Origin of the sequence: Nocardia bovistercoris (assembly GCF_015674855.1) — a bacterium.
In the GTDB taxonomy this organism is placed as follows: Bacteria; Actinomycetota; Actinomycetes; order Mycobacteriales; family Mycobacteriaceae; genus Nocardia; species Nocardia bovistercoris.
The window spans coordinates 113392-171062 of record NZ_JADMLG010000011.1; the positions used below are offsets into that span (position 1 = coordinate 113392).

General features: G+C 69.7%; 55 protein-coding genes (2 of these 55 only partly in view). 33 read left to right on the plus strand and 22 right to left on the minus strand.

Going from position 1 to position 57671, the window contains the following annotated elements:
• Window positions 1-632, minus strand: partial view of a metal-dependent hydrolase gene (locus tag IT779_RS38880; protein WP_332838951.1) — the start only. The gene continues 1345 nt to the left of window position 1, outside the view; 632 of the gene's 1977 nt are visible here — the first part of the coding sequence; its start codon is at window positions 630-632; its stop codon lies beyond the left edge, outside the window.
• Window positions 633-830: 198 nt separating this feature from the next.
• Here IT779_RS38880 and IT779_RS24825 point away from each other — a divergent pair, with 198 nt between their 5' ends.
• The 4 genes from IT779_RS24825 to IT779_RS24840 all read left to right on the plus strand — a co-directional run bounded on the left by IT779_RS24825 (window position 831) and on the right by IT779_RS24840 (window position 5505).
• The gene (locus tag IT779_RS24825) at window positions 831-1463 is read left to right on the plus strand and encodes a TetR/AcrR family transcriptional regulator (RefSeq protein ID WP_196151816.1); all 633 of its coding nucleotides are present in this window, start codon (window positions 831-833) and stop codon (window positions 1461-1463) included.
• Between the two features lie 84 nt (window positions 1464-1547).
• Complete coding sequence (locus tag IT779_RS24830; protein ID WP_196151817.1) at window positions 1548-3005, plus strand: MFS transporter; 1458 nt, start codon at window positions 1548-1550, stop codon at window positions 3003-3005.
• Window positions 3006-3010: 5 nt separating this feature from the next.
• Window positions 3011-3589 carry a TetR/AcrR family transcriptional regulator gene (locus IT779_RS24835; protein ID WP_196151818.1) on the plus strand — a complete coding sequence of 193 codons (579 nt, stop codon included), beginning with the start codon at window positions 3011-3013 and terminating at the stop codon, window positions 3587-3589.
• Between the two features lie 53 nt (window positions 3590-3642).
• Window positions 3643-5505, plus strand: a complete 1863-nt coding sequence (locus IT779_RS24840) for a Na+/H+ antiporter (RefSeq protein WP_196151819.1) — start codon at window positions 3643-3645, stop codon at window positions 5503-5505.
• Between the two features lie 3 nt (window positions 5506-5508).
• Here IT779_RS24840 and IT779_RS24845 read toward each other — a convergent pair whose 3' ends face one another.
• A complete protein-coding gene (locus tag IT779_RS24845; RefSeq protein ID WP_196151820.1) occupies window positions 5509-6057 on the minus strand; it encodes a TetR/AcrR family transcriptional regulator in 549 nt (182 codons plus the stop codon).
• A gap of 321 nt (window positions 6058-6378) precedes the next feature.
• Between IT779_RS24845 and ligD the strand changes: the two genes are divergently transcribed.
• The 5 genes from ligD (at window position 6379) to IT779_RS24870 (ending at window position 10303) form a co-directional block, all read left to right on the plus strand.
• On the plus strand, window positions 6379-7335 hold the full coding sequence (ligD, locus tag IT779_RS24850) for a non-homologous end-joining DNA ligase (RefSeq protein ID WP_332838952.1): 957 nt from the start codon (window positions 6379-6381) through the stop codon (window positions 7333-7335).
• 25 nt (window positions 7336-7360) lie between these two features.
• Complete coding sequence (locus IT779_RS39115) at window positions 7361-7612, plus strand: GNAT family N-acetyltransferase (protein WP_196151821.1); 252 nt, start codon at window positions 7361-7363, stop codon at window positions 7610-7612.
• A 74-nt stretch (window positions 7613-7686) separates the two neighbouring features.
• Entirely contained in the window at window positions 7687-8505 is an 819-nt protein-coding gene (locus tag IT779_RS24860; RefSeq protein ID WP_332838953.1) for an SDR family oxidoreductase, read from the plus strand.
• 25 nt (window positions 8506-8530) lie between these two features.
• A complete protein-coding gene (locus tag IT779_RS24865) occupies window positions 8531-9199 on the plus strand; it encodes a histidine phosphatase family protein (RefSeq protein WP_196151823.1) in 669 nt (222 codons plus the stop codon).
• A gap of 210 nt (window positions 9200-9409) precedes the next feature.
• Complete coding sequence (locus IT779_RS24870) at window positions 9410-10303, plus strand: NYN domain-containing protein (RefSeq protein ID WP_196151824.1); 894 nt, start codon at window positions 9410-9412, stop codon at window positions 10301-10303.
• Window positions 10304-10436: 133 nt separating this feature from the next.
• Here the strand turns inward: IT779_RS24870 and mshC are convergent, their stop codons facing one another.
• The 5 genes from mshC to IT779_RS24895 all read right to left on the minus strand — a co-directional run bounded on the left by mshC (window position 10437) and on the right by IT779_RS24895 (window position 15221).
• Complete coding sequence (mshC, locus tag IT779_RS24875; protein ID WP_196151825.1) at window positions 10437-11675, minus strand: cysteine--1-D-myo-inosityl 2-amino-2-deoxy-alpha-D-glucopyranoside ligase; 1239 nt, start codon at window positions 11673-11675, stop codon at window positions 10437-10439.
• 304 nt (window positions 11676-11979) lie between these two features.
• Window positions 11980-12813: an SCO1664 family protein gene (locus tag IT779_RS24880; RefSeq protein ID WP_196151826.1), complete on the minus strand. Its 834-nt coding sequence runs from the start codon at window positions 12811-12813 to the stop codon at window positions 11980-11982.
• Window positions 12814-12817: 4 nt separating this feature from the next.
• Window positions 12818-13402 carry a DUF3090 domain-containing protein gene (locus IT779_RS24885; RefSeq protein WP_196151827.1) on the minus strand — a complete coding sequence of 195 codons (585 nt, stop codon included), beginning with the start codon at window positions 13400-13402 and terminating at the stop codon, window positions 12818-12820.
• Window positions 13403-13489: 87 nt separating this feature from the next.
• Window positions 13490-14221, minus strand: coding sequence for a histidine phosphatase family protein (locus tag IT779_RS24890; protein WP_196151828.1), 732 nt, complete (start codon window positions 14219-14221; stop codon window positions 13490-13492).
• 52 nt (window positions 14222-14273) lie between these two features.
• The gene (locus tag IT779_RS24895; protein WP_332838954.1) at window positions 14274-15221 is read right to left on the minus strand and encodes an undecaprenyl-diphosphate phosphatase; all 948 of its coding nucleotides are present in this window, start codon (window positions 15219-15221) and stop codon (window positions 14274-14276) included.
• Between the two features lie 393 nt (window positions 15222-15614).
• Between IT779_RS24895 and IT779_RS24900 the strand changes: the two genes are divergently transcribed.
• The 4 genes from IT779_RS24900 (at window position 15615) to IT779_RS24915 (ending at window position 19897) form a co-directional block, all read left to right on the plus strand.
• Entirely contained in the window at window positions 15615-16583 is a 969-nt protein-coding gene (locus IT779_RS24900; RefSeq protein WP_196151829.1) for an aldo/keto reductase, read from the plus strand.
• Between the two features lie 20 nt (window positions 16584-16603).
• Window positions 16604-17680, plus strand: a complete 1077-nt coding sequence (locus tag IT779_RS24905) for a heme/hemin ABC transporter substrate-binding protein (protein WP_196151830.1) — start codon at window positions 16604-16606, stop codon at window positions 17678-17680.
• A complete protein-coding gene (locus tag IT779_RS24910) occupies window positions 17677-18801 on the plus strand; it encodes a FecCD family ABC transporter permease (RefSeq protein WP_196151831.1) in 1125 nt (374 codons plus the stop codon). The genes IT779_RS24905 and IT779_RS24910 overlap by 4 nt, the downstream gene beginning before the upstream one ends.
• A gap of 232 nt (window positions 18802-19033) precedes the next feature.
• Window positions 19034-19897 carry a heme ABC transporter ATP-binding protein gene (locus tag IT779_RS24915; protein WP_196151832.1) on the plus strand — a complete coding sequence of 288 codons (864 nt, stop codon included), beginning with the start codon at window positions 19034-19036 and terminating at the stop codon, window positions 19895-19897.
• Here IT779_RS24915 and IT779_RS24920 read toward each other — a convergent pair.
• Genes IT779_RS24920 through IT779_RS24935 form a run of 4 tightly spaced genes read right to left on the minus strand, consistent with a single transcriptional unit; the run spans window position 19815 to window position 23369 of the window.
• Window positions 19815-20276 (minus strand): YrdB family protein, encoded by a 462-nt coding sequence (locus IT779_RS24920; RefSeq protein ID WP_196151833.1) that lies wholly within the window; start codon window positions 20274-20276, stop codon window positions 19815-19817. The genes IT779_RS24915 and IT779_RS24920 overlap by 83 nt on opposite strands.
• Window positions 20277-20302: 26 nt before the next feature.
• Complete coding sequence (locus IT779_RS24925) at window positions 20303-22435, minus strand: MMPL family transporter (RefSeq protein WP_198428921.1); 2133 nt, start codon at window positions 22433-22435, stop codon at window positions 20303-20305.
• 19 nt (window positions 22436-22454) lie between these two features.
• Window positions 22455-22982, minus strand: coding sequence for a hypothetical protein (locus tag IT779_RS24930; protein WP_196151835.1), 528 nt, complete (start codon window positions 22980-22982; stop codon window positions 22455-22457).
• Between the two features lie 6 nt (window positions 22983-22988).
• A complete protein-coding gene (locus IT779_RS24935; protein WP_196151836.1) occupies window positions 22989-23369 on the minus strand; it encodes a hypothetical protein in 381 nt (126 codons plus the stop codon).
• A 126-nt stretch (window positions 23370-23495) separates the two neighbouring features.
• On the opposite strand from IT779_RS24935, the gene IT779_RS24940 reads away from it, so the two are divergent.
• From IT779_RS24940 to IT779_RS24950, 3 genes are read left to right on the plus strand one after another with little or no spacing between them, the layout of a single operon-like run.
• On the plus strand, window positions 23496-24521 hold the full coding sequence (locus IT779_RS24940; protein ID WP_196151837.1) for a YncE family protein: 1026 nt from the start codon (window positions 23496-23498) through the stop codon (window positions 24519-24521).
• Complete coding sequence (locus IT779_RS24945; protein WP_196151838.1) at window positions 24522-24770, plus strand: DUF5703 family protein; 249 nt, start codon at window positions 24522-24524, stop codon at window positions 24768-24770. It begins immediately after the preceding gene.
• Window positions 24771-24778: 8 nt separating this feature from the next.
• A complete protein-coding gene (locus IT779_RS24950; protein WP_196151976.1) occupies window positions 24779-25855 on the plus strand; it encodes a quinone-dependent dihydroorotate dehydrogenase in 1077 nt (358 codons plus the stop codon).
• 19 nt (window positions 25856-25874) lie between these two features.
• Here the strand turns inward: IT779_RS24950 and IT779_RS24955 are convergent, their stop codons facing one another.
• Window positions 25875-26267 (minus strand): hypothetical protein, encoded by a 393-nt coding sequence (locus IT779_RS24955; protein ID WP_196151839.1) that lies wholly within the window; start codon window positions 26265-26267, stop codon window positions 25875-25877.
• A 464-nt stretch (window positions 26268-26731) separates the two neighbouring features.
• Window positions 26732-27136, minus strand: a complete 405-nt coding sequence (locus tag IT779_RS24960) for a hypothetical protein (protein ID WP_196151840.1) — start codon at window positions 27134-27136, stop codon at window positions 26732-26734.
• 397 nt (window positions 27137-27533) lie between these two features.
• Between IT779_RS24960 and IT779_RS24965 the strand changes: the two genes are divergently transcribed.
• Together IT779_RS24965 and IT779_RS24970 are read left to right on the plus strand one after the other, a co-directional pair.
• Window positions 27534-29042 carry a PfkB family carbohydrate kinase gene (locus IT779_RS24965; RefSeq protein WP_196151841.1) on the plus strand — a complete coding sequence of 503 codons (1509 nt, stop codon included), beginning with the start codon at window positions 27534-27536 and terminating at the stop codon, window positions 29040-29042.
• 185 nt (window positions 29043-29227) lie between these two features.
• Window positions 29228-31060, plus strand: coding sequence for an AMP-dependent synthetase/ligase (locus IT779_RS24970; RefSeq protein ID WP_408637792.1), 1833 nt, complete (start codon window positions 29228-29230; stop codon window positions 31058-31060).
• 74 nt (window positions 31061-31134) lie between these two features.
• Here the strand turns inward: IT779_RS24970 and IT779_RS24975 are convergent, their stop codons facing one another.
• From IT779_RS24975 to IT779_RS24985, 3 genes are all read right to left on the minus strand, one after another.
• The gene (locus IT779_RS24975) at window positions 31135-31668 is read right to left on the minus strand and encodes a YbhB/YbcL family Raf kinase inhibitor-like protein (RefSeq protein WP_196151843.1); all 534 of its coding nucleotides are present in this window, start codon (window positions 31666-31668) and stop codon (window positions 31135-31137) included.
• A gap of 18 nt (window positions 31669-31686) precedes the next feature.
• The gene (locus tag IT779_RS24980; RefSeq protein ID WP_332838956.1) at window positions 31687-33048 is read right to left on the minus strand and encodes a M20/M25/M40 family metallo-hydrolase; all 1362 of its coding nucleotides are present in this window, start codon (window positions 33046-33048) and stop codon (window positions 31687-31689) included.
• A gap of 165 nt (window positions 33049-33213) precedes the next feature.
• Window positions 33214-34272: a phosphotransferase gene (locus tag IT779_RS24985; protein WP_196151844.1), complete on the minus strand. Its 1059-nt coding sequence runs from the start codon at window positions 34270-34272 to the stop codon at window positions 33214-33216.
• Between the two features lie 240 nt (window positions 34273-34512).
• On the opposite strand from IT779_RS24985, the gene IT779_RS24990 reads away from it, so the two are divergent.
• The gene (locus IT779_RS24990) at window positions 34513-35343 is read left to right on the plus strand and encodes a VOC family protein (RefSeq protein WP_196151845.1); all 831 of its coding nucleotides are present in this window, start codon (window positions 34513-34515) and stop codon (window positions 35341-35343) included.
• Window positions 35344-35371: 28 nt separating this feature from the next.
• Here IT779_RS24990 and IT779_RS24995 read toward each other — a convergent pair whose 3' ends face one another.
• Complete coding sequence (locus IT779_RS24995) at window positions 35372-35752, minus strand: ester cyclase (RefSeq protein ID WP_196151846.1); 381 nt, start codon at window positions 35750-35752, stop codon at window positions 35372-35374.
• A gap of 94 nt (window positions 35753-35846) precedes the next feature.
• Between IT779_RS24995 and IT779_RS25000 the strand changes: the two genes are divergently transcribed.
• Entirely contained in the window at window positions 35847-36428 is a 582-nt protein-coding gene (locus tag IT779_RS25000; RefSeq protein WP_196151847.1) for a TetR/AcrR family transcriptional regulator, read from the plus strand.
• A 107-nt stretch (window positions 36429-36535) separates the two neighbouring features.
• The gene (locus IT779_RS25005; RefSeq protein ID WP_196151848.1) at window positions 36536-36991 is read left to right on the plus strand and encodes a hypothetical protein; all 456 of its coding nucleotides are present in this window, start codon (window positions 36536-36538) and stop codon (window positions 36989-36991) included.
• A 135-nt stretch (window positions 36992-37126) separates the two neighbouring features.
• On the opposite strand, the gene IT779_RS25010 is transcribed toward IT779_RS25005, so the two are convergent.
• Window positions 37127-37690, minus strand: a complete 564-nt coding sequence (locus IT779_RS25010) for a TetR/AcrR family transcriptional regulator (protein ID WP_196151849.1) — start codon at window positions 37688-37690, stop codon at window positions 37127-37129.
• Between the two features lie 85 nt (window positions 37691-37775).
• On the opposite strand from IT779_RS25010, the gene IT779_RS25015 reads away from it, so the two are divergent.
• Window positions 37776-38675: an alpha/beta fold hydrolase gene (locus tag IT779_RS25015; RefSeq protein WP_196151850.1), complete on the plus strand. Its 900-nt coding sequence runs from the start codon at window positions 37776-37778 to the stop codon at window positions 38673-38675.
• Here IT779_RS25015 and IT779_RS38025 read toward each other — a convergent pair.
• The 3 genes from IT779_RS38025 to IT779_RS25030 all read right to left on the minus strand — a co-directional run bounded on the left by IT779_RS38025 (window position 38657) and on the right by IT779_RS25030 (window position 42771).
• Window positions 38657-38995 carry a cold shock domain-containing protein gene (locus IT779_RS38025; RefSeq protein WP_408637793.1) on the minus strand — a complete coding sequence of 113 codons (339 nt, stop codon included), beginning with the start codon at window positions 38993-38995 and terminating at the stop codon, window positions 38657-38659. The two genes, IT779_RS25015 and IT779_RS38025, sit on opposite strands and share 19 nt — an antisense overlap.
• Window positions 38996-39085: 90 nt before the next feature.
• Window positions 39086-40939 (minus strand): ABC transporter ATP-binding protein, encoded by a 1854-nt coding sequence (locus IT779_RS25025; RefSeq protein ID WP_196151851.1) that lies wholly within the window; start codon window positions 40937-40939, stop codon window positions 39086-39088.
• The gene (locus tag IT779_RS25030) at window positions 40936-42771 is read right to left on the minus strand and encodes an ABC transporter ATP-binding protein (protein WP_196151852.1); all 1836 of its coding nucleotides are present in this window, start codon (window positions 42769-42771) and stop codon (window positions 40936-40938) included. The genes IT779_RS25025 and IT779_RS25030 overlap by 4 nt, the downstream gene beginning before the upstream one ends.
• 152 nt (window positions 42772-42923) lie before the next feature.
• Here IT779_RS25030 and IT779_RS25035 point away from each other — a divergent pair, with 152 nt between their 5' ends.
• The 3 genes from IT779_RS25035 to IT779_RS25045 all read left to right on the plus strand — a co-directional run bounded on the left by IT779_RS25035 (window position 42924) and on the right by IT779_RS25045 (window position 46059).
• Window positions 42924-43697, plus strand: a complete 774-nt coding sequence (locus IT779_RS25035; protein ID WP_332838957.1) for a 2-phosphosulfolactate phosphatase — start codon at window positions 42924-42926, stop codon at window positions 43695-43697.
• 179 nt (window positions 43698-43876) lie between these two features.
• A complete protein-coding gene (locus tag IT779_RS25040) occupies window positions 43877-44785 on the plus strand; it encodes a LysR family transcriptional regulator (RefSeq protein ID WP_196151854.1) in 909 nt (302 codons plus the stop codon).
• 212 nt (window positions 44786-44997) lie between these two features.
• Window positions 44998-46059, plus strand: coding sequence for an LLM class flavin-dependent oxidoreductase (locus IT779_RS25045; RefSeq protein WP_196151855.1), 1062 nt, complete (start codon window positions 44998-45000; stop codon window positions 46057-46059).
• A gap of 6 nt (window positions 46060-46065) precedes the next feature.
• Here IT779_RS25045 and IT779_RS25050 read toward each other — a convergent pair whose 3' ends face one another.
• Window positions 46066-47112 (minus strand): aldo/keto reductase, encoded by a 1047-nt coding sequence (locus IT779_RS25050; RefSeq protein ID WP_196151856.1) that lies wholly within the window; start codon window positions 47110-47112, stop codon window positions 46066-46068.
• 584 nt (window positions 47113-47696) lie between these two features.
• Here IT779_RS25050 and IT779_RS25055 point away from each other — a divergent pair.
• The 8 genes from IT779_RS25055 to IT779_RS25090 form a co-directional block, all read left to right on the plus strand.
• Window positions 47697-49259 carry an ABC transporter substrate-binding protein gene (locus IT779_RS25055; RefSeq protein ID WP_196151857.1) on the plus strand — a complete coding sequence of 521 codons (1563 nt, stop codon included), beginning with the start codon at window positions 47697-47699 and terminating at the stop codon, window positions 49257-49259.
• Complete coding sequence (locus IT779_RS25060; RefSeq protein WP_196151858.1) at window positions 49256-50605, plus strand: NtaA/DmoA family FMN-dependent monooxygenase; 1350 nt, start codon at window positions 49256-49258, stop codon at window positions 50603-50605. Before IT779_RS25055 ends, IT779_RS25060 begins: the two co-directional genes overlap by 4 nt.
• Window positions 50605-51564: an ABC transporter permease gene (locus IT779_RS25065; protein ID WP_196151859.1), complete on the plus strand. Its 960-nt coding sequence runs from the start codon at window positions 50605-50607 to the stop codon at window positions 51562-51564. The genes IT779_RS25060 and IT779_RS25065 overlap by 1 nt, the downstream gene beginning before the upstream one ends.
• Entirely contained in the window at window positions 51561-52415 is an 855-nt protein-coding gene (locus tag IT779_RS25070) for an ABC transporter permease (RefSeq protein ID WP_196151860.1), read from the plus strand. Before IT779_RS25065 ends, IT779_RS25070 begins: the two co-directional genes overlap by 4 nt.
• 190 nt (window positions 52416-52605) lie before the next feature.
• Window positions 52606-54339, plus strand: coding sequence for a dipeptide ABC transporter ATP-binding protein (locus tag IT779_RS25075; protein WP_198428898.1), 1734 nt, complete (start codon window positions 52606-52608; stop codon window positions 54337-54339).
• Window positions 54336-55541 (plus strand): aminotransferase-like domain-containing protein, encoded by a 1206-nt coding sequence (locus IT779_RS25080; RefSeq protein WP_196151861.1) that lies wholly within the window; start codon window positions 54336-54338, stop codon window positions 55539-55541. Before IT779_RS25075 ends, IT779_RS25080 begins: the two co-directional genes overlap by 4 nt.
• A gap of 240 nt (window positions 55542-55781) precedes the next feature.
• Window positions 55782-56834, plus strand: coding sequence for an LLM class flavin-dependent oxidoreductase (locus IT779_RS25085; protein ID WP_196151862.1), 1053 nt, complete (start codon window positions 55782-55784; stop codon window positions 56832-56834).
• 19 nt (window positions 56835-56853) lie between these two features.
• A protein-coding gene (locus IT779_RS25090; protein ID WP_196151863.1) for an NtaA/DmoA family FMN-dependent monooxygenase crosses the window boundary here: on the plus strand, window positions 56854-57671 show its 5' portion. It continues 559 nt past the right edge of the window; the window shows 818 of its 1377 coding nt (coding positions 1-818); the start codon lies at window positions 56854-56856; its stop codon lies off the right edge, out of view.

A 57671-nucleotide genomic window follows, 5' to 3' on the forward strand; every position in this document is an offset into this window, starting at 1 on the left:
GACGCCGGGACGTGCCGGTTGAACCCGTCCGCGATGACGTCGGTCACCTTCATGACGTGGCGCACGACCTTGGGCAGGACCTTGGTGCGGTAGTTCTTGTTCGGCACCATCGCGTTGTAGACGATCAGGCCCGATGAACGGTGCTCGACTTCCTCGACGAAATGCCACAGCAGCAGCGAGGCGACGCGCTCGTCACCGGGGCGGAAGAGCTTCTCGTCGTGGTCGAGCAGCAGTTTGAAGTACGGGGTGAAGGTGGCCTCGAGGTCGGCCACGTAGGCGAGCCGGTATTCCAGCGACTCCGTCTCGGTGAGCTCGTCGTAGAGGGCGATGACGCCGTCGAGGGTCTCCTCGAGACCGGGATGGCTGCGGATCAGCGCCGCGAGGTGGCGGCGGTGCGCCCGCGAGTGCTGCGCCTCCTGCTCGAGGAATGCCCGCGCCTCCTCCTTGGCCTCGGGGTCGGTGATGAGCGGGATCGCCTCACGGACCGCCGCGACGATGAATTTCTCGAAGGCGATCGCGATGATGGACACCGCGTTCATCTGGATGCCGAATGCCGAATTCGTGGGATGCCAGCGGAACGGGATCGCTCCGTCGAGGTCGAAGTCGAGGGTACGGATCTTGAGGTCGGTCACAGCTCTCCCGCGGTTGCCCATGTCACAAGTAGAAGCAAAGTATGACACGAATCCCCCGCCTTACTGAAGAACTTTCCAGCCCGATCCCCCCGCCCAGGTACGGTAGTGGCACATTGTTCAATCATTTGTGTCGCTGATTGATATGACACACTGTCCGCACGAGTGTGTCGCCGAAGCGGCGCGGAGGAGGGCGGGCAATTGTCACGACGCGGCTGGGCCGGCGTGCCGCCGGAGAGTCAGGACGAGGGCGGTCGACGCATCCTCGAGGCGACGGCCCGCTGCGTCAAGCGGCTGGGCGCCGAGCAGACCACCCTGGCCGCGGTCGCCGAGGAGTCCGGCATCAGCCGACGCACCATATACCGCTACTTCGACGGCATCGAAGATCTCTTCGCCGCCGTCGGCCGCGGCGCGATGGACGACTTCCAGACCCGGCTGGACGAGGCCACCGCGGGGCTGACCGACGTGGTCACCCTGGTCGTGGAGTCGCTGGCGTTCGCGATCGAGGAGGTGCCGCGCGACCCGCTGCTGCATCTACTCGTCGCCACCGGTCACATGAAGACCTTCGGCCAGATCGTCATGAGTCCGCTGATGGTCGACTACTGCCGCCGCGTCGTGGTGGAGAGCAAGGCCGACTGGGCCGCACTCGGCTACGACGAGGCGGCGCTCAACGACCTGATCGTGTTCATGCAGCGCATCCTCCAGTCGTTCCTGGTCGCGCCGGAACCCGCGCTCGAACCGCCGGAGCTGCGGGCGTTCCTGCGGCGCTGGCTCGGGCCCGCCGTACTCGTGCGCGGTCAGTGGCGCCCGACTCCCGGGGACACAGCCCGCTAAGTGGACTAGAGGTCCATTAACCCCTACAGTGTGACAAGTGGACCTTGTGGTCCACTTATTGACGCGCGAGGTGAGCGGGGAGCGATGAACCAGACCACACAGCCGCCGGTCAGCGGCGCGGGCAGCCTGCCGGTACTGACGCTGGCGGCGGCCGCGTTCTCGATCGCGCAGACGGCGGTCGTGCCCGGCATGGGAATGTTGTCGCACGCGCTGAACGCCTCGACGACCGACGTGTCCTGGGTGATGAGCGGCTACCTGCTCGCCGCGGCGGTGCTCACCCCGGTACTGGGCCGACTCGGCGACATGTACGGCAAGCGCCGCATGCTGATCGTCGTCCTCGCCGTCTTCGCGGTGGGCAGCGTCGTGGCCGCGCTCGCGCCCAACGTCTGGGTACTGGTCGCGGCGCGGGTGCTGCAAGGCGCGGGCGGCGGCATCATCCCGCTGTGCCTCGGACTCGTCGGCGACTGGTTCGAACCGCAGCGGCGACCCGTCGCGCTCGGCGTCATCTCGGCCATCGCGGGCATCGGCGCGGGCGTCGGGCTGCTCATGGGCGGGCTGCTGCTCGACCACGCCTCCTGGCACTGGATCTTCTGGAGCGGCGCCGCCATGGCCGCCGCCGCGGCGCTCGGCGCCCTGCGACTGCCCGCCGACGAAGGCGGCGCGCGCGCCCGGCTCGACTACCTCGGCGTGGTCCTGCTCGCCGTCGGACTCGTCGCACCGCTGTTCGCGCTGACCCGCACCTCCACCTGGGGCTGGGGCGACGAACGCACCCTCGGACTCATCCTGTTCGGCCTGCTCGTGCTCACCGTGTTCGTCTTCGTCGAGCGGCGCACCACCGACCCGCTCGTCGACATGCGCGTACTCGGTCGCCCCGCCGTACTCGGCACCAACATCACCACGCTGCTGTTCGGTTTCGGCATGTTCGGCGCGTTCATGCTCATCCCGCAGCTCGCGCAGACCCCGACCAGCGTCGGATACGGCTTCGGCATGAACGCCACCGGCGCCGGACTGCTCCTGCTGCCCGCCTGCTTCATGATGCTCGTCGCGGGCGGCGCCTCCGGGCGGCTCAGCGCTCGATTCGGGCCGAAGATCCCGCTCACCGGCGGTGCGGTCGTCGCCGCGTTCGGCCTGGTGGCGCTGGCCATGGAACACGGCACCCGACTCGGGGTCATCGCCTGGTCCATGGTGATCTTCGGCGGCATCGGACTCGGCATGGCCGCGGTGCCCAACCTCGTCATGGAATCCGTGCCGCGCGAGATGATCGGGCAGGGCAACGGCGTCAACAACCTCATCCGCTCGGTCGGGTCGTCCCTCGGATCGCAGATCGTGGCCACCCTGCTCGCGGGCAGCGTGAGCGCGTCGCTGCGGGTGCCCAGCGACCACGCCTACAGCCAGGCGTTCTGGATCGGCGCCGCGGGCGTGTCCGTCGCGGCGGTCGCGGCGGCCCTCATTCCCCGCCGCCGCGGTCCCGTCGAACCCGTCGACGTCGCGCCCGCGTCCGCGCCCCGTGCGGTCGCCGTGTCGCCCGGCGCGCCACACTGAGTCGTATGCACTCACAGCCCCCGAACGTCCGCGAAGCCAGGGACTGGTCCGAACGCCGATCCGATGCGCGCCGCAACCACGAACAGGTCACCGCGGCGGCGCTGGCGGTCTTCGCGGAACGGGGGCTAGAGGCCACCGTGCCCGACGTCGCCGCCCGCGCGGGCGTCGGCAAGGCCACCGTCTACCGCAGCTACCCCACCAAATCCGACCTCGTCGACGCCGTCGCCCGGCACCACCGCACCTGGCTCACCGAACGCATGGAAGCGGCCGCCGAGGACGCGGACGCGCTCACCGCGCTGCACGCCCTGCTCACCGACCTGTCCGCGAAACTCGCGGGCGACCGTTCCTTCGCCGAAATCCTGCCACGCACACTGCAACCCAGCGACCGCGACCGCGCCTCCGCGCTGCTGACCCGGATCATCACCACCGCCAAGGCGGGCGGCCACCTGCGCCCCGACGTCACCGCCCTCGACATCCACGTCCTCGTCGGCGGCTACGCCCGCGTCCTGCTCGACCTCGACATCCGCGACCCCGCCCAGTGGCGCCGCTACGCCGACCTCGCCCTCGCCGCCCTGCGCGCGTGACGCATGTCGCCGAGGGGTCGCCGAGCCGGTAGCGGACCGGCAGGTCTGGAAGAATGCTGCCGGTGCATCTCGCGATCGAGCTGGTGGTCCTGGTCGCGTCGGCGACCGCGTTGGCGGCGGCGGCGCGGCGGTTCGGGGTGTCCGAGCCGCTGGTTCTGACCCTGGCGGGTTTCGCCGCGTCGTATCTGCCTCATGTCCCGGAAATCCACCTGGATCCCGAGGTGGTGCTGCTCGGCCTGCTGCCGCCGCTGCTCTACACGGCGGCGATCCGGACCTCGCTGGTGGATTTCCGGGCCAACGCGCGCACGATCGCGCTGCTCTCGGTGGGCTTGGTGCTGTTCAGCACGTTCGCCGTGGCCGCCGTGGTGTGGTTGCTGCTCCCGGTGCCGTTCGCGGTGGCGGTGGCGCTCGGCGCCGTGGTCGCGCCGCCGGACGCGGTGGCGGCCACGGCGGTGGCGCGGCGGGTCGGGATGCCGCGACGGATCGTCACCATCCTGGAGTGCGAATCGCTGTGCAACGACGCGACCGCGCTGGTGACCTTGCGCACCGCCATCGCGGCCATGGCCGGAACCTACGAATTGTGGCGGGCCGGACTGGATTTCGCGATCGCGGCCGGTGGCGGCGCGCTGGTCGGAATCCTGGTGGCGTACGCGCTGGCGATGCTGCGGCGGCGCATCACCGATCCCGTCCTGGACACGACGTTGTCGTTCCTCGCGCCGTTCCTGGCCTACCTGCCCGCCGAGGAGATCGAGGCATCCGGCGTGATCGCGGTCGTGACCTGCGGCATCATCCTCGGACACGGCGCACCGGTGTGGCAGAGCGCGGCCTCGCGCATCGCCGAACGCACCAATTGGCGCACCATCCAGTTCATTCTGGAATCCTCGGTGTTCCTCATCATCGGCTTGCAGGTGCGCGCGATCCTGGAAGGGGCGTGGAGCAGCGGACTCGGCCACGACACGCTGCTCATCACCGCGGTCGCCGTGCTGGTGACGACGATATTGGTGCGGCCGCTCTGGATTTTCCCGTTGCTGCTGCTCATGCGCGCGCTCGGGCGTGAGCGAGCCCCGCTCACCGAGCCCGCGGTGGTCTCCTGGGCCGGCATGCGCGGTGTGGTCACCTTGGCGGCGGTGCTGTTGCTCCCCGAGGACACCCCGCAGCTCGCGGTGTTGAAAATGCTGGCACTCGTGGTCGTCGCGGGCACGCTGCTGCTGCAGGGCACCTCGCTGCCGTGGCTGGTGCGGTTGCTGAAACTGCGCGGGCCGAGTCGCGCCGAGGACGCGCTGCGCAAGGCGAGCCTGTTGCAGCAGGCGGTGTCGGCCGGTCTCGCCGAACTCGACGCGAAACTCACCCCCGAGACACCCGAGGCCGTCGTGCGGTCACTGCGCGATCGGGTGACCTGGCAGACCAACGCGGCATGGGAGCGGTTGGGGCGACCCGAATCCGAACTGGCGACCCCCACCGCGGAATACCGGCGGCTGCGCCTGGCCATGTTGCGCGCCGAACGCGAAACCGTGCTGCGAGTACGGGATTCGGGGACGCTGGACTACGAGATCCTGCAGAGCGTACTGGCGCGGCTGGATCTCGAGGAGTCCATGATCGACCGGTTCGACGAGGCCGAGGACGACTCCGACGAGACATTGGACGGACCCGGCGCGGCCGACACCTGCGAGCATCTGCGCGATGCGCCGCTGCTGCGCGCGCAGGTGGAGCCGGATCGGTGCGAGGAGTGCGTCGCCGAGGGGCTGACCTGGGTGCATCTGCGCATGTGCCTGGAATGCGGGCACGTGGCCTGCTGCGATTCCTCACCCGGCAATCACGCGACGGCACATCATCGCGCCACCGAACATCCGGTCATCCGTAGTGTCGAACCGGGTGAGGCGTGGCGGTGGTGCTACGTCGACGAGTTGCTCGGCTGAGGGTCAGCGGCGCGCGTAGGAGTAGATGAGCCGAGCGTATTGGGCGATGAGCCGGTCCAGCGACAGTTCGGCTCCGCCGCCCGCGATCTGCTGGTAGCCGATGAGCATCGCCATGCCGAGCGCGGTCACCTCCGCGGCCGTGTCGTCGTCGCCGACCACGCCCTTGATCGCCTTGTGCACGGTGCGACGGCGGGACTCGTCGACCCGTTTGAGCGCGAGGTTCACCGATTCGTCGTTGGCGGCCCACGCGCGGATCGCGGCCTCGGCCGAATGGTGCAGTCCCGTCGCGAGATCCGACATCGCGCGGATGTCGTCGTCGGGGTTGCCCTGGTTGAAGTTGAGGGTGCGCAGGATGCGGACCTGGCGGTTCTCCCAGTGGTCGAGCAGCGCGTCCACGAAACCCTGCCAGCTGCCGAAGTGGTGGTAGAACGACCCGCTGGTGACACCGAGGCGGCGGCAGAGCACGCCGATATTGAGGCCCTTGAAGCCGAGTTCGGCCAGCACCGCGAGCGCGGTGTCGAAGTACTGCTCCTTGGTGACCACTCGTGACATACGGGCGCCGTTCTGTTCGTTTGCGGACGGAGTTCTCGGGGCGGGCGGAGTTCGAGCCCAGAACAGTACCGCATCGGCGTGGGGCGGCCGGTGCGCGACGAAATCCGCGCGGTCGGTTCGGCGAGTTCGGCGGGGGCTCGAAATGCTCGACGCGCGTGCGCATACCGCGCGGAGTCGATCCGCGCCGACGGCGACGGCGTTGCCCGGACACACTCACGGCATCGACCGTGACCGGTGGACCACCGCAGGCCACGCTGTATGCTGAAAGTTTGCCAGCTCGGATCATCTCCAGAAGGGATCGGCGATGGCGGCGAAGCGCGGGTGAACCGTCTGCCGCGGTACGCGGCGATGCTGGCGGCGCGGGGGCCGCTGCCCAGCGACGATGACCGCTGGGCCTACGAGATGAAATTCGACGGCATCCGCGCGATCTGCTACGTCGAAGAATCCCTGCGGTTGCTGTCGCGCAACGGCAACGACATCACGGTCGCCTGGCCGGAACTCGCCCAACTGGCCCCCGCCGAACCGCACCATGTCCTCGACGGCGAGATCGTCGTCTTCGACCACCGCGGCCGCCCCTCCTTCGAATCGCTGCAACCACGCATGCACCAGCGCCACCCCGGCGAGATCAACGCCATGGCCGCCGCCGCACCCGCCACCTACGTGGTGTTCGACCTGCTGCACATCGGCGCACGCCCACTGGTCGACCTGCCCTACGAACAGCGGCGCGCCCTACTCGAACGCATCGACCCGCGCGGCCCGCACCTGCGCCTGTCCCCCCGCCTGCACGGCCACGGCGCCGACCTGCTCGCCGAATCCGCGCGCCTGGGACTCGAGGGGCTGATCGGCAAGCGACTCGACGGACCGTACCTGCCCGGACGGCGCAGCCCACTGTGGACCAAGATCAAGAACGTCGACCACCAGGAAGGCGTGATCGTCGGCTGGAAACCCGGCGCGGGCAACCGCATCGGCCGCATCGGCTCACTGGTGCTCGCGGTCACCGACGCCGCGGGCGACCTGGTCTACATCGGCAACGTCGGCACCGGCTTCAGCCGCGCGACACTGGCCGACCTCCAAGCCAGACTCGCCCCGCTGCACCGCGAATCAGCACCGCTCGGCAAGCCGCCACACATCCCCGGCGTGATCTGGGTCGAGCCGCGCCTCGTCGGCGAGGTGGCGTTCAGCGAATGGACCCGCGACGGCATCCTGCGCCACCCGACATGGCGCGGCCTTCGCCCCGACAAGACACCCGCCCAGGTCGTGCGGGAACGACTCGATTAGCCACACCCGCTTCCGGGTCGGAGAAATGCGGTGGCCCGAAAAGAATGCCGCCGGATACCGCGGCCTGCCGAGGCGAACCGCTCATCTGTGCGTGTCGACAGCCCCCGGTCGACGCGGACAGGGCCTGGCTCGGACAACGGGATCCGCAGCGGTGGCACATGCTCTGGCGGCAGGCCTGCGACCCCAATGGCGAGCGCGTGCGACGCGGTCGAGACAGGTAGCCCTCGCGCTGGGATTCCGAGAATTCGGCACCCGGCTCAGCATCGGTCCGGGCTGAGAACTCCGCGGGATCGGCGAGCAACGCGCGAATTGCATTGCGTTCGCGAGCTCGGCGGTATCGAATGGACAGTCGTGTCACAATCGCGCGCACTGGCCGGTCGGGTCGCGGTGGTCACCGGTGTGAGCAGGCGGCGGGGCATCGGGTTCGCGGTCGCACGGCGGCTGGCGGCGATGGGAGCCGAGCTCTACCTCACGCACTGGGCGCCGCACGACGCACAACAGCCGTGGGGCGCCGACGATCTCGCGCTCGTCCGCCGTGAACTGGACGCCACGCGGATGGTCGACCGTTCCGTCGACTTCGCCGATCCCGAGGCGCCCGCGCGAGTGATCGCCGACGCCGTCGCCGAATTCGGGCATATCGACATTCTGGTCGCCAATCACGCGCGCAGCGGCGGCGACGGGTCGCTGTGGGAGATCGACGCCGAGAAACTGGACGGGCACTGGGCGGTGGACGCACGGTCGGTGCTGCTGCTGACGCAGGCATTCGCGCGGCAGTACCGGGCCGAGCGCGACGAGATCGCCGACCGGGGCCGCGTGGTCTGGATGACCTCTGGACAGCAGCTCGGACCGATGCGCGGCGAAGTGGCCTACGCCAGTGCCAAATCGGTGCTCGCGGGCATGACGGCGACCGTCGCGGCCGAGCTGATCGACCGTGGCATCGTGCTGAACACCGTCAATCCCGGCCCTGTCGACACCGGATTCCTCACCTCCGACACCGCCGACCGGGACCCGGCCGTCGTCGAGGAGATCCACGCGGCCTTCCCGCGCGGACGAGTCGGGCAGCCCGACGATCCCGCTCGCCTGATCTCCTGGCTCGTCTGCGACGACGGCCGCTGGGTGGTCGGACAGGTCATCGACTCCGAAGGTGGATTCCGGCGGAGCCGATGGTGAACACACCCGACGAACGAGGAGAACGATGCGCACCGTCTATGTCGTGACGCACCCGGAAGCGACCCACCATGTCGACGGCGTCGTCGGCGGCTGGTACGACTCCGAACTGACGCCGTACGGCCTGCGTGCCGCCGATGCCATCGCGCACGCGGTGCACGCGCTGATCCCCACGAACGCACCGGTCGAACTGTTCACCTCCGACCTGCGCCGCACCGTGCAGACCGCCGAACCCCTCGCCGCCCGACTCGGCCTCACACCGATCCTCGACCCCCGACTACGGGAGCGCTCCTACGGCGAAGCGGGCGGACGACCACGCGACTGGCTCGACCGCCGACAGGTCCCGCCACCTCCGGTCGGCAACCGCCTGTGGCACGACGAGGGAATCCCCGGCGCGGAAACCCGCGGCGCCCACGCCGAACGCGTCTACCGCGCGCTCGAGGTGATCACCGACCGCGAACGCGAACACACCGTGATCGTCACCCACGGCGGTTCCCTGACGTTCGTGATCGCCGCCTGGATCCGAATGCCCCTGGAATCGGCGGGCCACGTCGGATTCCATTCGACCTCCGGCGGCATCACCGTCCTGCAGGAGGACGACCGGAACCGAGACCGCCGCGTCCTCACCCTCGCCGATAGCAGACACCTGCCCGAAGCGGATCGGAATGCCGAGGTGAGCCGCTCCGGTCGCAGGTGATCCTCCCGGCCGTCGGGTCGGCGTGGCTCTCGACCGCTTGTCGGCGACGCGTCATCGGCCGGGCACGGATACGAGCCCGACCTCGACGCTCCGGCCCGATTCGCCGCTATGAGCAGCCCCTTGACGGTGACCAGCCGGTGCAGAGAACCGCCGGTGGCGAAGCACGAGCGTAAGGAATGATGACGATATGACCGAGACCTCATCTGCCCTGTGAACGGACCTCAGCGATGGCATGCCCCCGCCCGGCGACTGTGGGGCTGCCTCGGGCGTTTGCTGATCTTCGCGGGTGAGCGGCTCGCGGCCCGTGGCGCGCGCGTCGGTCCCGGCGCCGCGGCGAAGGGAGAGTTGGCGGTGTTGATCGATTCCGACAACACACCGCCTCGCAGAATCGGTGCTGTCCTGGCCGAGATCGAGCGGCGTTACGGCCGCGCCGGGATCGTGCGCGCGTACGGCGACTGGAGTCGGCCGCACCTGGGCGGGTGGAGACATCCGGTGATCGTGTATTCCATTCGACCGATCCATCATTTCGCCTCGGCGTCGGGCAAGAACTCCACCGATATCGCCTTGGCCATCGATGCGCTCGACCTGCTCCACACCACCGACCTGCGCGCGGTCGTATTGGTCAGCAGCGACTCCGACTTCACCACCCTGGCGCGACGGATCCACGAATTCGGGTGCCGCGTCTACGGGGTCGGAAACGCGCAGACCTCGCAGATGCTGGTCACCGCGTGCGATGAGTTCCTGTATCTCGAAAACCTCACCGCCGCACCTCGATCCCCACAGCCAGGACCGGCGGCCGTCCCGGAATCGGCGCCCGGAGGGCCGAGAACCGCGATCGACGTATCGCCGGAGGTCGCGGCGCGACTTCGGGAGGTCGTGGCGAAGTCGGCTGCCGACGAGGACGGCTGGGCGCATCTGAGCATGGTCGCGAACATGCTGATCAAGCATTTCCCCGAGTTCTCTCCGAGATCCTACGGGCACGCCAGATTCGGAAAGTTCGTCGCGGCGAGCGCGTTGTTCGACGTGCGCGAGGTCAGTCCCGGCAAGGGGAAATCGAAGGTGACCTATGTGCGCTGGGTGGAACAGGCGCACTCGACCGGATAGGCGCGGTGTGACGAGCCCGGTCGACGCGCCCGCCTCCAACGTTTCCGCGCGGGCAGCTTCGAATCCGGCCGATGCCGTCGCGGCGTGGACGGGAGCGCGGCGGACCGCGCTCCCTGCCTGACAGCGGTTCGGTTCAGAGTCGCACGCCGAGTAGGGCGTCGACGGCGGCGGCCAGAGTGCCGGGCGCGGAGACGTCCTCGCCGCCGTAGTTCAGCGCCTGGGACGCCCAGCTGTCGACGGCGGCGATGGCCTTGGGGGTGTCGAGGTCGTCGGACAGGTGTTGACGGAGGCGGGCGACGGTGTCTTCGGCCGCCGGGGCCGAGGGGAGGGCGGCGGCGCGGCGCCACAGGTCGAGGCGGCGTTCGGCGGCGGTCAGGACCTCGGCGGTCCACATGCGGTCGGCGCGGTAGTGGCCGCTGAACAGGCCGAGGCGGATGGCGGCGGGGTCGGTGCCGCCGCGGCGCAGGGTCGAGACCAGGACCAGGTTGCCTCGGGACTTCGACATCTTCTCGCCGTCGAGTCCGATGAGGCCCGCGTGCACGAAGTGGCGGGCGAAGCGGCGGCCGGTCTCGAGTGCCTCGCCGTGGGCGGCCGAGTACTCGTGGTGCGGGTAGATCAGGTCGCTGCCGCCGCCTTGGACGTCGAAACCGAATCCGATGCGGTTGAGCGCGATGGCGGCGCATTCGATGTGCCAGCCGGGCCTGCCCTCGCCGAACGGCGCGGGCCAGGACGGCTCGCCCGGGCGGGCGGCGCGCCACAGCAGGGCGTCGATGATGTCGCGTTTGCCCGGGCGGTCCGGATCGCCGCCGCGTTCGGCGAACAGCCGTTCCATGGTGGCGCGGTCGTAGCCGGACTCGTAGCCGAACTGTTCGGTGGCGTCGGCGCGGAAGTAGACGTCGGGGTATTCGTCGTCCTCGACGACGTAGGCGGCGCCCGCGGCGAGCAGCTTCTCGACCAGCTCCACGACCTCGTCGACCGATTCGACGGCGCCGATGTACTCGCGCGGCGGCAGCACCCGCAGCGCGCTCATGTCGGCCCGGAACAGCTCGACCTCGCGGCTGCCGAGTTCACGCCAGTCGATCCCGTCGCGGTCAGCGCGTTCGAACAGCGGGTCGTCGACGTCGGTGACGTTCTGCACGTAGTGCACCTCGTGACCGGCGTCGCGCCACAGCCGGTTGACCAGATCGAAGGTCAGGTAGGTGGCGGCGTGCCCGAGGTGGGTGGCGTCGTAGGGAGTGATGCCGCAGACGTACATGGTGGCCGTTGCCCCCGGGGTCACCGGGCGGATCCGGCGGTCTGCGGTGTCGTACAAACGCAACGGAGGCCCTGCTCCGGGGATGGTCGGTACGGCGGTGTCGGACCAGGACTGCATGGTTCGAGAGTAGAGGTGTGGCCGGGATCTCCGGCTGCCGGCCCGCGTCCCGGCCCCTACCCCCTCCCCCGATCACCCGGTGCGACCTGCGACGTTGCCGTCCGTGGGGAATGTCAATCGTTACGGTCCGGAAGAATCGAAGATGCCGAGGGCGGCGCGGGGTGGTATCCGGGATTCGACAAACCTGCCGCAGCGCGTCGCGCGCCGCAACCCCCTCCGGACGTGAGCCCGGACACGATCGAGACCGATCGGTATCACGCGCGGTGCGTGCCGGCATTCGCCGCATGGTTGCGCGGCGCGCCGTTCAGAAGGCGGGCCACGGTATCGGGCGCGAACCGCGCGGCAGCGGCATCACCCTGTGGTCGAGCAGATCCTTGGTCCTGGCGACCAGCGCGTCGATCTCGGCGTCGGTGATATGCGGCGACAGCGCGTCGGCCACCGCACCCGGCAACGACTCGGCGAAGGTCTCGACATCGGCGATCAGCTCGTCGCCGACGGCCTGACCCGCCCATCCCCACAGCACCGTGCGCAACTTGTCCTCGCGGTGCAGGCAGATGCCGTGATCGACCCCGTACACCCGGCCGTCGACGCCCTCCAGCGCGTGACCGCCCTTGCGATCGGCATTGTTGATCAGCACGTCGAGCACCGCGACCCGCTGTAGTCGCGGATCGTCGGCATGCACGAGCGACACCTCGTCGCCCGCGCCGTCGAGCGCCCGCAACACCTCGGCGAACCCGTCGGGAACCGCGCCGGGCGGGCAGAGGTCGACCAGGTCGAGCCTGCCCGCGGGCGCGGTGTGATGGTCGACCGACTCGACCCAGCGCTGCACCATGCCTGGCCCGTACGGCCCGTCGCGCAGGATCGTCTCCGGTATCACGTCCCAGCCGATCGCCTCGGAGATCAGATAGGAGGCGACTTCGCGGCCCGCCAGGGTGCCGTCGGGGAAGTCCCAGAGCGGACGCTCGCCGCGCACCGGCTTGTAGACCACGCGCAGCGGATCGTCATCGGGACCGATATCGCAGACCAGGGTGACATTGCTGGCCACGTTCACCCGGCCGATCACCGCCAACTCACCGGTGCGGAACCGGTCACCGTCACGGCGTAAGCCGTCTCCCTCATCACCGTGCCCGACGGTCACCCGTCTACTCCTCCAACTCGGCCGTACCGAAGATCTCACCGCGCTTGTACCCGTTCGTGCGCACACACATGTGCCCGCGCGCGGACAGTGGCTCACCACACAGCGGACACGGCGGGCGGCCTGCCGCGATCACCCTGGTCGACCGCAACGCGAATTCGCGCGCCTGCACGGGGGTGAGGAACACCCGGACCGCGTCGGGCCCTTCCTCGGTATCGTCGAGCACCACCGACTCGTCGACCTCGGTCTCGGTGATGGCGAGCAATTCGACCACCACCGCGCCCGCGTCGGCGTCCCAGCCCAGACCCATGGTGCCGACCCGGAATTCGGCGTCGATCGGCGTCACCAGCGGCGCGGTGTCGGCGACGTCCTCGGCCTGCGGCGGCACCGTGGCGCCGAAGCGGCGCGCGACCTCGTCGAGCAGTAGGCCCATGCGATCGGCGAGCACCTTCACCTGCTGCTTCTCCAGCAGCACGCTGACCACCCGAGGTTCCTGCACGGCTTGGAGATAGAACGCGCGATCGCCCGGCTCACCGACGGTCCCGGCGACGAAACGATCGGGGGTGCGAAATACATGGATTTCTCGTGCCATCTGCACCTCCTGATACGTGACCCTGATCGACTACCCGCAGCGCGCGGAGATTCCTCGCACCCGCACCACATCCGTGCACGAGGAATCTCACCGCTCCGCATTCCCATTATCCGCGCTACCGGTCCCCGTCACCTCGCCACCTGGCACGGAACCTTCGACCGCCGCGCCCGCGCCGACCGCCGCCGGATCCGGCGGTATCAGCGCGCTCAGATCGGTTCCGGTGTCGTTGAGACGCCACACGAAGGGCGCGGTGGGGGTGTAGCGGACGACGCTGAGCGAGGCCGGTTCCACCACGATGCGCTGGAAGCCGTCGAGGTGGATCCCGAAGGCGTCGGCGAGTACGGATTTGATCACGTCGCCGTGCGTGCAGGCGACCCACAGCACGTCACGGCCGTGTTTCTCGGCGAAGGCGCGTTCGTGTTCGCGGATCGCGGCCACCGCGCGCGCTTGCACCTGCGCGAGTCCTTCGCCGCCGGGGAAGGTGGCGCCCGAGGCGTGGCGCTGCACCACTTTCCACAGCGGTTCGGTGAGCAGTTCCGCGATCGGGCGCCCGGTCCACTCGCCGTAGTCGACCTCGATCAGGCGGTCGTCGTAGATCGGTTCGACGCCGAGCGCGTCGGCCAGCGGCGCGATCGTTCGCTGACAGCGCAACAGCGGGGAGTGCACGACGTACTCGATGGGCAGTGCGGCGAGCCGATCCGCGACGGCGCGAGCCTGTTCGGCCCCCCGTTCGGTGAGATCGACGCCGACGCTTCGGCCCGCGAGAGTTCGGGCGGTGTTCGAGGTCGACACCCCGTGCCGCAACAGGATCACCGTCATCGGCTCAGCCTAGTCGGCGCCGTCGGGCGGGGTGCGCGTGCCGTGGCGGCGGTCACGTCGCGCTCACCGTGCCCGTCGCGAGCAGCGCCATGACCACGAGGCCGAGCACGATGCGGTAGCCGACGAACCAGTTCAGCGAATGCCGCGCCACGAATTTCAGCAACCACGCCACCGAGGCGTAGCCGACGACGAAGGCGAGCACTGTCGCGACCAGCAGTTGCGCGCCGCTCGCGTTGAGTCCCTCGCCCGCGGGCTCGAAGGCGTCGGGCAGGCTGAACAGGCCGGACGCGGTGACCGCGGGGATCGCGAGCAGGAACGAGAATCGCACGGCGGCTTCGCGTTCGAGTCCGAGGAACAGGCCCGCCGAGGACGTCGCGCCCGAACGCGAGACGCCGGGAACCAGGGCGAGGCACTGGGCGAAGCCCATGACCAAGCCGTCGCGCGTGGTGAGCTGCTCGATCGGGCGGTTCTTGCGGCCGTAGTATTCGGCGGCGGCGATGACGAGCGCGAACGCGATGAGCATGAAGGACACCAGCCACAGATTGCGCGCGCCGGTGCGGATCTGGTCCTTCAGCACGAAGCCGATGACGCCGATCGGGATGGTGGCGATGATCACGTACCAGCCGATCCGATAATCCAATTCGCGCTGGGAGTCCTCGTCGCCGCGCAGGTCGGCGGCGTAATCACCGGTGATCACGGGCAGTTTCCGCGTCGGTTGCTCGGCCAGCGGCACGGTGGCGCCCGAGCGCTCGCGGTACCGGATCAGCAAGGTGGTGAACCAGGCCCGCACGATGCGCGCGATGTCCTTGGCGAAGTACACCAGCACCGCGGCCTCGGTGCCGAGCTGGGTGACCGCCGTGAAGGACGCGCCCGCGTCGTCGCCGAAGAAGATCGAGGACACGATGCGCAGATGCGCCGAGGAGGAAACCGGGAGAAACTCGGTGAGTCCCTGCACCAGACCTAGAACCAGCGCCTGTATCCAGGTCATCGACTCGCCCACGAACTCTCCTCCGTTTCGCGCGGTGCGCCCGCCGTGTGCCGCGCACCCGCCATTGTTGCCTTCGACTTCGCGGCGATGCCCGAAATATCCGTTCCGAGTAGCCAATTGGCCACCGTCGAAACATTCGGAAACGTGGGCGCCACCGCAATCCCGCAGCGACAGTACAGGCTCACGCGCCGTGCCGGAGGCCGGGCCGCGAAGCGGGCGGGTGAGACGCGCCACCCGCACCCGCGGCGCGCCGGGGAAAGGGGACGCGGATCCGGCGATCGCGCAGTTCACCTCGCACGCGATGCACCCGCGCGCGCCCGAGGGCCGCGGCACCGGCCGGGGAGACGGACTCCGGCGGTGCCGGCGCACTACTCTTGGCGCCGTGACGAATGCGCGGACGCGGTGATGGAACAGCGGACGGTCGGCCGCAGCGGCCTACGGGTATCCCGAATCGGACTGGCGACCCACACCTGGGGTTCGCAGACCGACCCCGACGACGCCGCAGGGCAGTTGGTCGCCTTCGCGGAAGCGGGCGGCACCCTGGTCGAGACCTCCCCCGCCTACGCGGGCGGCGCCGCCCAGCGCATCCTCGCCGACCTGCTCGGCGACATCGTCGCGCGCGACGAGTTCGTCCTTTCCGTCGCCGCCGGGATCGCGGTGCGCGAGCCCACCGAGGATTCGGGCGTGCCGACCCCCGAACCCGTGCGCCCGACCGTCGACGCCTCGCGCCGCGCCCTGCTCGGCCAACTCGACCGGACCCTGCTGGAACTGGGCACCGACCACATCGACCTCTGGACCGTCGCGGCCTGGGACCCGTACACCCCGCTCGACGAGATCGCCGCCACCCTCGACTACGCGGTACGTTCCGGGCGGGTCCGCTACACCGGCGTGCGCGGCTTCGAGGCGTGGCAACTGGCCAGCATCGCCGCCATCGCGCCGGTGGTCGCGGCGCAGACCCCGTACTCGCTGCTGGCACGCGCCGCCGAGGAGGATGTCGTGCCTGCCGCCCGACACCACGGCATCGGCCTCGTCGCCACCGCGCCCCTCGCGGGCGGCATCCTCACCGGCAAATACCGCGACGGCGTGCCCGCCGACTCGCGCGGCGCCGACGAGGCCACCGCCGACGAGATCAGCCACCGACTCGACGACCGCGCGACCCGCGTGGTCGACGCCCTCGTCACCGCCGCCGACGGACTCGGCACCTCGCCGCTCGCGGTGGCGCTGGCCTGGATCCGGGACCGGCCGGGCATCGCGAGCATGGTGGTCGGAGCACGCGACATCGGGCAGCTCACCGGCATCATCGCCGCCGAGACCCTGGAACTGCCGCGCGCCATCGCCGCCGCCCTCGACGACGTCAGCGTACGCGTGGAATGACGCCGATTAGGCTGGCCGCCATGAGGAGTGCGAGGCCCGGCGTTTCATCGGTTTCCGCGCGGTGGGGTCACCGCGCCCGCTCGAGGGGCGCGCGCGGGCTGATCGCGGTGCTCGCGCTCACGCTGCTGGCGGGCGCCACGGCCTGCGGAACCGACACCGGCGCCACCGCGACCCAGCAGTCCGGCCCCGCCACCGCCGTGCTCGCGAACCTCGATCCCGTCCCGATCGGGCCCGAACCGACACCGTCGCTACCTACGACGGTGCGCTCCTTCGACGGCACGGACGTCACCGTGAGCTCGGCCGACCGCATCATCGCCGTCGACCGCTCCGGAAGCCTCGCCCAAGTGGTGTGGGCGCTCGGACTCGGCCCGAAACTCGTCGGCCGCAGCAACTCCGCCTCCTTCCCCTCGGTGCTGCAGGTGCCCAATGTCGCGGGCGGCAACGGCTCGCTCAATGTGGAATCGGTGCTGGCGCTGCGCCCGACGGTCTTCCTCACCGACACCACCACCGCGACGCCCGCGATCCGCGAACAACTGCGCGCGGCGGGCGTCACCGTCGTCTACTTCGACCCGAAGCGCACCATGGACGGTGTCGTGCCGCAGATCGAGGCGGTGGCCGCCGCACTCGGCGTGCCCGCCGCCGGGCAGGCGCTGGCCGATCGCACTCGCGACGAGGTCAGCGCGGCCTCGGCCGCCGTGCCCGCACAGGACCCGCCGCTCACCATGGCCATGCTGTATCTGCGCAGCACCGCGATCACCATGATGGCCGGTCCCGGTTCGGGCGGCGACGCGCTCATCGCCGCACTGCACGGACGCGACGCGAGCGCGGTCGCCGGGCTCACCGAGCCGTTCACCGCGATCACCTCCGAGGCCATGATCGGCGCGGCGCCCGATGTGCTGATCGTCATGACCGACGGACTGAAATCCGTGGGCGGCGTCGACGGACTCGAGAAGGTGCCCGGCATCGCGCAGACCCCGGCCGGACGCAACAAACGGGTCATCGACATGTCCGACGCGGTGCTGCTCAGTTTCGGACCCAATACCGGCCGTGTCATCCAGGCGCTGAACGAGGCCGTGTACGGGACGAAACCCGCATGATCGAATCCGCCGCGGCCGATCCGGCTTCCGCGTCGCGGACCGACGAGCCGCACGGCGACTCGGGGCCGAGCACGCCCAAGTCGCGAAGCCGGTCGCGGACGACTTCGGTGTTCGCGGTCGCGGTGGCGACGCTGGTGCTGCTGGCGCTGGCCTCGGCGGCCATCGGGCAGGTCCCGACGACACCGGTCGAGGTGGCGGGCAGCATCGCGCATCGCATCGGGCTCGACTGGGGGCCGATGCCCGCGCATCCCGCCGGTGAGGTGACGCTGTGGGAGGTGCGTTTCCCCCGCGTGTTGCTGGCCGTGCTGGTCGGCGCGGCGCTCGCGACCGCGGGCGCGCTGTTGCAGGGCGTGTTCGCCAACCCGCTCGCCGAACCCGGCGTGATCGGGGTGTCGGCGGGCGCGGCGGTCGGGGCAGGCGCCGTCATCGTGATCGGCGGCGCCTTCGTGGCGGCGTGGTCGGTGGCCGCGGCCGCGTTCGTCGCGGGATTGTTCACCACCGCGCTGGTCTATCTGCTCGCGCGCGCCGACGGGCGAACCGAAGTGGTGACGCTGGTGCTCACCGGCGTCGCGATCAACGCCTTCGCGGGCGGTCTCATCGCGTTCCTGCTCTTCGTGGCCTCCCCCGCGGCCCGCGATCAGATCGTGTTCTGGCAGTTGGGCAGCCTCAACGGCGCGACCTGGCAGTCGGTCGGGGTGGTCGCGCCGCTGACGGCGCTCGGGGTGGCCGCCGCTGTCGTTGTCGCCCCGCGCCTCGACCTGCTCGCGCTCGGCGAATCCGCCGCCCGCCACCTCGGGGTCGACGTGGAACGCCTACGCCGCACGGTGATCATCATCGTCGCGGTGCTCACCACAGCCGGAGTCGCGTTCACCGGAATCATCCTGTTCGTCGGCCTGATCGTGCCGCACGTGGTGCGCATGCTGGTCGGGCCCGCGCATCGGGTGCTGATTCCACTCAGCGCGATCCTCGGCGCGGTCGTGTTGCTCGCCGCCGACGTGGCCGCGCGGTCCCTGGTCGACAACGCCGACCTGCCGCTCGGCATGCTGACCTCCCTGATCGGCGGACCGTTCTTCTTCTGGCTCCTGCGCCGCACACGTTCCCGCGCGGGCGGCTGGGCATGATCGACACGGCGATACCCGACGGCCTGACGAGGCGAAGGCGACACCCTCCTGTGCCTGCGCGGCGGCAAGTCCGTGACGCGACCGCACCGGACAAACCCGCGACGCGGACGCAGTACTCCCACCGGCTACGGCGGCGGCTCGGCTGTGGCGCGGTGGTACCCCGCGAACGAGCGCCTTGGCGGCCACACCCTGATCCGCTGCCGCAGCGGCGCGCGGCGACGCGGAGGCGGGCGTGACGAGATTGCCGCGCGGACTCGACGCCGCGCTCGGCCGCGTCCACGAACTGCCGACGGCCCCGCAACCCGGCGCGGTGACCTTGTGTTCGCGCGGACTCGGCCTCGAGCGGCACGGCCCGTCGAAGACGCGCGGACGGCGGGTGCTCGACGCCGTGGATTTCGAGGTGGTCGCGGGACAGGTGGTGGCGCTGGTCGGGCCCAATGGCGCGGGCAAGTCGACACTGCTGGCGGCGCTGGCGGGCGAACTCACCCCGTCCGAGGGGTCGATCGAACTCGACGGCGCACCGCTCACACACTGGACACCGCTGGATATGGCGCGCCGCCGTGCGGTGCTGCCGCAGAGTCACACCGTCGGATTCCCGTTCACCGCGCGCGAGGTGGTCGCGATGGGCCGGGCGCCGTGGGCACGAACCACACGCGCCGACCGCGATGAAGAGGCTGTCGACGCGGCGCTCACGGCGGCGGATGTGCGCCACCTCGCGGCCCGCCCCTTCCCCACGCTGTCCGGCGGCGAACGCGCGCGGGTGGCGCTGGCCAGGGTGCTCGCCCAGGACACCACCACGCTGCTGCTCGACGAACCGACGGCGGCACTGGACCTGGGCCATCAGGAATCGGTCCTCACCTTGGCGACCGCACGGGCCGCCGCGGGCGCCGCCGTCGTCGTCGTACTGCACGACCTCGGCATCGCCGCCGCCTATGCCGACCGCGTGGCGGTACTGGACGAGGGCCGGATCGCCGCCGACGGACCGCCGCGCGAAGTCCTCACCACCGACCTTCTCACCCGCGTCTACCGCCACCCGGTCGAGGTGCTCGACCACCCGGTGACCGGCGCGCAGTTGGTCCTCCCGGTCCGCCGCTGACCACATTTCCACCGGGCCCACCCACCACCTCCGACACCTCACCGCCCACAAGCCAACGCACAAGCGCGTCCACCACCCACAGCACGAAGAACACCACCCCCGACACCGTCGACACCGCGACCGCCCACGCGAGCGCGCCACCCCCGAACCAGATCACCTCCAACAGAACTCGCCACACCCCACGCACCGGAAACCGCGCATCACGTGCCGCCCCGAACAGCGCCCACATCATGATGAACACCGCGGGCGCGACGACCCCGGCGACCACACGCACCGCGACAGCGGCGGGCAGGGTGAACCCCCAGACGGCAGCGCCGACGATCACCCCCAGTTCGAGGACGAACATCAGCACCAGGGCAGCACCCCGCACGACTGTCACAGTGTTTCCCTTCGAGATCGGATCGGTCAACGCCAGATCAGCTTCAGCACCGCAGGAGTCAGCAGCATGCGAATGACGGTCGCGTCGAGAACGAGCGCGGCGATCATGCCGTAGGCGATGTACTTCATCAGCACCAGATCGGAGAAGCCGAACGCGCCCGTCACCACGATGAGGATCGCGGCCGCCGAAGTGATCACCCCGCCGGTGTGCGCGACCCCGTAACGGATCGCCTCGGGCGGGTCGGCTCCGTTCGCCCGCGCCTCGGCCACCCGCGACAGCAGGAACACCTCGTAGTCGGTGGACAGACCGAACACCACGGTCACGATCAACGCGAGCACGGCGAACATGAGCGGCCCCGGCGTGAAGTGGAACAGGTCGGCGCCGTGGCCTTCCACGAAGATCCAGGTGAGTATGCCCAGCGTGGCGACCAGGCTCAACGCACTCATCGCCACCGCTTTGAGCGCGAGCACGATCGAACCGAACGCGATGTACATGAGCAGCGCGGCAGCCAACGCCAGCATCGCCACGAGCAGCGGCAGACCCGCGATCAACCCGTTGATGCTGTCGCGTTCCAACGCGGGCACGCCCGCGACCATCACGCGCACACCGGGCGGTTCGGGGATGTCGCGCAGGGCCGCGATCACCCGGTCGGCGTCGCGTTTGTCCCTGAGCCCAGCGCTGAGCACGTTCACGCCGTCCTTGGTCGGCGCACTCGGCTCGAATCGTCCGGTGAGCCCGGGGATCTGGTTGGCCTCGTGCCGAATATCGCCGAGCTGCCGCGGATCCGCCCCGACCACAACGAGTTTCAGCGGTTCGGTGCGAAAACTCGGGAACAGTTCGTCGAATCGCTCCTGCGCGACGCGGGCCGGATTCTCCGCGGCGAGATACTTCTCACTGATTCCGCCGAATTCGATGTGCCGGAACGGAATCGCCAAGGCCAGCAGGGCAAGCACGATCGGGATCGTGACCGCCAGCGGCCGAGCCATCGACCACCGGGCCAGCCGGGAGAAGAATCCGGCGTCGATCTGTTCCTCGGTCTTGGTGCGGGAGAACCGTTTCCACCCGAGGAAGTCGACGCCGCGACCCGCGATGCTCAGCGCGGCGGGCAGGGCGGTCACCGAGAGCAGCGCCGCGAGCAGCACCGAACTGATGCCGCCGTAGGGCACCGAGCGCAGCACGCCGTTGGGGAAGATGAACAGCGCGGCCAGACTCAGCGCGATGATGGCCGCGGAGAACACGACGGTGCGCCCGGCGGTGGCGACGGTGCGCGCGGTCGCCTCCTCCACGCTGTGCCCCGCGGCGATTTCCTCACGGAACCTGGTGACGGTGAACAGCCCGTAGTCGATCGCCAATCCGAGGCTGACCAGCGTCATGACCGTACTGGCGAACACGTTCACGTCGATGAAGTCGGTGAGTCCGCGCATGATGCCCGCCGTGCCGAGGATCGTCATGCCACCGATCAGCACCGGAAGCAGCGCACCGACCACACCGCCGAAGACGAAGTACAGCAGCAGCGCGACCAGCGGCAACGCGATGAGTTCGGCGCGGTGGATGTCGTCCTGCATACCGGTGTTCAGCCCGGCGAGGATCGGCTGCAGGCCCGCCGCCTGCACGGTGGTGCCGCCCGGCCCCGAGCCGGGCGGGCCGAGCCCGAGATCGTCGACGATGGCCGCGTAGTTCTCGACCGTGGCGGTGCCCTCGCCGCGCAGCCCGACGCTCGCGAACGCGTGGGTGCGCGAAGCGTCGGTGGCGTCGGCGGCGAAGGGACTGTCCCAGTAGCTGTCGATCTTGAGGACGCGGTCGGGGAAGCGTTCGCGCAGGCTCGCCAACGCGCCCGTGACCGCGGCGCGGACCGGCGGGTCGTCCACGGTGGCGCCATCGGGAGCGGTGTAGAGCAGGATCAGGTCGCTGTCGGTGTCGCGGCCGAAGGTGGCGTCGGCGAGTTCGGAGGCGGCCACCGATTCACTGCTCTCGTCGAACCAGCCCTCCTGGGTCAGCCTGCCGGTGAGGTCGCGCCCGTACCAGCCCGACAGCGCCACCATCAGGCCGAACACGATCAGTACCGCGTAGCGGTTGCGGTGCACGAACCGACCCCATCGCAGCGACGCCGTGTGCACGCGGCGTGGTCCGTCCGAGGAGGTCGGGGGCGGTGTCCGCAGGCTCACCACGGCCGCGTTCCTATCCGCAGGCCGGGGTGCGGTAGTCGGCCGAACGCAGGATGCCGCACAGGTCGGTGCGGGAGATCTTCCATTTTCCGTCGATCAGCACGAAGTGGACGACGGTGGTGCGTACCGCCGTTCCGGTGCCGTCCTTGTCGAGGCGCATGGTTGCGGTGAGGGTGCCGTCGCGATTGTCGAACACCGGGTCGGTGACCCCGTAGACGGCGTGCGGGTTGTCCTGCAACGCCCGGTACATGTCGGGGATGGCGTCGGTGAACGCGGCGCCGTCCTCGATGAGGGCGGTGCGTTCGCTGTCGGGCAGGGCCGGGTCGAGCGCGCGTTTGATCTGCGCGTCGAGTTCGGCGGCGGTGGGCAACGGCCGGTGCGCGGCGCTGGAGGATGCCGCGATGGAGGTGGACAGCGCGGCGTTGGCCCGTGAGCGCGCCGCGTCCACCGCCGACTCGTCCTGTGTCGAATCACAGGCCGAGAGCAGGGCCGCGGCGCCGAGTAGGGCGGCCAGCGCGCGGGACGGTCGTGTGGGGCGCATCACTACCTACCTACCATCGATGACGGAGCCGATCCGTCCCAGCAGGGCACGCACGGTCGTGACGTCCCGGTCCGCGGCCGGTTCGACCGGCGCGGCGTCGGGGATCATATCCCGCACCAGCGCCACGACACTGCGCTCGTCGTCGAGGTCGACATCGGTGACGCGCGCCCGCCCGACGGCGACCACATCCTCGGGGCCCGGCACGTCGGAATCCGAATCGGCCCGGTAGATCTCGAGCTCCAGGGTGGATCCGACGGTACGGAAGGCGAAGGGCCGCCCGTTCGCGGTGCGGCCGAAACCGTGTGCGAACGAACCAACGGTAATGTCGTCTATGGCAAAACCCGCTGGATGGTCGGCTTTCAACCGGATCTCCCCTGAGTTGGTCATTGTTTCAACTCTAAGGTAGCCCGCGGCACCGACATTCCGGGGCCGCCGCGACCCCGGTCGGACGTGATGTCGCATCGGCGTGGTCAGATGATGGGGATACACGTCGTCGGTAGAAGGAGTCGGTGGATGCGCGCTCGCGGCTCGGTCGCCCACGCGCTCGCGGGTGCGGCGGCGCTGGCATTGCTGGCCGGATGCTCCTCCGATGGCATCGGCCCCGACATCCCCACCCGCGAACCCGCGACGGCCGCCGCCGCGCCCGTCCCCACCGCGAATCCCTCCGGCTCGGTCGCATCTTCCGGGCCGATCGCGGACCTGGTCGTCGAATCCGGTAGCGGCAAGCTCGCGGTGCTTGACACCGCGGGAACCACTCTGTCGATCCTCGACCCCGCCGCGCGCGGCGACAACCCCCCGGGCAGGACCGTCGTGCTGCCCGCGGCGGCCGCGGCGGTGGCCCAGGGCGCACCCGGCCAGGTCCTGTTGCCCGCGCGCGGGCGCGTGCTGCGCGTCGATCTCGCTTCGGGAGCCGTCACCGAGATCCCGGTCGAGGGCGACGCCGTCGCCGTGCGCTACCGCGAGGACGGCGCCATGATCGTCGGCGCCGCCGACGGCTCGGTGCGCACGCTCTCCGACGCCGGCGAGGTGCGCCGCACCGTGACCGGACTCGTGTCGGCCGACGCGGTCGCGCCGGTCGCCGATCGTATCGCCGTACTCGACCGCCACCAGACCTCGGTCACCGAGATCGGCGCCGATTCCGACCACCTCGGCCTGGCTCTGCGCGCGGGCGACGGCGCCGCGCGGATGATCGCCGACCACTACGGTCGGGTCATGGTCACCGACACCGCGGGCGGGGAGCTGCTCGTGTACACGACCGAACCTCTCGTGTTGCGTCAACGATTCCCGGTAGGATCTTCGCCTTACGCACTCGCCTACGATCGACGGTCCGAAACCGTGTGGGTCACGTGCACGCAGAGCAACGAGGTCCTCGGATTCGATCTGTCGACCGGTATACCGAAGGAAGTGGGTCGCTTCTCCACCGTGCGCCAACCCGATTCGGTGACCGTCGACGACCGGTCAGGCGACCTGTTCGTCGGTTCCGCGACCGGGGACGGTCTGCAGCGGATAGCCGCGGACGAGCGGAAGAGAGGGCAGTAGATGGCGCCGAACACCTCCCGCGGGGCTTTACCGGCGAACTGGGAGACCACCAACGACGACTACGAATATGTGCCGCTGCGACTACCGAAGGACGTCAGCCGCGTGACCGCCTCGATGCGTCTGGCCATCCAGGCCGAATTCGGCGGGTGGGAGCTGTCGCGGGTGCGCGCCTACACCGACGGCAGCCGCAGAGTGCTGTTGCGCAGACGAAAATCGGCGGCGCTACCCCAGCCGGAACCGGGGATGTGACGCCGCCGATGTACGCATGGGTGCTGCGCCTGATGTTCCTGTTCCCGCCGGAGCGGATCCACCACCTCGCCTTCGCGGCGATGCGTCTGGCCGCGCGTTTCGCGCCGACGCGCGCGCTGCTGGCCCGGTTGCTCGTCAGCGACGATCCGATCCTGCGCAACACCGCGTTCGGCGTCGACTTCCCCGCACCGCTCGGCTTGGCCGCCGGATTCGACAAGAACGCCGACGGCGTCGACGTCTGGGGCACGCTCGGCTGGGGGTTCGCGGAGATCGGCACCGTCACGGCGCGGGCGCAGCCAGGCAACCCGACCCCGAGGCTGTTCCGGCTGCCCGCCGACCGAGCGCTGATCAACCGCATGGGGTTCAACAACCACGGCGCGGCCCGCGCCGCCGAACAGTTGCACGCCCGCGCCGGTTCGGTGCCCATCGGCGCGAACATCGGCAAGACCAAGGTGGTCGAACCCGCCGACGCCGCCGCCGATTACGCGACCAGCGCCGGGCTGCTCGGCCCGCTGGCCGATTTCGTCGTGGTCAATGTCAGCTCGCCGAACACGCCGGGACTGCGCGATCTGCAGGCCGTGGAATCGCTGCGCCCGGTGCTGCGCGCGGTACTGGACAAGGTTTCGGTGCCGGTGCTGGTCAAGATCGCGCCCGACCTGTCCGACGACGACATCGACGCGGTCGCCGATCTCGCCGTCGAACTGGGCCTCGCGGGCATCGTCGCCACCAACACCACCGTCGGCCGCGCGGGCCTGCGCACCGACGCCCGCGAGGTCGCCGCGCTCGGCGCGGGCGGACTGTCCGGCCCGCCGGTGGCCGACCGCTCACTCGAGGTGCTGCGCCGCCTGTACCGCCGGGTCGGCGATCGGGTGGTGCTGATCTCGGTGGGCGGCATCGAGACTCCCGCGCAGGCGTTCGAGCGGATCCTCGCGGGCGCGACGCTGCTGCAGGGCTACACCGGCTTCATCTACGGCGGCCCGTTCTGGACCCGCGTCATCCACCGCGGCCTCGCCCAGCGGTTGCGCGCGCAGGGCTTCGGGTCGATCGCCGAGGCGATCGGCGCCGAACACGCCACCAGGACCTGACACCCCCGGATCTCGCGTGTCAGCCGAACACCTTCGGCGGTTCGATGACACGCAGATGCGCGCGCCGACTCGCGCGGTCACCTCCGGCGTGCCCGCCGCGCACGCGCGGCGTCACCTCGAATTCCTCGGCCATGCGGGCCAGGATGCGGGTGGACAACACCAGGATCACCTGTTCGGCGGGCAGCCCCAACGCCGCGGCGCCCGCCTCGACCGCCGCGTGCAGCATCGGGTCGTCGACCCGGGTCGGATCGCTGAGCAGTTCGTCGGTCTCCATGCCCGCGCGCGCCTGGTCGCGGGTCAGCGCGCGGTCCGGCAGCCAGCTCAGCCGCCACCGCGCCGCGCCGTCTTCGCGGCGCGCGCATTCCGGGGTTATGTCACTGGTCATCATCGATGCGGAGATATAAACGGTCATCGCTGCTTTCGTGCTCGGGCGGCATCGGATGCCGCTCGGACTTTTCCGGTCGACCGCCACGACGAAGTCGCGTCGTGTGATGGCGCCGGCATGCCTGGGTGCTGACGATTTCGCCGAAATCGTCCCCGCGGGTGCGTGAGCGGCGGCCTCGGCGGTGCATCCCCGCCGTGGCCGCCCGCGATCACGGATGTCCGGGCCGAACATCCCCTCGATATATGTGTTCCGAACCGATCGTGTGCGTCGCGATCGCGCGTGTCCGCATCGATATCGCTGCGATCGCGTTGACCATTCGTGTGAACCAGACCCTCCCTGACTGGCGGGTGTCTCCGACACCCGATACCAGTGTCTCGCCATCGCCGCGCCCGCGCCACCCGAATTCTTCCGGCTATCCTCGCGCGGATCCCCGAATTCCTTCTCCACATGCGGTTTCGGATCTTGTCAACGACCCCGGCACTCCACCGGCATCATCGGGTGGACACGTGCGCGACCGCCCCGACCGCCATGGGTCCGCGCGCGGCGGCCGACAGCCGCGGACTCGCGAGGGGTCCGCCCGCGGACGGCGAAACCCGCTGCTCCCCCTGCGATCGGGCGATCATTTCGCGCGCGAGCAGCACGACGGCGTCCCGCCAGTCGATGCCGAGGACGTCGGCGCGGTCGGCGATCGCGGCGTGGGCGACGGCGTCGGCGACCAGATCCGGATTGCTGACCAGTTCGTCGAGCTCCAAACCGGCCACGGCCTGTTCGCGGGTGAGGCGACGGTCGGCGAACCAGCTCAACCGCCAGTCCCGCGCACCCGATCCGTCGCGCCGGTAGGCGTATTCGGGTGATCTGTCGCTGGTCATCGTCCAAGGGGTGGCGTAAACGGTCATGGATCCTCCGGTATCACGCGCTCGCGCAGCTCCGCGGAGTACTGTTCGAGCGGAATTCAGCATGCTCCGACACCGTGTTCGCGTGTCGGTACGACGAAGGTGCTGACGATCTCCGTGAGGCCCATCCCGTATCGGCGGAAACCGCGCGCCACGAGCATCACTCTCATCACCAGACCCTCCCGAGTTCCTGGTGGGCGATCAGACGCCTGACTACAGTGTCGCCGGTCGAACGTGAAATCGCTACTACCCGCATGCCATTTGACATCTCGATGGTGTCAATTGGCATGACACTCACGGGAATATCCCGGAATCGGCTGGCTAAACACCTGGCCGCGACCTATGGTTGACATGACGGGACAACGTATGGGCAACGACCGTGCGGGGGTGGATTCCGCCTATGGCGCCGCAGGATTCCGTCATGGTCGCCGTGCGCAACACCTTGGCCCGATTGGGCAAACATCGCGGACTGGCCACGGGCGCGGACCGTTTGCGCACCACCCAGGTCGACATCGCGCCGTTGCTCACCCTACCCGTGGTCAGGGAGCGGGCTCATCGCGAGGGACTCGAGCCCAGGCAGGTGGTGGTGTCGGTGGTGCGCGATATGGCGAGCCACCTCGAGCCGACCGATCGCCTGATCGCCGACGCGGCACTGGCATTGGGCTTGCTTCGCGACGATCCGCCGCCCGGCGTCGACATCGAACGCCTCTACGCCTCCGATCTCGGCGCGCGCCGCGAATACCTCACCGAGCACTGGCAGGAATTGCACGAAATCCTCGGCGCGACAAGGGTTCCGCCCTCCCCTACGGTGCGCACGTTGCGCGCCACCCCCGAGCGGCGCGCCTTCACCGCGCTCGCCGCACTGCTCGCCGGCGACACCGAACTCCCGAATCCGGCCGATGCCGCCCGGTCCTCGACCCGGCACGCCATCGGCGTCATCACCGTCATCGGCAGGGCGTGCATCGATCACCACTACGACACCGATCTGATTCCCACCGCGGGCGGCCCTCCGGCGCGCGGCACCTTCCACGAGCACATCGGCGGCAAGGGCGTGAACCGGGCGGTCGCGGCGGCCCGCCTCGGCTTCGACGTGCGCCTGATCACGGCGGTCGGCGACGATCCCGCCGGTCGGCGCATTCTGCGCTGTCTGCGCAAGGAGGGCGTCGACGTCGAGCTGGTCAAGATCGTGCCGAACGAACCGACTCCGGTGGCCGCGTTGATCGTCACCGGCAGCGGCGCGGGCGCGATCATCGGCGCCGAGCACAGCGTGCACATCGGTCGCGACGACCTGAACTCCCCCGCCGCGCGGCGCGCGATCGTCGAATCCGACGCGGTGATCCTGACTTTCGAGCAGCCCGCCGAGATCGTCAAACAGATCCTGCGCACGGTGCCCACCGCGCCCGATGGTCCGTGGCTGCTGGTGCAGCCGACGCCGCCGAGCGACACGCCGCAGCATTTCTACGAGTACTTCCGCCGCATCGACTATTTGATCGGAAGCCGTCAGGAGTTACGCGGGCTGCTGCCCCACCGGTCGGACACCGAATCCGGCGCGGTCGAGGACACCGACGTTCCCAAACAACTGCTCGCACTCGGCGTCGACACAGTCTGCACCGTGGAGGGTTTCGAGTGCGAGGTGCGCGCCGCCGACGAGACCGTCATCGACATCCGTCGGTTCGCGGCCGTGCAGTTGCGCGAATCCCTCGGTGCGCAAGCCGCTTTCACGGCCGCGTTGGTCCAGCGCCTGGTGACGAGGGATCGCCCCGCCGATCGCGAGGCGTTCCGCTGGGCAACGGCGGCGATGGCGGCGACCCAGTCCTTCGGCGACATCCCCGAGGCCATGCCCGATACCGACGAGATCGACAGGATCATCCGCCTCGACGGCGACGACGCCCCGGGAACTGACAAATAGGAAGTAACGGACACCCGGAGGACCGACCTCTGGCTACGATAAGTGAGCCGCGCCACTCGATGACGCGCCGATCCGTGAGACGATGAGACAAACAGAGCAACATTCTGTCGCGATCACGGATCCGACCCGGCAGCGGAACTGCGGGGCGCATCGAGCGGGTTCACGACAGACAATTCGGGACAGGGATGATGAGCACAACAGAGATAGGTTTCGCGCACGAGTCCGGCGCCACGGTGTATACCGTGCCCGCGGCCTTCCAGGAGACCGTCAAGCTGCGGCCGAACCAGGTGGCGCTGCGCACCGTCGGCGGCACGCAGGAGATCACCTGGAAGCAGTACGCCGAGCGGGTCGAGGCGTTGGCCGCGGGCTTCGCCGCACTCGGGGTCGGCCACGGCGACGCGGTCGGGATCATGCTCACCAACCGGCCCGAATTCAATGTCGTCGACGCGGCGCTGCTGCACCTGGGCGCGGTCCCGTTCTCGATCTACAACACCAGCTCCCCCGACCAGATCACCCACCTGTTCACCAACGCGGAGAACAAGGTCGTGGTCACCGAATCGGCGTTCCTGGATTCGATCAAGGCCGCCGACGTCGCGGTCGAGCACATCGTGCTGGTCGACGGCAAGGCCGATGGCACCGTCGCGCTCGCCGACGTCGAGGCGAATCCCGCCCCCGACTTCGACTTCGAGGCCAGTTGGAAGGCCGTGACCGCCGACGATCTGGCGACGCTCATCTACACCTCGGGCACCACTGGCCCGTCCAAGGGCGTCGAGATCACCCACCGCAATGTGCTGGCGCAGATCATCGCGCTGGTCAAAGGCCCGCTCGCGGTGGGCTTCGACGACCGGGCCATCTCGTATCTGCCCGCCGCCCATGTGGCCGACCGCATCTCCGGCCACGCCATCAGCCTGCTGACCGGCGTTCTCATCACCACCGTGCCCGATCCGCGCGAGATCGCGGCCGCGCTCCCGGACGCGCGCCCCACCATATTCTTCGGCGTGCCACGGGTGTGGCAGAAGATCAAGGCCGGTATCGACGGCAAGCTCGGCACCGAACCGAGCCCGGTGAAGAAGGCGCTGGCGGCCTGGGCGATCGAGACCGGAATCGCCAAGGCGCGCGCGGGTCTGGCGGGCAAGGGCGCGAATCCGTTACTCGCCGTGCGGTACAAGGTCGCCGACGCGCTCGTGCTGTCGAAACTGCGTCAGGCGCTCGGCCTGCAGAATCTGCGGGTGGCGTCCTCGGGCGCCGCGGCCATTCCGCCGGAAACCCTGGAGTATTTCCTCGGACTCGGGTTCACGGTGAGCGAAGTGTGGGGCATGTCTGAGACCACCGGCGTGGCGACCTACACCGAACTCGACAAGCCGAGGCCGGGTTCGGTCGGACGCGCCGTCGAAGGGCTCGAGATCCGGCTGGCCGAGGACGGTGAACTGCTGGTGCGCGGCCCGATCGTGACGCCGGGCTACCGCAAGCAGCCCGACAAGACCAAGGAGGCGCTCGACGCCGACGGGTGGCTGTTCACCGGCGACGTCGCGACCATCGACGCCGACGGCTACGTGCGCATCGTGGACCGCAAGAAGGAACTGATCATCAACGAGTCGGGCAAGAACGTGTCCCCGACCAATATCGAGAACGCGGTCAAGGCGGCGTCCTCGCTGATCGGTCAGGTGGTGGCGATCGGCGAGGCCAGGCCCTACATCTCGGCACTGATCGTGCTCGACCCCGACACCGCGGCGTTGCGCGCCAAGCAGTTCGACGCGCCCGCCGACGATCTGGCCGCGCTCGCGGGCCGCAAGGAGATCCTCGACGAGGTGCTGGCCGCGGTCGTGGCGGGCAACAAGAAGCTCTCGCGGGTCGAGCAGATCAAGCGGTTCACCGTGGTCGGCGCGCCGTGGGAGCCGGGCGGCGACGAGCTGACCCCGACCATGAAGCTCAAGCGAAACCCGATCGCGGCCAAGTACGCCGAGCAGATCGTCTCGCTCTACGCCGATCCGGTGCCCGAAACCGTGATCAACGTCTGAGTCGAACGAAAACAGCGGTGGCCCCGAGGATTCCCCCCGGGGCCACCGCCGTGTCGACTACTGCCGCGTGCCTGTCACTGCTCGTAGGTGCCGACCAGGACAGCGCGGGCCAGCGTGTGGGAGAACAGGTTGAAGCCGAGCAGCGCGGGCGAGACCGAACCGTCGATGCCGAGGCTTTCCACGTCCACCGCGTGCACGACGACGAAGTAGCGGTGCGGACCGTGTCCGGCGGGCGGCGCGGCGCCGACGTAACCGGCGAAGCCCGCGTCGTTGCGGACGGTGACCGCACCGGACGGCAACGCGCCCTCACCCTCGTTCTCGCTGCCCGCGCCCGCGGCAAGCGAGGTGACCGAGGCCGGGATGTCCGCGACCGCCCAGTGCCAGAAACCCGATGCCGTCGGCGCGTCGGGATCGAAGACGGTGACCGCGAAACTCTTGGTCTCGGCGGGGAATCCGGACCAGGACAGCTGTGGCGATATGTCCTTGCCGCCCGCCCCGAACACGCCGCTGACCTGCTCGTTGTTCAGCGGCGCGCCGTCGGTGACATCGTCGGAGGTGAGGGTGAACGCGGGAACCTTCGGCAGCGCGTCGTAGGGGTTGTAGCTCATCGTCTCTCTTCCGTGAGGTCAGCTGTTCAGGAGGAAGTGTTCCAGCACCCTTGTGCCGAATTCGAGGGCGTCCACCGGGACCCGCTCGTCCACGCCGTGGAACAGCGCGCTGAAGTCCAGGTCCGGCGGCAGGCGCAGCGGCGCGAAGCCGAAGCAGCGAATACCCAAGCGGGCGAACGCCTTCGCGTCCGTGCCGCCGGACAGCATATAGGGCACGGTGCGGCCCTGCGGGTCGTTGGCGAGGATGGCGGCGTTCATGGCGTCGACCAGGTCGCCGTCGAAGGTGGTCTCGTAGGAGTCGAGCGCGGTGATCCACTCGCGTTCGACATCGGGGCCGATCAGCTCGTCCACCTCGCGTTCGAATGCCTCCCGCCTGCCGGGCACCACCCGGCAGTCGATCACCGCCTCGGCGGTCTGCGGAATGACATTGGCCTTGTATCCGGCCTGCAGCATGGTCGGGTTCGCGGTGTCGCGCAGCGTGGCGCCGATGATGCGGGAGATGGTGCCGAGTTTGGCGAGTTGGCCTTCGATGTCGGGGCCGTCCGGGTCGAACGACAGCCCGGTCTCCTGCGCGACCGTCGCCAGGAATTCGGCGACCGAATCCGAGAGCACCAGCGGGAAGGTGTGTTTGCCGAGGCGTGCGACGGCGTCGGCCAGGATGGTGACCGCGTTGTCCTCGTGCAGGAACGAGCCGTGTCCGGCGCGGGCCTTGGCGCGCAACCGCATCCAGCCCAGGCCCTTCTCGGCCGTCTCGACCAGGTAGAGCCTGCGTTCGGTGCCGTCGGGGCGCGGCACGGTGAGTGAGAATCCGCCGACCTCGCCCACCGCCTCGGTGATGCCGTCGAACAGGTCGGGGCGGTGGTCGGCCAGCCACTGCGAACCCCACTTGCCGCCGTTCTCCTCGTCGGCGAGGAAGGCGAAGACGATATCGCGCGGCGGGACCGTGCCCTCGAGTTTGAACTGTCGCGCGACGGCCAGCATCATGCCGACCATATCCTTCATATCGATCGCGCCGCGCCCCCAGACGTAGCCGTCGCGCACCGCGCCGGAGAACGGGTGCACGCTCCAGTCCGACGCCTCGGCGGGCACCACGTCCAGGTGCCCGTGCATGAGCAGCGCGCCCCTGGTCGGATCCGCGCCCTTCAGCCGCGCGAACACATTGCCGCGGCCGGGCGCGCCCGACTCGAGGTATTCGGTGGTGTAACCCACCTCCTGTAAGCGTTCGGCCACCCATTCCGCGCATTCGCGCTCGCCCTTGGTGGTCGCCAGATCCCCGGTATTGGAGGTGTCGAACCTGATCAGCGTGCTGACCAACTCCACGACCTCGTCCACCGCGCGTGACCTGTGCTCGATCGAACCGGATCCTTCAGTTACGGACACGCCCCCTTTCCTACCACTGCCCGCGACCGACTCGCTCCACCCCCGTCGCCCGCGTCCCGGGCGCACACCCCCGGCATGCGGTTTTCCCGCCGCGAGCGGCAAACATCACCGTGATCACAACGGTTCCCACGGCGCGCGCCATCGGGTCGATTCGCCGCCGAACCCCTACAGCAGCGCCACCGCGTCGGTGTCGAGGACGTGCTCGCAATGCCTGCTCAGGGTCGCCATGAACAGTTCGTCGCCGCGCGGAGTCCGCTCGACGACCACCGATGCAGCGATCGACATCGTGACACCCATGAAACTCTGCTTGCGCACCGATTCCCGGATATCGGCCTGCGTCACCGCCGTCCCGGAGTCCGAGGCGCGGTGGTAGGCCCGCAGCAGATCGTCGTAGTGAGCGCGGCGGGTCTCGGCGGTGAGCGCGCCGCCGAGGAAGTAGGACAGGTCGGTGGTGGCGGGTCCGGCCATCACGCTCTGCCAATCCACCACGGTCAGCGAGCGGCGCGCGTGCGTGTCGCCGAAGAGCATGTTGTCCAGCCGGTAGTCGCCGTCCACCAGGCCCTTGGCGTCGGCGTTCACCATGGCGAGGTAGTCGTCGAACGACGCGACCAACGCCTCGCACACGGCCAGGTGCCTCGGGTCGACTTCGGTGGTGTAGCGATCGAGGAACATCGCGTAGAGCTGCGCGAACACCGCTTGATCCAGCATCGAGCCGCGATCCATCCACGCCGCGTCGAGCAGCGCGGGATTCGCCCGGACCAGAGCGTGCAGCCTGCCGAGTTCCCGAACGGCGAGGTCGGCCTGTCCGGCTGTCGCACCGACGATCTCGTCGCCGGGAACGGCGGGCAGCGCATCGTCGATGAGGAGGTCGAACGCGCCCGTTTCGGTGTCGATCGCCGCGTGATGGCAGGCGGCGAGCGGCCCGCCGGTCAGGTGCGGAACCAACTCGCGGTAGAAGCGGACCTCGCTCTCGTAGAGTCCCATCATCAACCCGGTCTGCCTGCTGGTCGGGTCGCTGGAGGCGACCTTGAGTATCACCGACCGCGGCCCCGCGCCGTCGCGCGCGTAATCGAGATGGACCCGGAAGCAGTCGCTGACCTGACCGGTGCCGACCCGTTCGTAACGGAACTCCGCCACCTCGCCCGCCCCGACGACCTGCGTCAACCACTCGCGCGTGAGATCGGCCGGGCTTTCGACGACCGCATCGTCCAGTGCATCCTGCATCGCAGCGATACTAGCCGCCCGCACGGACTCGCGAGAGTGGATAGAAATATTTACTGTTGTGTCAACTGGAATATCGACCGGTACCGCTCGGCGTCCCGATATGGCGAAGATCTCGCTCGCTTGCGTCGCGATAGGACAATAGGACACGATATGTTCAATTGTCTCGCAGGAATCGTGTCCTGCACGTCCTTCGAACACGCGATGTGGCGTCCGCGCTCGCCCCGACACCAGGAGCCCTCCTTGACGGAACCATCCACACCGCGACCGGAGAGCCCGAATCCGCCGATCCTCGATCACTTGGCGATCGGGGTCCAGAACTGGTCGGACGCCTACGACAGGTTCGTGCACCACCTCGGCGGCCGCTGGGCCCTCGGCGGGCCGTCGGGCGACTTCGCCCCGTTCCAGCTCTCCTACGGTCCAGGCATGCGCATCGAGTTCATCGCGCCGACGGCGCCCGACGGCTTCATGACACGATTCCTACTGCGCCACGGTCCCGCGCCGCACCACCTCACCTTCAAGGTGTCCGCACTGGGCGAGGTCGTCGACGATCTCACCCGCTCCGGATTCGACATGTTCGCCGATCGCCCCGACACGCCGGTATTCCGTGAGATGTTCGTGCACCCCAAGCACAGCGGACTCGGGACGCTGCTCCAACTGGTCGAGCGCGACGACGAATTCATCGCACGGGTGGCTCCCCGCGACTCCGGCAGGCCCGTCGACTTCCCGATCCCGGCCGTCGAAGCGAAGCAGCCCGCGCTGTTCGGCCTCACCGTGTCCGACCTGCCGCGCATACGCGACCTGCTGGCCAAGGCGCTGCGCGGGACGGTGGCATACGACGGCGACGGATGGTTCGTCGCCACCTGGGGCCCCGGCCGATCGATTCTGGTGCGCGGCGCCGAGGCGGCGCCGCTGGATCCCCGCCTCTGGGCGGATACCGCGCCGCTCGGTGTGGCCTTCGTACTGTTCGCCCCGGTCACCCTGACCGCGACGGACCTGCTCCATCGATTCGGCGATCCGGTGCGCCTGCCGCACGATCCCCGCACGGGCATTCCCGTGTGGCTACTGCCCTGAACTCGTCGCGGCATGTGACCGCGCCCCGTCATTGTTCGGGCCTGGGCGGGGCCGCGTATGCCCAGTGTTCGACGAGCAGGCCGTCGACGACGCGGATCATGTCCAAGCCGCCGGTGACGAAACGTTCGCCGGTGGGTGCGGCGCCGAAGAAGTCGCCGGTGTGGGTGCCTCGGATGGCGTAGCGGTTGGCGACCCATTCGCCGTTCTCGACGGTGTGTTCGGTGATCACTTCCATGTCGGCGGACCCGGCGCGCATGTAGTCCCACTTGCGGCGCCAGTCCTCACGAGTGACCCGGACGCCCTGGTCCAGCGACTCCGGGGCGATGAGTCGCAGGGCCGCGTCCACATCGCCGTCGCGGCCTGCGACGATGGCGCGCACCACGGCCGATGGCGAGTCGATGTCGGTCATGTTCTTCCCCTTCCGCTCAAACGGGGATCATTCCCCGTTTTCCTTACCCCGACGATACGGGGAGTGCTCCCCGGTTGGCAAGTACCCTGTTCCCATGACTCCCCCCGCGCGTCGGGCCGACGCTCAGCGCAATCGCGAACGTCTGTTGACCGCCGCCGCTGCCGCCCTCGACGAACGCGGCGTCAATGCCTCGCTCGATGACATCGCCAAGGTCGCCGGGGTCGGCAACGCGACGTTGTACCGTCACTTCTCGTCCAGGGAGAAACTGATCGAAGCCGTCTACGACCAGCGCATCCTGCGGCTGTGTGAGAGCGCGGGCGAGATCGGCGCGGCGCGACCGCCCGGTGCGGCGCTGGTGGCCTGGCTCAGGGAAGTGGTTGCCCACATCACCGAGAGCCGCCTGCTGAGCGAGGCGTTCATGGCAGGCTACGACGGGCCCGCCGACACGGAACCACCGCAGGTCGTCGCCTGGCACCACGCGATCTACGAGGCCGCGGAGCCGCTGTTGCGGGCGGCGCAGCGGGCGGGTGCGATCCGGCACGACCTCGATCCGGCCGAACTGCTCGCCCTGACGACCGCCGTGGCCAGGGCAGGGCAGCCGTCACAAGCGGGCCACTTCCTCGACGTCCTGCTCGACGGGGTCGTGCCCCGCGCGGTCGACGCGCCGCCGCCGTAATGATCAGGAATCGAGAAGCGCTGGTCAGGGCTGCGCCGCTACCGTCATCGGCACGACGTCCGGTCGCCCGACCGGTGCGCGGGGAACTCGACTCGGAGGAGATCTCGATGACAGGCAACGGGTCGTCGCGGCGGATCCATCGGTGGCTGGCCATCGTTTTCGTGGCGACGGTGGTCGTCACCACGGTGGCGTTGGCGGCGGGCGGTCCGCAATGGGTGTCCTACCTGCCGCTTCCGCCGCTCGCGCTGCTGCTGTTCTCGGGGATCGCGGTATTCGTGGCGCGCTATCGGACGGCCTCCGGCGACGACGCGGCGGCCGGGTCCGCACCGCGCGCACGGTGGGTGCACCGCTGGTCGGGTGTGGTCCTCGTGCTCACGATCCTCGCCACGTTCGTCGCGCTCGCTCCGGCCGACCCGATCGTCTGGGTGTCCTATCTGCCGTTGATCCCGCTCGCCGCGCTGCTGGTCACCGGCCTCTACCTGTTCGCGGTGCGCTATCGCGCGCGGCGTCGCGCCGCCGATGCGCTGGGGTCGGCGCGGCCCGAGACGACGACGGCTCGCTGATCCGCACGCGCCTGCCTTCGGCGTAGCGGCTGCGCGTCCCAAGGTGGGTGAGGACGCACATGGCCCGCCCGCGTCCTCGGTCCGGCGGCGCGCCTGTCTCCCCGTCGGGCTCGGCGTCCGCCGGGGAGCGGCGACTCACTTTCCGCCCGCGGTCGCTTCGGGGCGACTCTCGGTGCGCAGGCGTACGAGAGGCAGGAAGACCTCGTCCACGATTTCGCCCGGCGCGGATTCGCCGCCGTCGAGCACGTCGCGCACCACCAGGTCGATGGGCACGCGCAGGATTCGGGAGCCGATCGGTTCCGGGTTCACGCCGACGGCCATGAGCGCGCGGACGATGCGGGCCACGGCGTCCACGTCGGCCTCGTGGCGCAGCCGGGAGCACAGGGCGGGGTCGGCGTCGGCGAGGACGGCGAGTCCGCGGTAGGCGGCGCGCAGGATCTCGAGGGCGGAGACGACGTCGGCGCGCAGGTCGCCGGTGACGGGCGGGTCGCCCAGGCGCGGCACGCGGGCCTCGACCAGCGTGCGCACCAGCGCGGATTTGTCGGGCCAGCGCCGGTACAGCACCGATTTGGCGGCGCCCGCGCGTTCGGCGACGCCCGCCATGGTCATGCGGTGGTACCCGTATTCGGTGAGTTCCTCCCACGCGGCGTCCAGCAACGTGCGTTCGAGATCCCGACCTCTTCGTCTGACTCCGGCCACGATTCTTAAGCTACTACAGGTTGCTTAACTGCCGCGTTGCGGTTAGCATCGATCTAAGCAACTACGAGTCGCTTATGGAGCCATCGTGAACGCACACATCTCCCTCCCCGACGCCGAGATCCACTACAAGACCCGAGGTCGCGGGCCGGTCTTGCTCCTGCTCGTCGGCGGCGACGGCGACGCGGACGCCTACGACCGCGTGTCCGCTGAACTCGACGCCTACTTCACCGTCGTCACGCACGACCGGCGCGGCCTGTCCCGGAGCACCCGCGCGGTCACCGACGACGTGATCGCCGACCACGCCGACGACGCGGCGGCCGTACTCGCCGCGGTCACCGACGAGCCCGCGTTCGTCTTCGGCAGCAGCATCGGCGGGGTGATCGCGCTGGAACTACTCGCGCGACATCCGCACGCGGTGCGCATGGCCGTCGTGCACGAACCGCCGATCGCGACGATGCTGCCCGAACCGGGTCGCACCGAATTCACCAGGGCTCAACTCGAAGTCGAGGCCGCCTTCCGCGCGGACGACATACCGGCCGCGATGGGCAGATTCGCCCGCTTGGTCCAGCTCGACCCCGCCGATCACGAGCCCGAGGTCACGCCCCGGCCCGCAGGTGCGAACCGGCCCGACAATCTGCGACGCTTCCTCGGCGTGGACGCCCCCGCGGTCCGCCGGTACCGCCTGGACCGCGACGCGCTCGACCGTGACAAGGGACGCGTCGTCGCCGTCGTCGGCGCGACCACCACGGGTGTCGTCGCGCAGTGCGCGCACACTCTCGGCGCGGCGATCGGCGCGCGGGCCGTCACTTTTCCCGGCGGTCACACCGGGCCGACCCAGCATCCGCGCGCTGTCGGTCGCGCGCTGCGTGGCCTGCTGCTCGACGGGGTGGCCGGTGTCGGTGGCCAAGCGGGCCAGCACGCGGCGCGCGAGTTGTCCGCGACGGACGCGCCAGCGAGTCGACAGGCTCACCGCGGCGACTCCTGACCGATCACGTTCGCGAGGTCGCCGCAGTTCGCGAGTTCGCCGGTGACCGGGCGGACCACCGCAGCCTGCGGTCGCCCGCCGCGGTCGCGGAACAGCACCTGCCGGCCTTCCACGAGCACCCGATAGCCCGGCGTGTCGATGCAGGAATGTTCCACGAACACCGGCGCTTCACGGTCGCCGACGGGCTGGATGAATCCGAATCCCTTGGGTCCGTCGAACCAGGCCACCGTGCCGAGCCGCCACTGTGACGACAAGGCTACGGGGCCGGAACTCGACATCGTCACCGCGCGGGTGCGGTTCTCCTGGTCGGTGGCGTGCATTCGATCTCGCGTCCTTTCGCGTGGTCGCGCCGCCGCACCAGACCCCGCGGGCCGTACGCGAGCGCGCGGCGCCGCAGTGGTAACTCCCGTCTACCCCGCGAATCCGGCCGGAAACACCCCGGCGCGAATCACTTCCGTCGGCACCGGCGCGGCCGTCACCGAGTCGCGCCGCCACACCGCGTGCAAGCGGGCGTAGCGGCCGCCGAGGGCGAGCAGTTCGGCGTGGGAGCCGTCCTCGACGACGCCGCCCTCGTGGAACAGCAGCACCCGGTCCGCGCTTTCGGCGGTGTGCATGCGGTGCGCTATGACGATGGTGGTGCGGCCACGGGTCAGACGCGCCAGCGCCCGCTGCACCCGCACGTCGGTGCCCGCGTCGACGCCGCTGGTCGCCTCGTCCAGCACCAGCAGGTCCGGGTCGACCATGGCCGTGCGCGCGAGGGCGACCAGTTGGCGTTCACCGGCCGACAGCGATTCCCCGCGCTGGCCGACGCCGGTGTCGAGGCCGTCGGGCAGTCCGCGCACCCAGTCGGTGAGGCCGAGTTCGGCGAGGACGGCCGACACGTCGTCGGGGCCCGCGCCTTCGCGTCCGAGCGCGATGTTCTCGCCGACGGTCCGATCGAACAGGAACGCGTCCTGCGGCACGATGGCGACGCGGCGGGTCAGCGCCGAATCGGCGATCTCGGCGATGTCGATGCCCCACAGCAGCACCGTGCCCGAGCGCGGAAGTAGTTGCCGGGTCACCAGTTTCGCGAATGTGCTCTTGCCGGAACCGGTTTCGCCGACGATCGCGACGTGTTCGCCCGCCGCGATCCGCACGTCGACCTCGTGCAACGCCGGACGGTCCGGGGTGTATCGGTATCCGACGCCGCGCAATTCGACCGCGGCGGGTCCGGCGGGCAGTGCGGTACGCGCGCCCGCGCCGACGCCCTCGTCCAGGTCGAGGATCTCGACCACCCGGCGCAGTCCAGCTTCGGCGTTGCGCGCGTCCGCGAGACTACTCACCGCGAACTGCATGGGCCGCACGAAAAAGGTCACCAGGAACAGGAAGGCGACGACATCGCCCGCGCTGAGATCGAGCGAGAAGCCTGTCGCCCCCACACCGGCGGCGGTGCCGACCAGCAGCACGGCGGTGGTGATCAGTCCGCTGGCGACTTCCCCGATGGAGACGTTGAATCCCATGGGCCACAACGTGCGACATTGCGCGTCGCGCACCGCGTCGACGCGGGCCTCGGCGCGCTCGCGCATCCGGTCCTCGATCCCGTAGGCGCGAATCGTGTCGATGCCGACCAGCATCTCGAGCAGGCCCGCGTAGAGTTCGCCGATGCCGACGCGCACGGCGTCGAAGCGGCGCCCGACCCACTGTTGCAGACTGTGTCCGGCGATCGGAACGCCGATGCCGATCAGCAGCACGAGCAGCGCGGGCGGCCAGGAGTAGGCCAGCATCACCGCGAGCGCCAGCGTCATCTGGGTGACGTTCTGCACCAGTGTGATTCCGCCGGACTGGGCGTAGAGGGTCACCACGTCGACATCGTTGGTGACGCGCGCGACCAGCGATCCGGCCGAATCGGCGCGCGGGTCGGCCGGCGAGAGCCGCAGGATGCGCGCGAAGGCGAGCACCCGCAGTTCGTACAGCGCGTGTTCGACGGTGCGGATCAGCCGGTGATTCATCACCGCCGAGGACACCATCGCCACCAGCACCGCCGCCACGCCCGCGAGCACCGCGACCGTGACCACCCGCGACCTGGCCTGCGCGTCCACTTCGGCGAGCAGCGCGTGGTCGAGTGCGTACTGGATCGTCACGGGGATGGCGATCCGGCCCGAGGCCGCGACGGTGGCGAGCACCAGGATCACCACCAGGGTCCGACGGCTGAGCGTGGTGTCGCGGCGCACCCGGCGCAGTAGCGCGGCGGTGCCGTAGACCCGCCGCGAATCCTTCGCGCTCATAGCGTATCCGCCGAGTCCTCGGCGCGGTAGGCGCCGAGTAGCGCGGCGTAGGCGGGTTCGGTGTCGAGCAGTTCGGCGTGGCGGCCGCGCGCGAGGACGCGACCGCCCGCCAGGAAGACGACCGTGTCGGCGAGGGCGACGGTGGCGGCACGGTGGCCGACCAGCACGACCGTGGTCCGGCGTTCGTCGCCCGCGTATTCGGCGCGCAGCGCGTCCACCACGGATCGTTCGACGAGCGGGTCGAGCGCGGAGGTGGCGTCGTCGAGCAGCAGCAGGCCGGGTCGGCGGAATACGGCGCGGGCCAACGCGATCCGCTGGCGTTGGCCGCCGGAGAGTTGTGCGTCGGCGTCGAGCACGGTGTCGGGTCCTTCGGGCAGGCGGGCCACGAATTCGTCGGCGGCCGCGATTCGCAGGGCGCGGTGCAGGTCCGCGTCGGTGGCTTGCGCGCCGAGGGTGACGTTCGCGCGCACGGTGTCGGCGAACAGGAAGGCGTTCTGGGTGACCAGCGCGGTGTCGCGGCGCACCGCGTCCGGGGCGAGCTGTCGGGTGTCGACCCCGTTCAGCGCGACCACGCCGAGATCGGCCTCGACCAGGTGGGCGAGCAACGAGAGCAGGGTGCTCTTGCCCGCGCCGGTGGCGCCGACCACCGCGACGACCGCGCCGGGCCGGATGTCGAGGCTCAGTTCGCGCACGGCGGCGCGCTCCGCGGACCCGCGATATCCGAATCCGACGCCTTCGAGGGCGACGCTCGCGCCCCGGGGTCCGGCGTCCGCGCCGCGGTGTCCGTGCGCGGGCCGCTCGGTGGCGGTGAGCACGTCCTCGACCCTGGTGTGCCCGGCGACGCCGAGCGGCAGCACACCGAGGAAGCGGGCGATGATGTTGAGCGGTATCGCGGTGGTGATGAGCAGGTAGATCACCTCGACCAGCGCGCCGACGCCGAGATGCCCGCCTTCGACCCGGTCGACGCCGATGGCGAGGATGAGCAGCGCGGCCAGCGGCGGCATGAGTTCGATGGCGGGGTCGAAGACGGCGCCCGCGTTGCCCATTCGCCGGTTCGCGGCGCGCGAGGCGTCGGCCGCGGCGGCGAAGCGGGTGATCTCGCCGTCGGTGATGCCGAGGGTGCGGATGACCTGTCGACCGGCGACGGCCTCGTGCGCGAGTCCGCTCACCAGCGCGCGTTCGCGTTGCGCGGCGCGCGCTCGGGGCGCGAGCACCCGTTGGTAGAGCAGGTTGGCGGCGAAGACCAGCGGGATCAGGATGGCCGCGACCAGCGCGAGCCACGGGTCGATGAGTCCGATGTCGAGCATCACCAGCAGCAGCATCACCGACATGCCGACAGCGAACGGGAAGTGCTGCATGGGATCCCAGGCGGTCTCGGCGTCGGACACCGCGCGCGAGACCAGTTGCCCGGCCGGGCGGCGGCGATGCCAGGAGATGCCGAGGCGCAGGTAGGCGCGCACGATCGCTTTACGGGTCTCGGCCTCGTTGCGGAACTGGACGGTGCCGGTGGCGACGCCGCGGAAGATGATGGTGAGAATACGCAGCAGCGACACGGCGAGCACGAACAGCGCTCCCGCCGCGGCCGCGCCCGGTAGGAATCGGCCCTCATCGAAGCTCGCGACGACCACGTGTTCGGTGCCCCAGCCCACCGCTTTCGCCGCGAGCACCATACAGGCGGCGTTCACCGATCCCGCGCCGATGGCGACGGCCGCGGCCACCGGCGATTCGGCGCAACCTCTGAACATGACGCCGAGTCCGACGCGCAGGGTGCGCGCGTCGCGAGTCGTGCCGATGTCGGCCCCGGCGAGCAACGCGCCTCTGCCGTAGCTCACCCGAGATACCTCCTCCGTGTCCGACGCATACGCCGTTCCACCCTCCCTCGAGATCATTGCTTCGGACAACTAACTCGCTCGAGGTGATCCGAATCCCGCTACCCGCGCCCTCAAGCCGACCCGCGATGAGGTCGATATGCCAAGGTGGACAGGTGAATTCCGCGCACAGGCAAATCGGGCACACCGTACGGTTCGACTGGGGTCGCGTCGGCGCGGCGGCGGTCGGCGCGGACGCGCGGGTCACGGTGGTGGTCGACGTGCTCTCCTTCACCACCACGCTGTCGGTGGCCGCCGACCTCGGTGTCACGGTGCTGCCGTATCGCTGGCGCGACGAATCCGCGGCGCGATACGCGGCCGAGCACGATGCGGTGCTCGCCGTCGGGCGTCGCGAGGCCGGTGCCGGACAGGTCAGCCTCTCCCCCGCCACCGTCCGGTCGGCGAGCGGGCTCACCCGTCTGGTGCTGCCCTCCCCGAACGGCTCGTCCATCGCCTACACCCTCGCCGCACACGCCACCTGCGTCGGCGCCTCGCTGCGCAACGCCCGTGCGGTCGCCGCGTGGATCACCGCCGAGTATCCGGCGACGGCCGCGGTCGCGGTGGTGGCCGCAGGCGAACTCTGGCCCGATGGGAGCCTGCGTCCGGCCGTGGAAGACCTGTGGGGAGCGGGCGCGGTCATCTCCGAACTGCTTCGCTCGCGCGGGGCGACCGCGGCCTCCCCCGAGGCGAAGGTCGCGGTCGCGGCCTGGCGCGCGATCGCCGAAGGACCGCGGGAGGCACTGCTCGACTGCGCCTCGGGCCGCGAACTGGTCGAGGGCGGCTTCGGTGGCGATGTGCTGATCGCCGCCGAAATCGACAGCAGCCGTTCGGTTCCGGTTCTCGACGGTGCGCACGGTTTCCGCGACGCCGCAGCGGTCGAAGGCCGATAGATCGCCGCGTTCGTTCACGAACACCGAACGATTCTCGAAGGCGGACGCGACACGGACACCGGAGCGGGCGAGTGTCGTCCGAACGGCTCCCACACAGAATCGCGCTGATCTTAAGGATTTCCTCACCGGTGGCCCGCGCCGAAGATCGGAGCGGAGCGGGGCAGGAAAGCGAGGCAGTCGTGTACGACATCCGGCGTCTGATTCTGTTGCGGGATCTGGCCGAGCGCACGACCATGACCGCGGTGTCGGAGTTGCACGGCATCACCACCTCCGCGGTGTCGCAGCAGTTGCGCATCCTCGAGGACGAGGTCGGCACGGTCCTGACCCGCCGGGAGGGCCGGGTGCTGCGGCTCACCCCCGCGGGCCGGGTGCTGGTCGACCACACCTCGCGCATCATTGCGGCGCTCGAGGAGGCCGAGAGCGCCGTTGCCGCGACCGCCGAGAACGTCACCGGAGTGCTCACCTTGGCGACCTTCCGCACCGCCCAGCGCCGCCTCGCCATGCCGCTGGTCGTGCAGTTGCGCGCCGAGTACCCGAATCTGCGGGTTCGGGTGGTCGATCTGATGCCGGTGGAGTCGGTGCCCGCGGTGCGTCAGCAGGAGGTGGATCTGGCCATCACCTACGCGTATTCCTTTCGGGCGCGTGATCTTCCGCTCGGACTGGGTTCGGAGTTCCTGTTCGGCGACCCGCTGGTGCTGCTCGCCCCCGACGGGCTGCGCGAGCAGGTGCGCCAGGGCGGGCTCACCGCGGCAAGGGACGCCGACTGGATCACCGCGCGCGACGGCGCGCCTTCCATAGTGTCGGTGCTCTACGCCTGCCGCGAGGCCGGTTTCGCGCCGCGGATCGAACATCGCGGCGGCAGTTTCGCATCCATGGCCGAGATGGTCGAATTCGGGCTCGGGGTGAGCATCGTGCCGGAGATGTCGGTGGAGGACGAGCACCGGCACCTCATCGCCTGCACCGTCGCCAACGGCACTCGGCAGGTCGGGGTCACCTACCGGCAGGCGTCGCTGGAACGGCCCGCCGTCGCCGCGGCGATCCGGGCATTGCGCACGATCGCGGGCGGACCGCAACGCCTCGCCTCGTGAGCGCTGCCTCATGTCGAGACGAGCTCGACGAATCCCGCGGGGCGGCCTGCTCGTTCCGCTGCCGACGGGTTCCGACGCCGGGTGACGCGACCCACGGAGAGCGGGGTTCGCACCATCACCGGACCCGTCACGCAGGTCACCGACGCGGCCAACGTGCTCACCACCGCCACACGCGGACACTCGAGCCCGCACGACCTTCGAAATGGAGACCGATGACCCTCGAATTCCTCTGGTACATCCCGAATCAGGTCACCGCCGGACACCGGGGCGACACCGTCGCCGACGATCACAACAGCGTGGACACCCTGACCGCGCAGGCCGTGGCGCTGGAGAAGCACGGCTGGGAGGGCGCGCTCATCGGCACCGGCTGGGGCAGGCCCGACACGCTCACCGTCGCCGCGACACTCGCCGCGCGCACCACCACCTTCCAACCACTCATCGCGATCCGACCCGGATACTGGCATCCGGCGAATTTCGCGTCCGCGGCGGCGACACTGGATCACCTGTCCGGCGGGCGGGTTCGGGTCAACATCGTCTCCGGCAAGGACCAGCTGTCGGCCTACGGCGCCGCCGAGGAAGAACAGGCCGAAAGATACGGCCGCACCAAGGAATTCCTACAACTGGTGCGCAGGCTCTGGACCGAGGAGAATGTCACCTACGACGGCGAGCACTACCGGGTGACCGATGCCACGGTCGTCCCGCGCATCGCAGCCACACCGGAACGCCCGCATCCGACACTGTATTTCGGCGGCGCCTCCGCGGCGGCCGAGCGAGTCGCGGCGACCGAGGCCGACGTGCAACTGTTCTGGGGCGAACCGCTGGCGGGCGTCGCCGAACGGATCGCGCGGCTGAAGGCGCTCAGCGCGGAACTCGGACGCGAACACCCGCCGCTGCGATTCGGATTGCGCGTCACCACCTTCGTCCGCGATACCACCGAGCAGGCGTGGGCGGAGGCCGAGGCGAAGGTGGCGCGGATGGCGCAGAACCATGCCGCGCAATACGATGCGAACCGCCGCCCCGCGGTGGGCCAGCAGCGACTGCTCGACCTGGCCGCCCGCGGTGACGTACTCGACGACAACCTCTACACCGCCCCCGGCCGCTACGGCGGCGGCGGTGCGGGCACCACCTGGCTGGTCGGCTCCCCCGAGGACGTCGCCGGATCACTGCGCAGATACCGGGAGCTCGGCATCACCCATTTCGTCCTCTCCGACACCCCGTACCTCACCGAGATCGAGCGCCAGGGCGAACGGCTGCTTCCGCTGCTGCGGAGCTGATCCGCCTCAGCTGCCCGATCCGGTGCCGTGCACCCCGTGCTCGTCGATCAGGGCGAGTTCCTCGGCGGTCAGCGGTGGGAAGTCCAACGCGGCGACGTTGTGGTCGAGTTGCGCGGTTGAGCTCGCGCCGATCAGGGCCGAGGTCACCTCGGGGCGGCGCAGCACCCACTGCAAGGCCAACTGCGCCAACGATTGTCCGCGACCGACGGCGATCTTGTTCAACGCCGCAGTGCGCCGCCGGTAGGTCTCGTCGATCACGTCCGGGCTGAGGAAAGCGCTGTCGCGGGCACGCGCGCCGTCGGGAATGGAGTCGAGGTACTTGTCGGTCAGCAGTCCTTGCGCCAGCGGCGAATACACGACCACCCCGAAACTGTCGCGAACAGCCGTGTCGAGCAGACTCCGGTGCCCGTCGGACTCGCGTTCGGGGCCGCGGTCGTAGATCGAGTACCGGGCCTGGTGGACGAGCAGCGGAACACCGGCCTGGCGCAACAGTTCGGCCACGTCGTGCGTGCGCTCGGGCGAGTAGTTGGAGATGCCGATATAGAGCGCCTTACCCTGGCGCACCGCGGCGGCCAGCGCGTCGGCGGTCTCCTCCAGCGGTGTGCTGGGGTCAGGGCTGTGGTGGTAGAAGATGTCGACGTAGTCGGTGCTCAGGTCGCGCAGGCTGCGCTCGAGCGAGTTGAGCAGCGCTTTGCGCGAGCCGCCGCGCTGGTACGGGCCGGGCCCGATCGGGTTGCCCGCCTTGGTCGACAGCACGAGTTCGTCGCGATGCGCTGCGAGATCCCTCGCGAGAACCGCGCCGAAATTCCGCTGGGCGGCGCGGTGCGGCGGCCCGTAGCGGTCGGCGTTGTCGAAGTGGGTGATACCGAGGTCGAAAGCGTGCAGCAGGATTTGACGCTGTGTCGAGAAGGCGTGGTCGGCGCCGAATTTCTGCCACAGACCGAAGGAGAACGCCGGAAGGTCGAGGCCGGAGGCGCCCGTGCGGCGAAACGTAGCCTTCTCGTAGCGGTCCGACGCGGGGGCGTAGGGCGAATCATGGGCGCCGTGGGGCATGGGTTCTCACTTCCTCGTGTCGCGAAGAGCGGTCGGGTGGTCAGCGCGCGCGACAGGCTGTTCCCTCGCGTCGAGCCTCCGATATCGGCTGCTCCACTCGAGAGGAGACCACCCGCACCGGCCGTCGGGCGACCGGTCGGCTCACGCTGATTCGAAATCCCCCCGCGATTCACTCCGGCGCGACGCGTTCACGACGACGGCGCGCAACCGGGGGCTCGGCGAATACGCGCGACCGACGATGCACGAAATCTGAACGATTCTCGAAGTTCAACTTTATTGTTCGGCTTCGCGCCGTTGTGCACACTGCTCCTGGGATCGCTCTCGCGATTCGACCGGGTCGAGCAGGAAGGAGCGGCGTATGCGTGGCGACATGTGCGGCCGCTCGCGTCGGCCCCGTCGGATCGTTCGTCGCGACTGTCGCTGTCGTAGCTGATCCCGGCGTGCCGAGTTCTCGGCTGCCGTAGTAGCCCCGCTCGCCGTGCCGTCCGTGGAGCATCGACGCCCACCGCAGGCCCGTTGCCCGTTCTCGACCCGCGTGCCCCCGGCCGCGACTGTTCGTCAGAAAGTATCGGAGTAGCCCTTCCATGACTGTTTCCCCATCCGGTCGACGCCGCCTGACCGCCCTGCTCGCGGTCGGCGCGATGCTCTTCGCCGGAGCCTGCACCTCCGCCCTCGGCGGCGACACCGACTCCGCGGGCGGCCCCGGCGCGGGGCAGACGTTGCGCCTTGCGCTGTCGCGCCAGTTCACCGGACTCAACCCGCACAACGGGGGTTCGCCGGACAGCGACGGATCGGTGAAGGGGTCGGTCTACGAATCGCTCGCCTATCTCGACCCGACCGGTCAGGTGCAGCCGCGCCTTGCCGAGAGCTGGTCCAATCCCGACCCGCTGGAGTGGCGTTTCACGCTGCGCGAGAACGTGCGGTTCTCCGACAGCACGCCACTCACCGCGCAGTTGGTCGCGTGGAACTTCGCCGAACTGCTCGACCCGCAGACCAAGAGCCAACTGGGCGCGCAACTGAAGATCTACACCGCCGGGGTGAGCGCCGAGGGCGCCGACACCGTGGTGTTCCGGTTGAAGTCGCCCGCGATCGACCTGCCGTCACGGCTGTGGAATGTCTACATCACCACCGAGAAATTCTGGCAGACCGGCAATCTCAACACCGAGGCGATCGGGACCGGACCGTACCTGTTGAAGTCGATCGACTTGGAGAACGGCGCGAAACTGACCGCCAATCCCGAATACTGGGGCAACAAGCCCGCTTTCGGCGAGGTCGAGTACAAGGTGCTGCCGTCGGAGGCGGCGCGGGTGTCGGCGGTGCAGTCCGGCGAGGTCGACATCGCGCTCAATCTCGATCCGTTGAGCCTCGACCAGTTCGGTGAGAACTCGAAATACCGTTCGACGCTGTCGGACAGCTCGTGGGTGCAGGTGATCTCCATCAACGAGAACAAGGGCGGTCCGCTGGCGGACGCACGGGTGCGGCGCGCACTGAACTATGCCGTGGACAAGAAGTCGATCATCAACGGCCTGCTCAAAGGGGCGGTGCAACCGTCGCGCGGTCAGGTGATCGCCGCGCCGTTCTTCGAGCCGAATCCCGCTGTGTCGGAATACGAATACAATCCGGAACGCGCACGGCAACTGCTCGCCGAGGCGGGCTACTCCGGTGGCATCACCCTCGCACTCGACATCCCGGCGGGCACCTACGCGGCGGGCGCGGCGATCGGCCAGGCGGTCGCGCAGCAGGCCGCGGCGGTGGGCATCAAGATCACCATCACCGAAACGCCCTTCCCCGCGTGGCTTTCGCGCCAGAACCAGGCCAGTGACCAGGCCGCCGACCTCGTCTACATCGGCTGGGGCGGCCAGTACCGCAACGCGTGGACGGTCTTCGACCCGTTCACCAGCAAGTCCCGCTACAAGCAGAGCAACATCACCGACCCGGTGTTCGACGATCTGGTGAACCGCCTGCAATCGGCCACCGACGCCGGATCGGCCCGCGCCCTCGCCGCGCAGGCCACCCAGCGCTACCACGACGAGGCGCACACCGTATTCCTCTGGCCCGGCACCTTCACCTCCCTGGTCGCCACCGGGCTCAGCTGGTCACCGCGCACCACGCGCTACCTCTACGCACAGGAAGTCGGCAGGGCATGAGCGATCGACAGATCTTCCTCGCGGGATACATCCTGTTTCCGAGCAACCACTACGTCGGCGCCTGGCGGCACCCGTACTCCGAACGCGACTTCAACGACCGCGCGCTGTTCGAGGACGTCGCCCGCACCCTGGAGCGGGCCAAGTTCGACATGGCCTTCATCCCCGAAACCCTCGCCTACAAGCCCGATTTCGCGCGCTACGGCCTGAGCAACGGCATCAAACACGAGCCGACGCAGCTGGCTGCGGTGATCGCGGGCGCGACCCGCCACCTCGGCATCGGCGTGACCCTGTCGGCCAGCTACAACGCGCCCTACCACCTGGCGCGCACCCTCGGCAGCCTCGACCAGTTCAGCGGCGGGCGCGTCGCCTGGAACATCATCATGAGCCGAGGCGCCGCCACGCAGGCGAATTTCCCGTTCGTCGAGGAGTTGGAGCGGGAGGAACTCTACGATCGCGGCGACGAGGTGGTCGAGGCCACCGTCGCGCTGTGGGAGTCGTGGGCGGCGGACGCGCTGGTGGCGGACCAGGATTCCGGATTGTTCGTGGACACCGACAAAGTCACCACGCCGGACTATCGTGGCAAGTACGTGCAGGTCCGCGGGCCGCTGTCGCTGCCGCCGTCGCCGCAGGGCAAGCCGGTGCTGATCCAGGCAGGCGACTCGCCGCGCGGGCGGCGATTCGGGGCCAAGTGGGCCGAGTTGATCTTCGCGATCGAGAACAACGAAGCCGACCTGCGCGCCAAACGCCAGGACCTGCGCCGCCTCGCCGCCGCGGCGGGCCGCGACCCGGACAGCGTGAAACTGATCGCCGCCGTGCAGCCCATCGTCGGGGAGACCACCGAGATCGCCAGGGCCAGGCAGCGATTCCTCGCAACGCTGGTCGACACCGAGGCCGCGATCGCCTTCTTGAGCCAGTTCGTGCGCACCGATCTCACCGGTCTCGCACCGGATCTGCGGTTCACCGACGCGGTCGCGCAGCGCGCCACCGACGAAGCGGCCGGGGTCCGGCTGCTGGACAACCTCACCGCGCTGGCCCGCGGCAACGGCGAAACCCTCGACACCGCACTGAGTCTCGGTGCGGTCGCGCGCCATTTCGGGGCCAGCGAGTTCACGCCGCAGATCGTCGGTACCGGGGTCGAGGTCGCCGATCAGCTCGCGCATCTGTTCGAGGCGGAGGCCGTGGACGGATACGTGCTGTCGCCCACGCACTTTCCCGGCGCCTTCGACGACGTCGCGCGCGCGGTGGTGCCGGAACTGCGGCGGCGCGGGCTGTTCCGCACCGAATACGCGGACACCACGCTGCGCGGCAATCTCGCGGGCCGCCCCTACGCGCACGGCAGGCCGTGATGACCGCGCTCGGAGTGACGCGCGGGGTCCTGCGGCTGCCGTTGCCGCCGCGCTACATCGGCGCGCGCGTGCTCACCGGTCTGCTCGCGGTGTGGGGTGCGATCACCGTGGTGTTCTTCGCGCTCTACGCCACCGGCAATCCGGCGGTGATGCTCATCGCCCCGGACGCGCCCGCGGGCGAACTCGAAAGGGTCAGCAGGCTCTACGGTTTCGACCGGCCGCTCTACGAGCAGTATGTCCGCTTCGTCGGCGCGGTGCTGCGCGGGGACTTCCCGAATTCGCTGCGCTACGACAGCGATCCGCTGGCCCTGGCGCTGGGCAGGCTGCTGCCCAGCGTCACCCTCGGCGCGGCCGCGTTGGTCATCGGGGTGGTCGCGGGCGGGATCATCGGCTACGTCGCCGCCACCAGCCGCTCGCCGCTGCTGCGCAAACTGCCGGTGTCGCTGGCTACCGTTCTCGACGCGATACCCGGCTTCTTCCTGGCCGTGCTGCTGGTGCTGCTGTTCTCGGTGACCCTGCACGTGCTGCCCTCGCGCGGGTCGGGTTCGCTCGCCCACCTGGTGCTGCCCGCGCTGACCTTGGGAATCTTCTTCGTCCCCAGCATCTCCCGCGTCTTCCGCACCGCACTGCTCGAGGTGCTCGACTCCGACCACGTGCGCACCGCCCGCGCGAAAGGGCTCGGCGCGTTCCGTCTCACGGTGCGCCACGTCATCGGGAATTCGCTGGGGTCGACCTTCAACGTACTCGGCATCCAAGCCGGTGTGCTGCTCGGCGGCGCGGTGGTCACGGAATCGATCTTCTCCTGGCCCGGGGTCGGCCAGCTGTCGGTGAACGCCGTCCAGAATCGGGACTATCCGCTGGTGATCGCGTGCGTGCTGGTGATCGCATCCGGATTCGTCGTGATCAACCTGGTCGTGGACGTGCTGTCCGCGCTGTTCGATCCGAGGATCGCGCTGTGAGCGCGCGACGCGTACCGGTGACCGGCGCGCTCGGCGTCGCGATCCTGGCGCTACTGGCGGTGGTCTCGGTGCTCGCGCCGGTGCTCGCCACCCACGGCCCGCTCGACCAGGACCTGGGCGCGGTCCTCGGCCCGCCGAGCGCCCGACACTGGTTCGGCACCGACGAACTCGGGCGCGACGTGTTCAGCCGCGTCCTCTACGGCGGACGCCTCGGGCTCACCGTGACCGCGGTCGCCGCCGTCGTCGCAGCCGCCATCGGGCTGGTGCTCGGCCTGCTCGGCGCGCTGTTCGGCGGCTGGGTGGACGCGGTGTTCGGACGGCTGGCCGACGTGCAGCTGGCCATCCCGACCATCGTGCTCGCACTCGTCATCCTGTCCTTCGTCGGCAACTCCCTCGGACCGCTGATCCTGGTGTTGGTCTCCGGCTCGTGGGTACTGACCTTCCGGGTGATCCGCGGGCACGCGCAATCGGTGGTGAACCGGCCCTTCATCGAGGCGGCGCGGTTGTCGGGGGCGAACCGGCGCGACATCGCGGTGCGGCACCTGCTGCCGAGCGTCCTGCCGCTGTTCACGGTCGCGTTCACCCTCAACGCCTCGGCCATCCTGCTGCTCGAATCCAGCCTCGGATTTCTCGGTCTCGGCGTGCAGCCGCCGACCCCCGACTGGGGCGCGATGGTTGCGGGCGGTCAGGCCAGGCTCGACACCGCGGCCTGGACCGCGCTGTTCCCCGGCGCGGCGCTGATCCTGGCCATCGTCGGATTCCAACTGACCGGTGACGCGCTCGCGGAGCGTTTCGCCGACGGACCACGTCGTGCGGGACGCGACATCACCGAGCAGGCGGTACCGCGATGACGACATTGCCGCCTGCTGTCTCCGACGAGGCCGAACGATTCGCCGACGGACCACGTCATGGCTGGACACGACATCAAGGAGGCGGTGCTGCCATGACCACGCTGCTGACGGCTCCCACCGAGGACACCGAACAATTCGCCGACGGACCGCATCGCGCGGTACACCACATCACCGAGAAGACGGTATCGCCATGACGACGTTGCTGACAGCTTCGGCCGACCAGACCGCACGTCTCGGAAACCCGGTCGCCGAGATCGAAGACCTGCGGATCTCGGTGGGCGGCGCCGAACACCGCGACGTCGTGGTCGACGGCGTCTCGCTGTCCGTTCGCGCGGGTGAGACCGTCGGCTTGGTCGGCGAGTCCGGATCCGGAAAGACCATGACCGCCTTGGGTTTGGCGGGCCTGCTGCCGCGCGGCGCCGCCGTCGACGCGGGCCGGGTGACGCTGTCGGGCACCGACCTCGACACCCTCACCGAGCGCAGGCGCGCCCGCGTACGCGCCGAACGCATCGGCGTGGTGTTCCAGAACCCGACCGCCTCGCTCAACCCACGCCTCACCATCGCGACTCAACTGCTCGAGGCCCTACCTCGGGACGCGGGTTCGCGCGGCCGCCGTCGCGCCCGCGCCGCCGACCTGCTCGGCCGAGTCGGCATCGCCGACGTCGGCAAAACGCTCGGCGCCTTCCCGCACGAACTGTCCGGCGGACTCAATCAGCGAGTAGTCATCGCCATGGCGTTGGCACGCGACCCCGCGCTACTCGTCGCCGACGAACCGACCACCGCCCTGGATGTGAGCGTCCAAGCACAGGTACTCGATCTCATCGACCGCCTCAAACACGAACTCGGCCTCGGCGTACTGCTGGTCAGCCACGACATCGGCGTCATCGGCGACCGCACCGACCGCGTGCACGTGATGTCGGCGGGAACCATCGTGGAATCGGGCCCGACAGCCCAGGTACTGCGCGCACCCCGCCACGCTTACACCCGCGAACTCCTCGCCGCGACCCCCGCCCTACTGCGTCGCGCGGGAACCGACGCGGAGCCCAGCACGAAGTACGGCACGGAGCCTGACCACCGGTCCGACGCGGAGTCGAACCGGGTACGCGAGGTCGGGGCGATCGTTCGGGTGCGCGAGGTGCGGCGGGCGTTCGCGGTGACGGTGCCGGGCAGGTTGCGCAAGCAACGGCATATCGCGCTGCACGGCGTCTCTCTCGATATTCCGTACGGGGCGGCGATCGGCGTGGTCGGCGAATCCGGCTCGGGGAAGACCACTCTCGCGCGGCAGATCGTCGGACTCGACCAGCCGGACAGCGGTGTCGTCGAATACGAGGGCGCGCCGCTGGGTGCGCTGGACAAGCCCGCGCGTCGGCGGTGGCGGCGTGCGGTGCAGTACGTGTTCCAGGATCCGTACGGTGCGCTCGATCCACGGCTCACCGTCGCACGCTCGATCGCCGAACCGCTCGAGCTCAACGGCGTCGAATTGGGCGGGCGTACCGTGGCGCAGCGGGTACGGGAGCTGTTGGGCGAGGTCGAACTTCCGGTGTCCTGTGCCGGGCGGCTGCCGCGCGAACTGTCCGGCGGTCAGTTGCAGCGGGTCGTCATCGCCCGCGCGCTCGCCAACGATCCCCGCGTCGTGGTGGCCGACGAACCGGTTTCCGCGCTCGACCTCTCCGTGCAGGCACGTATCCTGCGGCTGCTCGAAAGGTTGCGTCGCGAGCGGGGACTCACGCTCGTGCTCATCTCCCACGACCTGGCGGTGGTGCGCTTCCTGTGCGATCACGTCGTGGTGATGGAGCGCGGACTGATCGTGGAATCCGGCGCCACCGAACAGATCTACACCGCACCCGCCCATCCCTACACCCGGTCGCTGCTCGCGGCGGTACCGGGCGCCGCCATTCCCGCCTACCACGAGGAGACACCGTGACTTCCACGCTCACACCCGGTTTCGACACCGCCGCACTGCTGTCCCGATCCGGGGCGCGGGTGTCGCCCGCGGGCGGATTCGGCCCGGCCGCCACCGACATACCGGCCGACGCCATCCGTCTGCTCGGCGGCGTGCCCGCGAACGAGGCGCTCCCCGTCGAACATCTCGAACGCGCCTTCGCGGCGACCCTGCGTGATCCGGCGACTTCCGCTGCCGCACTCCAGTATTCGACCGCACCCGGAATCGAGGCGTTGCGGGACTGGGTGGCCGCGCACGAGGGCACGAGCGTGGACCGGGTGCTCGTCACCAACGGCGCGCTGCACGGGCTCAGCCTGACTTTCGCCGCGCTGCTCGACCCCGGCGACGTGGTGGCGGTGGAGAGTCCCACCTTCCCGCTGACGCTGCGTCTGCTCGGCCACTACGGCGCGCAGCCGGTACCGGTACCCGTCTCCCGCGAGGGACTGGATCTCGACTCCTTCGAGCAGCGGCTGCGCGCGGGCCTGCGTCCGAAACTGCTGTACCTGATCCCGGATTTCCAGAACCCGACCGGCACCACGCTCTCCCCCGCCGACCGCGACCGCGCCGTCGCGCTCGGCGAGCGATACGGGTTCGTGGTCGTGTCCGACAACCCGTACCGCGACCTGCGCTTCGCGGGCGAAATGGTCCCCGACCTGAATCTCGACAGCGACGCCACCGTCCGGGTCAACACCTTCTCCAAGACGCTCGGCCCCGGCCTGCGCCTCGGCTGGCTGGCCGCACCCCCGTGGCTGCTCCCGGCGCTGACCCGCCTGCGCGCCAACACCGATCAGCATTCCGCCCTGCTCACCCAGACCGCCGTGGCCCGACTGCTGCACACCCCCGACGTCTTCGACACCGTCGTCACCGACGCCCGAGCCCTCTACCGCGAACGCGCCACCGCCCTCACCGACGCACTGCGCGCCGAACTGTCCGACGCCGTCGAATTCGACGACCCGGAAGGCGGAATCTTCCTGTGGGCGCGCGCCACCGACCCCGACGTCGACCTGGCCGCCGTCCGCCTCCGCGCCCAGTCCCTCGGCACCGATTTCGCCCTCGGCCGCTACTTCGACCCCGAAGGCGCGATTCACTACACCGACCGATTCCGCCTCGGTTTCAGCAATATCGCACCCGAGGATCTGCGCACCGCGGTGAGCCGCATCGCCGCGGCCTTCGCCTCCCACTGACCCGCCAGAGCGCAAGGCGGTCGTCGACCTCGCCGCCACAGCTGGTTCCTCGCGTCCCCCGCCGCTCCTACATCACCGGCACGACCCTGGTCGTGGGCGGCGGACTCGACGCGAATCTCGGCATGCTTCCGCTACCCGAAGGCGTCTTGATTCCCTCGGAATCATCGCGAGGCAAACCGTAGCGCACCACCGAACCGGCCCGCATGCTCGGTTCGGCAGGCGAACGGGAGAAGGTGGCTCATGGGCGGCTTCGCGATCGGGATCGAACTCGACGGCGACGGTGATCATCCGGCGGCGTGGCGGCGGGCGCGGCAACGGCCGGATCGGCTACTGACCGGCGACACCGTGCGCACGCGGGTGCTGGCGGCGGAGAACGCCGGATTCACGTTCGCGACCTTCGCCGACTCCATCGTGCCCGGCGAGCAGACACCGGGACGCGTCGACGCGGTGACTCGGGCGGCCTTCGTCGCCGCCACCACGAGCACCATCGGTCTCGTCCCCGCGGTGGCCACCACCTACGCCGAGCCGTTCCACACCGCGTCACAGATCGCCTCGCTGGACTACGCCGCGCGCGGCCGCGCGGGCTGGCTGGCCGAACCGACGGCCGATCCGAGGGCCGCCGCGACCTGGGGTCGCCCGACCGTCACCGCCCCGACGGATCTCGCACGCGAACAACGCGATTCGATCGAGGTCGCGCGGCGACTGTGGGATTCCTGGGAGGACGACGCCGTCATTCGCGACTACGCGAGCGGCCGGTTCCTCGATCGCGACCGGCTGCACTACATCGACTTCGTCGGCGAGACCTTCTCGGTGAAGGGCCCGGCGATCGTGCCGAGGCCGCCACAGGGCCAACCGGTGGTGTTCGGCGCGGACGGCGATGTCGACGTCCTGCTCGTCACCGCGCCGACCGTCGCCGAGATCGCCGAAGCGGCAGGGCATTCCGATGCGCCGCTGACCTTCGCCGAGCTCGCCGTCACCCTCGACACTCCCACCGCGACGGCCGCCGAACGCCGCGCCGAGCTCGACGCGCACGCCGACTCTCCCGAGACGGACCGCCTCGCTTTCGCGGGCGCGGCCGCCGACCTCGTGGAACTACTCGTCGAACTCGCGGGCCATGTCGACGGCATCCGGCTCCGCCCGGCCGTCATCGACGAGGAACTGCCGGTGCTCACCCGCCTGGTGCTGCCCGCCCTGCTGCGCTCGGGACACGCCCACCGCCCGATACCCGGCACCACGCTGCGCGCCGAACTCGGCTTGGCGCGCCCGGCCAACCGCTACGCGACCGCACACTGAATCAGGAGAGGAGACGCTGATGACCGACCGCCGCGCCGACGTGCCGCGCCCGGACGCCCACGTCCACTTCGGAATCTTCTTCCAAGGCGTCAACCACACCACGATCTGGTCGGATCCGGCCAGCGGCTCACAGATCGATTTCGAGACCTTCCGCCGGGTCGCCACCACCGCCGAACGCGGCCTGTTCGACGCGTTCTTCCTCGGCGAAGGGCTGCGGCTGCGCGAACAGGACGGCCGCATCCTCGAACTCGACATCGTCGGCCGCCCGGACGCCATCACGCAACTGGCCGCGCTCGCGGGCGTCACCGAACGCATCGGCTTGGTCGCCACCCAGAACACCACGTACAACGAGCCCGCCGACCTGGCGCGGCGGCTCAGCGGACTCGATGTACTGTCGGGTGGGCGCGCGGGCTGGAACGCCGTCACCACCGACAACGCGTGGACCGGCGCGAACTTCCGGCGCGGGGGTTACCTCGACCACGCGCACCGCTACGACCGGGCCGCCGAATTCGTCACCGCGGTCCGCGCGATCTGGGATTCCTGGCGCGACAACGCGATAGCGACCTCGCACCGCGAACCGTCCTGGATCGAGCCCGACGCCGTCCACACCGTCGAACGCGACGGCGACCACATCCGCGCCACCATCCGGCCGACACTGCCCCGCAGTGCGCAGGGCCACCCGGTGATCTTCCAGGCGGGCGACTCCCCCGCGGGCCGCGATTTCGCCGCCGCGCACGCCGATGTCATCTTCTCCAGGCACGGAACGCACTTCGACGCGGCGCTGAGTTTCGCCGAGGACATCAGGACCAGGCTGCGCGCGGCGGGCAGGCCCGAGGA

Coding starts and splice junctions, on each gene's coding strand:
- IT779_RS24835 (WP_196151818.1), top strand. CDS start 3,011: ATGCACTCACAGCCCCCGAACGTCCGCGAAGCCAGGGACTGGTCCGAA.
- IT779_RS38025 (WP_408637793.1), bottom strand. CDS start 38,995: ATGCACGCCACCGACCAGGAGAACCGCACCCGCGCGGTGACGATGTCG.
- IT779_RS25085 (WP_196151862.1), top strand. CDS start 55,782: ATGGGCGGCTTCGCGATCGGGATCGAACTCGACGGCGACGGTGATCAT.
- IT779_RS24845 (WP_196151820.1), bottom strand. CDS start 6,057: ATGTCACGAGTGGTCACCAAGGAGCAGTACTTCGACACCGCGCTCGCG.
- IT779_RS25065 (WP_196151859.1), top strand. CDS start 50,605: ATGACCGCGCTCGGAGTGACGCGCGGGGTCCTGCGGCTGCCGTTGCCG.
- IT779_RS24950 (WP_196151976.1), top strand. CDS start 24,779: ATGTACGCATGGGTGCTGCGCCTGATGTTCCTGTTCCCGCCGGAGCGG.
- IT779_RS24970 (WP_408637792.1), top strand. CDS start 29,228: ATGATGAGCACAACAGAGATAGGTTTCGCGCACGAGTCCGGCGCCACG.
- IT779_RS24865 (WP_196151823.1), top strand. CDS start 8,531: ATGCGCACCGTCTATGTCGTGACGCACCCGGAAGCGACCCACCATGTC.
- IT779_RS24985 (WP_196151844.1), bottom strand. CDS start 34,272: ATGCAGGATGCACTGGACGATGCGGTCGTCGAAAGCCCGGCCGATCTC.
- IT779_RS24965 (WP_196151841.1), top strand. CDS start 27,534: ATGGCGCCGCAGGATTCCGTCATGGTCGCCGTGCGCAACACCTTGGCC.
- IT779_RS25005 (WP_196151848.1), top strand. CDS start 36,536: ATGACAGGCAACGGGTCGTCGCGGCGGATCCATCGGTGGCTGGCCATC.
- IT779_RS24940 (WP_196151837.1), top strand. CDS start 23,496: ATGCGCGCTCGCGGCTCGGTCGCCCACGCGCTCGCGGGTGCGGCGGCG.
- IT779_RS39115 (WP_196151821.1), top strand. CDS start 7,361: ATGCGGTGGCCCGAAAAGAATGCCGCCGGATACCGCGGCCTGCCGAGG.
- IT779_RS24910 (WP_196151831.1), top strand. CDS start 17,677: ATGATCGAATCCGCCGCGGCCGATCCGGCTTCCGCGTCGCGGACCGAC.
- IT779_RS25055 (WP_196151857.1), top strand. CDS start 47,697: ATGACTGTTTCCCCATCCGGTCGACGCCGCCTGACCGCCCTGCTCGCG.
- IT779_RS24885 (WP_196151827.1), bottom strand. CDS start 13,402: ATGGCACGAGAAATCCATGTATTTCGCACCCCCGATCGTTTCGTCGCC.
- IT779_RS25000 (WP_196151847.1), top strand. CDS start 35,847: ATGACTCCCCCCGCGCGTCGGGCCGACGCTCAGCGCAATCGCGAACGT.
- IT779_RS24935 (WP_196151836.1), bottom strand. CDS start 23,369: ATGACCAACTCAGGGGAGATCCGGTTGAAAGCCGACCATCCAGCGGGT.
- IT779_RS24930 (WP_196151835.1), bottom strand. CDS start 22,982: ATGCGCCCCACACGACCGTCCCGCGCGCTGGCCGCCCTACTCGGCGCC.
- mshC (WP_196151825.1), bottom strand. CDS start 11,675: ATGCAGTCCTGGTCCGACACCGCCGTACCGACCATCCCCGGAGCAGGG.
- IT779_RS25060 (WP_196151858.1), top strand. CDS start 49,256: ATGAGCGATCGACAGATCTTCCTCGCGGGATACATCCTGTTTCCGAGC.
- IT779_RS24900 (WP_196151829.1), top strand. CDS start 15,615: ATGGAACAGCGGACGGTCGGCCGCAGCGGCCTACGGGTATCCCGAATC.
- IT779_RS24890 (WP_196151828.1), bottom strand. CDS start 14,221: ATGACGGTGATCCTGTTGCGGCACGGGGTGTCGACCTCGAACACCGCC.
- IT779_RS24830 (WP_196151817.1), top strand. CDS start 1,548: ATGAACCAGACCACACAGCCGCCGGTCAGCGGCGCGGGCAGCCTGCCG.
- IT779_RS24840 (WP_196151819.1), top strand. CDS start 3,643: ATGCTGCCGGTGCATCTCGCGATCGAGCTGGTGGTCCTGGTCGCGTCG.
- IT779_RS24995 (WP_196151846.1), bottom strand. CDS start 35,752: ATGACCGACATCGACTCGCCATCGGCCGTGGTGCGCGCCATCGTCGCA.
- IT779_RS25075 (WP_198428898.1), top strand. CDS start 52,606: ATGACGACGTTGCTGACAGCTTCGGCCGACCAGACCGCACGTCTCGGA.
- IT779_RS25050 (WP_196151856.1), bottom strand. CDS start 47,112: ATGCCCCACGGCGCCCATGATTCGCCCTACGCCCCCGCGTCGGACCGC.
- IT779_RS25025 (WP_196151851.1), bottom strand. CDS start 40,939: ATGAGCGCGAAGGATTCGCGGCGGGTCTACGGCACCGCCGCGCTACTG.
- IT779_RS24955 (WP_196151839.1), bottom strand. CDS start 26,267: ATGACCGTTTATATCTCCGCATCGATGATGACCAGTGACATAACCCCG.
- IT779_RS24975 (WP_196151843.1), bottom strand. CDS start 31,668: ATGAGCTACAACCCCTACGACGCGCTGCCGAAGGTTCCCGCGTTCACC.
- IT779_RS24960 (WP_196151840.1), bottom strand. CDS start 27,136: ATGACCGTTTACGCCACCCCTTGGACGATGACCAGCGACAGATCACCC.
- IT779_RS25045 (WP_196151855.1), top strand. CDS start 44,998: ATGACCCTCGAATTCCTCTGGTACATCCCGAATCAGGTCACCGCCGGA.
- IT779_RS24905 (WP_196151830.1), top strand. CDS start 16,604: ATGAGGAGTGCGAGGCCCGGCGTTTCATCGGTTTCCGCGCGGTGGGGT.
- IT779_RS24945 (WP_196151838.1), top strand. CDS start 24,522: ATGGCGCCGAACACCTCCCGCGGGGCTTTACCGGCGAACTGGGAGACC.